The sequence below is a fragment of the Campylobacter sp. IFREMER_LSEM_CL2256 genome (assembly GCF_025771645.1).
In the GTDB taxonomy this organism is placed as follows: Bacteria; Campylobacterota; Campylobacteria; order Campylobacterales; family Campylobacteraceae; genus Campylobacter_D.
The window spans coordinates 1-56,113 of record NZ_JAKMQQ010000007.1 but is presented as its reverse complement, the minus strand read 5'-3'; the positions used below and the strand labels follow the sequence as shown (position 1 = coordinate 56,113).

General features: G+C 31.6%; 69 protein-coding genes and 2 tRNA genes (1 of these 71 cut by a window edge). 25 read left to right on the top strand and 46 right to left on the bottom strand.

All coding sequences use genetic code 11. From position 1 onward, the window contains the following. From rplO to rpsJ, 20 genes are all read right to left on the bottom strand, one after another. Positions 1–240: the 5' portion of a 50S ribosomal protein L15 gene (gene rplO, locus L8U00_RS04805; protein WP_039617163.1), read on the bottom strand. It extends 153 nt beyond the left edge of the window; only the first 240 of its 393 coding nucleotides appear in the window; its start codon is at positions 238–240; its stop codon lies off the left edge, out of view. 3 nt (positions 241–243) lie between these two features. Next, positions 244–687 carry a 30S ribosomal protein S5 gene (gene rpsE, locus L8U00_RS04800; protein ID WP_039617161.1) on the bottom strand — a complete coding sequence of 148 codons (444 nt, stop codon included), beginning with the start codon at positions 685–687 and terminating at the stop codon, positions 244–246. A gap of 16 nt (positions 688–703) precedes the next feature. Continuing rightward, positions 704–1,060, bottom strand: a complete 357-nt coding sequence (rplR, locus tag L8U00_RS04795) for a 50S ribosomal protein L18 (RefSeq protein ID WP_039617157.1) — start codon at positions 1,058–1,060, stop codon at positions 704–706. A gap of 9 nt (positions 1,061–1,069) precedes the next feature. Continuing rightward, entirely contained in the window at positions 1,070–1,606 is a 537-nt protein-coding gene (gene rplF / locus L8U00_RS04790) for a 50S ribosomal protein L6 (RefSeq protein WP_039617154.1), read from the bottom strand. A gap of 78 nt (positions 1,607–1,684) precedes the next feature. Then, entirely contained in the window at positions 1,685–2,080 is a 396-nt protein-coding gene (gene rpsH / locus L8U00_RS04785; protein WP_039617152.1) for a 30S ribosomal protein S8, read from the bottom strand. Positions 2,081–2,092: 12 nt separating this feature from the next. Continuing rightward, the gene (locus L8U00_RS04780) at positions 2,093–2,278 is read right to left on the bottom strand and encodes a type Z 30S ribosomal protein S14 (RefSeq protein WP_012660824.1); all 186 of its coding nucleotides are present in this window, start codon (positions 2,276–2,278) and stop codon (positions 2,093–2,095) included. Position 2,279: 1 nt separating this feature from the next. After that, positions 2,280–2,825 carry a 50S ribosomal protein L5 gene (rplE, locus tag L8U00_RS04775; RefSeq protein WP_012660823.1) on the bottom strand — a complete coding sequence of 182 codons (546 nt, stop codon included), beginning with the start codon at positions 2,823–2,825 and terminating at the stop codon, positions 2,280–2,282. A gap of 1 nt (position 2,826) precedes the next feature. Then, positions 2,827–3,054, bottom strand: a complete 228-nt coding sequence (gene rplX, locus L8U00_RS04770; RefSeq protein ID WP_012660822.1) for a 50S ribosomal protein L24 — start codon at positions 3,052–3,054, stop codon at positions 2,827–2,829. Next, on the bottom strand, positions 3,054–3,422 hold the full coding sequence (gene rplN / locus L8U00_RS04765; protein ID WP_012660821.1) for a 50S ribosomal protein L14: 369 nt from the start codon (positions 3,420–3,422) through the stop codon (positions 3,054–3,056). The genes rplX and rplN overlap by 1 nt, the downstream gene beginning before the upstream one ends. Next, positions 3,422–3,673 (bottom strand): 30S ribosomal protein S17, encoded by a 252-nt coding sequence (gene rpsQ, locus L8U00_RS04760; protein WP_039617148.1) that lies wholly within the window; start codon positions 3,671–3,673, stop codon positions 3,422–3,424. The genes rplN and rpsQ overlap by 1 nt, the downstream gene beginning before the upstream one ends. Positions 3,674–3,682: 9 nt before the next feature. After that, complete coding sequence (gene rpmC, locus L8U00_RS04755; RefSeq protein WP_012660819.1) at positions 3,683–3,868, bottom strand: 50S ribosomal protein L29; 186 nt, start codon at positions 3,866–3,868, stop codon at positions 3,683–3,685. After that, complete coding sequence (gene rplP / locus L8U00_RS04750; RefSeq protein ID WP_012660818.1) at positions 3,855–4,280, bottom strand: 50S ribosomal protein L16; 426 nt, start codon at positions 4,278–4,280, stop codon at positions 3,855–3,857. The genes rpmC and rplP overlap by 14 nt, the downstream gene beginning before the upstream one ends. Before the next feature lie 2 nt (positions 4,281–4,282). Next, entirely contained in the window at positions 4,283–4,984 is a 702-nt protein-coding gene (gene rpsC, locus L8U00_RS04745; RefSeq protein ID WP_039617145.1) for a 30S ribosomal protein S3, read from the bottom strand. 1 nt (position 4,985) lies between these two features. After that, entirely contained in the window at positions 4,986–5,360 is a 375-nt protein-coding gene (gene rplV, locus L8U00_RS04740; RefSeq protein ID WP_039617143.1) for a 50S ribosomal protein L22, read from the bottom strand. Between the two features lie 9 nt (positions 5,361–5,369). Then, positions 5,370–5,651, bottom strand: a complete 282-nt coding sequence (gene rpsS, locus L8U00_RS04735) for a 30S ribosomal protein S19 (RefSeq protein WP_263708678.1) — start codon at positions 5,649–5,651, stop codon at positions 5,370–5,372. 1 nt (position 5,652) lies between these two features. Then, positions 5,653–6,483 (bottom strand): 50S ribosomal protein L2, encoded by an 831-nt coding sequence (gene rplB / locus L8U00_RS04730; protein WP_263708677.1) that lies wholly within the window; start codon positions 6,481–6,483, stop codon positions 5,653–5,655. 1 nt (position 6,484) lies between these two features. Further along, the gene (locus L8U00_RS04725; RefSeq protein WP_039617139.1) at positions 6,485–6,766 is read right to left on the bottom strand and encodes a 50S ribosomal protein L23; all 282 of its coding nucleotides are present in this window, start codon (positions 6,764–6,766) and stop codon (positions 6,485–6,487) included. Between the two features lies 1 nt (position 6,767). Next, complete coding sequence (gene rplD, locus L8U00_RS04720; protein ID WP_039617137.1) at positions 6,768–7,382, bottom strand: 50S ribosomal protein L4; 615 nt, start codon at positions 7,380–7,382, stop codon at positions 6,768–6,770. Beyond that, positions 7,379–7,954, bottom strand: coding sequence for a 50S ribosomal protein L3 (gene rplC / locus L8U00_RS04715; protein WP_012660811.1), 576 nt, complete (start codon positions 7,952–7,954; stop codon positions 7,379–7,381). Before rplC ends, rplD begins: the two co-directional genes overlap by 4 nt. Before the next feature lie 9 nt (positions 7,955–7,963). Further along, positions 7,964–8,275, bottom strand: coding sequence for a 30S ribosomal protein S10 (gene rpsJ, locus L8U00_RS04710; protein ID WP_012660810.1), 312 nt, complete (start codon positions 8,273–8,275; stop codon positions 7,964–7,966). 226 nt (positions 8,276–8,501) lie between these two features. On the opposite strand from rpsJ, the gene L8U00_RS04705 reads away from it, so the two are divergent. Both L8U00_RS04705 and L8U00_RS04700 read left to right on the top strand, forming a co-directional pair. Further along, positions 8,502–8,577, top strand: a tRNA-Ala gene (locus L8U00_RS04705). Between the two features lie 18 nt (positions 8,578–8,595). Then, a complete protein-coding gene (locus tag L8U00_RS04700; protein ID WP_263708676.1) occupies positions 8,596–9,657 on the top strand; it encodes an ATP-binding protein in 1,062 nt (353 codons plus the stop codon). Here the strand turns inward: L8U00_RS04700 and L8U00_RS04695 are convergent. Genes L8U00_RS04695 through coaE form a run of 3 tightly spaced genes read right to left on the bottom strand, consistent with a single transcriptional unit; the run spans position 9,654 to position 11,675 of the window. Then, positions 9,654–10,361: a glucosaminidase domain-containing protein gene (locus L8U00_RS04695; RefSeq protein ID WP_263708675.1), complete on the bottom strand. Its 708-nt coding sequence runs from the start codon at positions 10,359–10,361 to the stop codon at positions 9,654–9,656. The genes L8U00_RS04700 and L8U00_RS04695 overlap by 4 nt on opposite strands. Then, positions 10,336–11,085, bottom strand: a complete 750-nt coding sequence (gene dapF / locus L8U00_RS04690) for a diaminopimelate epimerase (protein WP_263708674.1) — start codon at positions 11,083–11,085, stop codon at positions 10,336–10,338. Before dapF ends, L8U00_RS04695 begins: the two co-directional genes overlap by 26 nt. Beyond that, positions 11,082–11,675, bottom strand: a complete 594-nt coding sequence (coaE, locus tag L8U00_RS04685; protein WP_263706965.1) for a dephospho-CoA kinase — start codon at positions 11,673–11,675, stop codon at positions 11,082–11,084. The genes dapF and coaE overlap by 4 nt, the downstream gene beginning before the upstream one ends. Before the next feature lie 58 nt (positions 11,676–11,733). Between coaE and purM the strand changes: the two genes are divergently transcribed. After that, positions 11,734–12,723, top strand: coding sequence for a phosphoribosylformylglycinamidine cyclo-ligase (gene purM / locus L8U00_RS04680; protein WP_214098353.1), 990 nt, complete (start codon positions 11,734–11,736; stop codon positions 12,721–12,723). A gap of 266 nt (positions 12,724–12,989) precedes the next feature. Here the strand turns inward: purM and L8U00_RS04675 are convergent, their stop codons facing one another. Further along, positions 12,990–16,457 carry an autotransporter outer membrane beta-barrel domain-containing protein gene (locus tag L8U00_RS04675; RefSeq protein ID WP_263708673.1) on the bottom strand — a complete coding sequence of 1,156 codons (3,468 nt, stop codon included), beginning with the start codon at positions 16,455–16,457 and terminating at the stop codon, positions 12,990–12,992. Here L8U00_RS04675 and L8U00_RS04670 point away from each other — a divergent pair. Next, the gene (locus tag L8U00_RS04670) at positions 16,420–16,812 is read left to right on the top strand and encodes a hypothetical protein (RefSeq protein WP_263708672.1); all 393 of its coding nucleotides are present in this window, start codon (positions 16,420–16,422) and stop codon (positions 16,810–16,812) included. The two genes, L8U00_RS04675 and L8U00_RS04670, sit on opposite strands and share 38 nt — an antisense overlap. Before the next feature lie 261 nt (positions 16,813–17,073). Here the strand turns inward: L8U00_RS04670 and dcuC are convergent, their stop codons facing one another. The 7 genes from dcuC to L8U00_RS04635 form a co-directional block, all read right to left on the bottom strand. Beyond that, a complete protein-coding gene (gene dcuC / locus L8U00_RS04665; protein ID WP_263708671.1) occupies positions 17,074–18,447 on the bottom strand; it encodes a C4-dicarboxylate transporter DcuC in 1,374 nt (457 codons plus the stop codon). Positions 18,448–18,506: 59 nt separating this feature from the next. After that, on the bottom strand, positions 18,507–19,160 hold the full coding sequence (sodB, locus tag L8U00_RS04660) for a superoxide dismutase [Fe] (RefSeq protein ID WP_263706970.1): 654 nt from the start codon (positions 19,158–19,160) through the stop codon (positions 18,507–18,509). Positions 19,161–19,227: 67 nt separating this feature from the next. Further along, positions 19,228–19,737 (bottom strand): anaerobic ribonucleoside-triphosphate reductase activating protein, encoded by a 510-nt coding sequence (nrdG, locus tag L8U00_RS04655; protein ID WP_263708670.1) that lies wholly within the window; start codon positions 19,735–19,737, stop codon positions 19,228–19,230. Next, positions 19,709–21,988 (bottom strand): anaerobic ribonucleoside triphosphate reductase, encoded by a 2,280-nt coding sequence (locus L8U00_RS04650; protein WP_263708669.1) that lies wholly within the window; start codon positions 21,986–21,988, stop codon positions 19,709–19,711. Before L8U00_RS04650 ends, nrdG begins: the two co-directional genes overlap by 29 nt. Before the next feature lie 131 nt (positions 21,989–22,119). Next, positions 22,120–22,734, bottom strand: coding sequence for a BspA family leucine-rich repeat surface protein (locus tag L8U00_RS04645; RefSeq protein ID WP_263663709.1), 615 nt, complete (start codon positions 22,732–22,734; stop codon positions 22,120–22,122). A 210-nt stretch (positions 22,735–22,944) separates the two neighbouring features. Further along, positions 22,945–23,019: transfer RNA gene (locus tag L8U00_RS04640), tRNA-Glu, on the bottom strand. A gap of 69 nt (positions 23,020–23,088) precedes the next feature. After that, positions 23,089–23,847, bottom strand: coding sequence for an exodeoxyribonuclease III (locus tag L8U00_RS04635; protein ID WP_039640473.1), 759 nt, complete (start codon positions 23,845–23,847; stop codon positions 23,089–23,091). 98 nt (positions 23,848–23,945) lie between these two features. On the opposite strand from L8U00_RS04635, the gene L8U00_RS04630 reads away from it, so the two are divergent. From L8U00_RS04630 to pyrC, 4 genes are read left to right on the top strand one after another with little or no spacing between them, the layout of a single operon-like run. After that, positions 23,946–25,478, top strand: coding sequence for a phosphoethanolamine transferase (locus L8U00_RS04630; protein ID WP_263708668.1), 1,533 nt, complete (start codon positions 23,946–23,948; stop codon positions 25,476–25,478). Next, complete coding sequence (locus tag L8U00_RS04625) at positions 25,478–25,849, top strand: diacylglycerol kinase (RefSeq protein WP_263708667.1); 372 nt, start codon at positions 25,478–25,480, stop codon at positions 25,847–25,849. The genes L8U00_RS04630 and L8U00_RS04625 overlap by 1 nt, the downstream gene beginning before the upstream one ends. Next, the gene (locus L8U00_RS04620; protein WP_263708666.1) at positions 25,834–26,064 is read left to right on the top strand and encodes a helix-turn-helix domain-containing protein; all 231 of its coding nucleotides are present in this window, start codon (positions 25,834–25,836) and stop codon (positions 26,062–26,064) included. The genes L8U00_RS04625 and L8U00_RS04620 overlap by 16 nt, the downstream gene beginning before the upstream one ends. A gap of 8 nt (positions 26,065–26,072) precedes the next feature. Continuing rightward, positions 26,073–27,065, top strand: coding sequence for a dihydroorotase (gene pyrC, locus L8U00_RS04615; protein WP_263708665.1), 993 nt, complete (start codon positions 26,073–26,075; stop codon positions 27,063–27,065). A gap of 9 nt (positions 27,066–27,074) precedes the next feature. Here the strand turns inward: pyrC and L8U00_RS04610 are convergent, their stop codons facing one another. Continuing rightward, positions 27,075–27,773 (bottom strand): class I SAM-dependent methyltransferase, encoded by a 699-nt coding sequence (locus L8U00_RS04610; RefSeq protein ID WP_263708664.1) that lies wholly within the window; start codon positions 27,771–27,773, stop codon positions 27,075–27,077. 60 nt (positions 27,774–27,833) lie between these two features. On the opposite strand from L8U00_RS04610, the gene L8U00_RS04605 reads away from it, so the two are divergent. The 3 genes from L8U00_RS04605 to L8U00_RS04595 are packed head-to-tail and all read left to right on the top strand — an operon-like array spanning position 27,834 to position 30,218. Next, positions 27,834–28,670, top strand: a complete 837-nt coding sequence (locus tag L8U00_RS04605) for a metal ABC transporter solute-binding protein, Zn/Mn family (RefSeq protein ID WP_263708662.1) — start codon at positions 27,834–27,836, stop codon at positions 28,668–28,670. After that, positions 28,667–29,416 (top strand): metal ABC transporter ATP-binding protein, encoded by a 750-nt coding sequence (locus L8U00_RS04600; protein WP_039627659.1) that lies wholly within the window; start codon positions 28,667–28,669, stop codon positions 29,414–29,416. The genes L8U00_RS04605 and L8U00_RS04600 overlap by 4 nt, the downstream gene beginning before the upstream one ends. Beyond that, positions 29,409–30,218, top strand: a complete 810-nt coding sequence (locus L8U00_RS04595; RefSeq protein ID WP_263708661.1) for a metal ABC transporter permease — start codon at positions 29,409–29,411, stop codon at positions 30,216–30,218. Before L8U00_RS04600 ends, L8U00_RS04595 begins: the two co-directional genes overlap by 8 nt. 9 nt (positions 30,219–30,227) lie before the next feature. Here L8U00_RS04595 and L8U00_RS04590 read toward each other — a convergent pair whose 3' ends face one another. The 3 genes from L8U00_RS04590 to rpmI form a co-directional block, all read right to left on the bottom strand. After that, positions 30,228–31,136: a DNA ligase gene (locus L8U00_RS04590; protein ID WP_263708660.1), complete on the bottom strand. Its 909-nt coding sequence runs from the start codon at positions 31,134–31,136 to the stop codon at positions 30,228–30,230. Next, a complete protein-coding gene (gene rplT / locus L8U00_RS04585) occupies positions 31,114–31,467 on the bottom strand; it encodes a 50S ribosomal protein L20 (RefSeq protein ID WP_039617097.1) in 354 nt (117 codons plus the stop codon). The genes L8U00_RS04590 and rplT overlap by 23 nt, the downstream gene beginning before the upstream one ends. Before the next feature lie 98 nt (positions 31,468–31,565). Further along, positions 31,566–31,757, bottom strand: a complete 192-nt coding sequence (gene rpmI, locus L8U00_RS04580; protein WP_039617094.1) for a 50S ribosomal protein L35 — start codon at positions 31,755–31,757, stop codon at positions 31,566–31,568. Positions 31,758–31,904: 147 nt separating this feature from the next. Here rpmI and L8U00_RS04575 point away from each other — a divergent pair, with 147 nt between their 5' ends. From L8U00_RS04575 to L8U00_RS04545, 7 genes are all read left to right on the top strand, one after another. Further along, a complete protein-coding gene (locus L8U00_RS04575) occupies positions 31,905–32,126 on the top strand; it encodes a hypothetical protein (protein WP_263708659.1) in 222 nt (73 codons plus the stop codon). Between the two features lie 66 nt (positions 32,127–32,192). Beyond that, the gene (locus L8U00_RS04570) at positions 32,193–32,501 is read left to right on the top strand and encodes a YkgJ family cysteine cluster protein (RefSeq protein WP_197719683.1); all 309 of its coding nucleotides are present in this window, start codon (positions 32,193–32,195) and stop codon (positions 32,499–32,501) included. A gap of 1 nt (position 32,502) precedes the next feature. Further along, complete coding sequence (locus tag L8U00_RS04565; RefSeq protein WP_263708658.1) at positions 32,503–33,501, top strand: hypothetical protein; 999 nt, start codon at positions 32,503–32,505, stop codon at positions 33,499–33,501. A gap of 36 nt (positions 33,502–33,537) precedes the next feature. Further along, positions 33,538–35,448 carry a hypothetical protein gene (locus L8U00_RS04560; RefSeq protein WP_263708657.1) on the top strand — a complete coding sequence of 637 codons (1,911 nt, stop codon included), beginning with the start codon at positions 33,538–33,540 and terminating at the stop codon, positions 35,446–35,448. A 10-nt stretch (positions 35,449–35,458) separates the two neighbouring features. Then, on the top strand, positions 35,459–35,884 hold the full coding sequence (locus L8U00_RS04555; RefSeq protein ID WP_263708656.1) for a hypothetical protein: 426 nt from the start codon (positions 35,459–35,461) through the stop codon (positions 35,882–35,884). A 3-nt stretch (positions 35,885–35,887) separates the two neighbouring features. Continuing rightward, on the top strand, positions 35,888–36,193 hold the full coding sequence (locus L8U00_RS04550) for a hypothetical protein (RefSeq protein WP_263679280.1): 306 nt from the start codon (positions 35,888–35,890) through the stop codon (positions 36,191–36,193). Positions 36,194–36,210: 17 nt separating this feature from the next. Then, a complete protein-coding gene (locus tag L8U00_RS04545) occupies positions 36,211–37,077 on the top strand; it encodes a helix-turn-helix transcriptional regulator (RefSeq protein ID WP_039640442.1) in 867 nt (288 codons plus the stop codon). Here the strand turns inward: L8U00_RS04545 and L8U00_RS04540 are convergent. The 7 genes from L8U00_RS04540 to purB all read right to left on the bottom strand — a co-directional run bounded on the left by L8U00_RS04540 (position 37,074) and on the right by purB (position 47,161). Further along, a complete protein-coding gene (locus L8U00_RS04540; protein ID WP_263708655.1) occupies positions 37,074–38,165 on the bottom strand; it encodes a DNA adenine methylase in 1,092 nt (363 codons plus the stop codon). The genes L8U00_RS04545 and L8U00_RS04540 overlap by 4 nt on opposite strands. A gap of 34 nt (positions 38,166–38,199) precedes the next feature. Continuing rightward, positions 38,200–38,721, bottom strand: coding sequence for a translation initiation factor IF-3 (gene infC, locus L8U00_RS04535; RefSeq protein WP_039617082.1), 522 nt, complete (start codon positions 38,719–38,721; stop codon positions 38,200–38,202). Then, entirely contained in the window at positions 38,718–40,529 is a 1,812-nt protein-coding gene (gene thrS / locus L8U00_RS04530; RefSeq protein WP_263679283.1) for a threonine--tRNA ligase, read from the bottom strand. The genes infC and thrS overlap by 4 nt, the downstream gene beginning before the upstream one ends. 106 nt (positions 40,530–40,635) lie before the next feature. Continuing rightward, positions 40,636–41,442: an undecaprenyl-diphosphate phosphatase gene (locus tag L8U00_RS04525; RefSeq protein WP_263708654.1), complete on the bottom strand. Its 807-nt coding sequence runs from the start codon at positions 41,440–41,442 to the stop codon at positions 40,636–40,638. Beyond that, positions 41,439–43,424, bottom strand: coding sequence for an OPT family oligopeptide transporter (locus L8U00_RS04520; RefSeq protein ID WP_263708653.1), 1,986 nt, complete (start codon positions 43,422–43,424; stop codon positions 41,439–41,441). Before L8U00_RS04520 ends, L8U00_RS04525 begins: the two co-directional genes overlap by 4 nt. Positions 43,425–43,439: 15 nt before the next feature. Next, complete coding sequence (locus L8U00_RS04515) at positions 43,440–45,815, bottom strand: ribonucleoside-diphosphate reductase subunit alpha (RefSeq protein ID WP_263708652.1); 2,376 nt, start codon at positions 45,813–45,815, stop codon at positions 43,440–43,442. A gap of 17 nt (positions 45,816–45,832) precedes the next feature. Then, complete coding sequence (gene purB, locus L8U00_RS04510) at positions 45,833–47,161, bottom strand: adenylosuccinate lyase (protein ID WP_263708651.1); 1,329 nt, start codon at positions 47,159–47,161, stop codon at positions 45,833–45,835. Between the two features lie 79 nt (positions 47,162–47,240). Between purB and L8U00_RS04505 the strand changes: the two genes are divergently transcribed. Continuing rightward, positions 47,241–48,143 (top strand): RluA family pseudouridine synthase, encoded by a 903-nt coding sequence (locus L8U00_RS04505; protein ID WP_263708650.1) that lies wholly within the window; start codon positions 47,241–47,243, stop codon positions 48,141–48,143. On the opposite strand, the gene L8U00_RS04500 is transcribed toward L8U00_RS04505, so the two are convergent. From L8U00_RS04500 to L8U00_RS04485, 4 genes are read right to left on the bottom strand one after another with little or no spacing between them, the layout of a single operon-like run. Beyond that, entirely contained in the window at positions 48,140–49,159 is a 1,020-nt protein-coding gene (locus L8U00_RS04500) for a radical SAM protein (RefSeq protein WP_263708649.1), read from the bottom strand. The genes L8U00_RS04505 and L8U00_RS04500 overlap by 4 nt on opposite strands. Beyond that, positions 49,149–49,259: a hypothetical protein gene (locus L8U00_RS04495; protein ID WP_263671546.1), complete on the bottom strand. Its 111-nt coding sequence runs from the start codon at positions 49,257–49,259 to the stop codon at positions 49,149–49,151. Before L8U00_RS04495 ends, L8U00_RS04500 begins: the two co-directional genes overlap by 11 nt. Next, complete coding sequence (gene rlmN, locus L8U00_RS04490) at positions 49,256–50,326, bottom strand: 23S rRNA (adenine(2503)-C(2))-methyltransferase RlmN (protein ID WP_263708648.1); 1,071 nt, start codon at positions 50,324–50,326, stop codon at positions 49,256–49,258. The genes L8U00_RS04495 and rlmN overlap by 4 nt, the downstream gene beginning before the upstream one ends. 8 nt (positions 50,327–50,334) lie before the next feature. Beyond that, the gene (locus L8U00_RS04485) at positions 50,335–50,868 is read right to left on the bottom strand and encodes a purine-nucleoside phosphorylase (protein ID WP_263708647.1); all 534 of its coding nucleotides are present in this window, start codon (positions 50,866–50,868) and stop codon (positions 50,335–50,337) included. Between the two features lie 90 nt (positions 50,869–50,958). Here L8U00_RS04485 and rsmA point away from each other — a divergent pair, with 90 nt between their 5' ends. From rsmA to prfA, 6 genes are all read left to right on the top strand, one after another. Then, entirely contained in the window at positions 50,959–51,786 is an 828-nt protein-coding gene (gene rsmA / locus L8U00_RS04480) for a 16S rRNA (adenine(1518)-N(6)/adenine(1519)-N(6))-dimethyltransferase RsmA (RefSeq protein WP_263679292.1), read from the top strand. Further along, a complete protein-coding gene (locus tag L8U00_RS04475) occupies positions 51,746–53,704 on the top strand; it encodes a ribonuclease J (RefSeq protein ID WP_263708646.1) in 1,959 nt (652 codons plus the stop codon). Before rsmA ends, L8U00_RS04475 begins: the two co-directional genes overlap by 41 nt. Before the next feature lie 9 nt (positions 53,705–53,713). After that, positions 53,714–54,475, top strand: a complete 762-nt coding sequence (locus L8U00_RS04470; protein WP_263663684.1) for a pseudouridine synthase — start codon at positions 53,714–53,716, stop codon at positions 54,473–54,475. A gap of 63 nt (positions 54,476–54,538) precedes the next feature. Continuing rightward, positions 54,539–54,679 carry a hypothetical protein gene (locus L8U00_RS04465; protein WP_257396458.1) on the top strand — a complete coding sequence of 47 codons (141 nt, stop codon included), beginning with the start codon at positions 54,539–54,541 and terminating at the stop codon, positions 54,677–54,679. 83 nt (positions 54,680–54,762) lie between these two features. Continuing rightward, positions 54,763–55,026 (top strand): 30S ribosomal protein S20, encoded by a 264-nt coding sequence (gene rpsT, locus L8U00_RS04460; protein WP_039617063.1) that lies wholly within the window; start codon positions 54,763–54,765, stop codon positions 55,024–55,026. Positions 55,027–55,032: 6 nt separating this feature from the next. After that, a complete protein-coding gene (prfA, locus tag L8U00_RS04455; RefSeq protein WP_263708645.1) occupies positions 55,033–56,100 on the top strand; it encodes a peptide chain release factor 1 in 1,068 nt (355 codons plus the stop codon). The last annotated feature ends 13 nt before the right edge of the window (positions 56,101–56,113 follow it).

The window sequence follows — 56,113 nt, the reverse complement described above, 5'->3', positions numbered from 1 at the left end:
TGCTGTGATTTTTTCAACATTAATCACATAAGGTTTTTCAAATTTAGAAGTAAAGCCTACCTTTGGTAAACGTCTTTGAAGTGGTTGTTGACCCCCTTCAAAACCTCTTTTTTCATTATAACCTTTTCTAGCAGTTTGGCCTTTTCCACCTTTAGTAGAAGTTTTACCCATACCACTGCCTTGACCACGGCCTATTCTTTTGGTTTTATGTGTTGAACCTGGTGCTTTTGTTAAATTCATTGATTATCCTTTAAGCATTGTAAGTGCTTTGATAGTAGCACGCACAACATTTGCTGAATTATTTGAACCTAAAGACTTAGTTAAAATGTCTTTAATACCTGCAAGTTCCACGATAGGACGTGTTGAACCACCTGCAATAACCCCTGTACCTTCGCTTGCTGGTTTAAGTAAAATTCTACTTGCGTTGTATTTTACTTCTACATCATGAGGGATAGTTGAACCTTTTGTTTTAACTTCAACAATGTTTTTAAAAGCATCATCAACTGCTTTTCTTATAGCATCTGGAACTTCTTTAGCTTTTCCATAGCCCACACCAACTAAACCTTTTCTATTTCCAACGATAACTAAAGCAGTAAATCTAAATCTTCTACCACCTTTAACAACCTTAGTAACCCTGCCGATATCGACGATTACTTCTTCAAATTCTTCTCTATTATATTTTTCCATCGATCTTCCTTTTGGGTTATAGTTTGATTCCGTTTTCTCTTAGTGCTTCAGCTAAAGCTGCAATCACACCATGGTATAAATAACCATTTCTATCAAACACTGCTTCTTCTATGTTTTTAGCTTTTAAAACTTTTGCAAATTCAGCTGCTATTTTTTTAGCGCCTTCTTTATTTGCTTTAACACCAATTTTTCTTCCATCTACTGCTGCTAAAGTTACTGCTTTAACATCATCGATAGCTTGGATATATAAAGTTCTGTTTGATTTGAAAACAGAAACTCTTGGAAGAGCTTGTGTTCCTGAAATTTTTGCTCTAATTCTTTTTTTTCTTTTAATTCTTAAAGATATTTTTCTTTTTAATACATTTGCTCTCATATTCTATCCTTACTTCTTAGATGTCTTACCAGCTTTGCGGATAATACGCTCATCTGAATATTTAACACCTTTTCCTTTGTAAGGCTCAGGTGGTCTAAATTCACGAATTTGAGCAGCAACTTGACCTACCACTTGTTTATCACTACCTTTGATAATAACATTGTTTTTATCAACAGTAATTTCTATGCCTTCTGGAATAGCATAGTTGATAGGATGAGAAAAACCTAAAGCAAGTTCAAGAACTTTACCTTTTAACGCAGCTTTATAACCAACACCGTTGATTTCTAAAGTTTTGCTAAAACCATCAGTTAAACCGATGATGATGTTTTGAGCTAAAGCTCTATAAGTTCCCCAATAAGCTCTACTTTGTCTATCTTCACCTTTAGGAGAGAAAAGAATTTGTCCTTCTTTAATCTCAACATTAACATTTGCTTTTGTATCAAGCTCTTTTGCTAAATTTCCTTTTTTGAATTTTAGCAAGTTACCTTCTAATTTTACTTCTACTCCACTTGGAATAGCAACTGGTTGTTTACCTATACGAGACATTCATTTTTCCTTTTTACTTGTCTACGATATGACTACTTTATAAGAATGGATACCGAATACCATAAAAAGTAGAAACTCTTACCAAATAGTACATAAAACTTCGCCGCCAACGCCCGCTTTGTAAGCTTCGTCGTTAGCTAAAACACCTTTTGAAGTGCTTACTACGATAGTACCATAACCGTTTTTAAATCTTTTGATCTCATCTTTGCCTTTATAAACACGACGACCAGGTTTAGAAATACGCTTAACTTCGTTAATTACGCTTTTACCTTTTTCATCGTATTTTAAAACTACATTGATGAATTTCTTTTTATCCTCTTCAATAACATTAAAGCTTTCAATATAGCCTTTAGCTTGGAAAATTCCAAGTAAAGCTTCGATAACTTTAGAATGCAAAAGTTGAGTAGTTTCTAATCTTCTCATCCCTGCATTTCTAATTCTTGTTAGTGAATCTGAAATTAAATCATTTATCATGGTTCTTTCCTCTTACCAACTTGCTTTTTTAAGACCAGGAATTAAACCTTCATTTGCCATTTTTCTTAAGCAAACTCTACAAATTCCAAAATCTCTATAAACTGAATGTGGTCTTCCACAAATTTGGCATCTAGTATACCCTCTAACGCTAAATTTAGGTTTGCGGGCAGCTTTTGCAATCATTGATTTTTTAGCCATATTACTTTCCTTTTGCAAATGGCACGCCAAATAATTCTAATAATTTTTGTGCCTCTTTATCTGATTTTGCTGTTGTAACGATAGAAATGTTCATACCATGAGTTCTTAAGATTTTATCATATTCAACTTCTGGGAACATTAACTGCTCATCTAAACCAAAGTTATAGTTTCCTCTTCCATCAAAACCATCTCTTGGAAGACCTCTAAAGTCTTTAACACGAGGAAGAGCTATAGTAATAAGCTTATCTAAGAAAGCATACATATTGTCTTTTCTTAATGTTACCATTACACCTACTGGGAAGCCTTCTCTCACTTTAAAACCAGCAACTGATTTTTTAGCTTTTGTGATAACTGCTTTTTGTCCAGCAATCAATGAAATAGTATCTGCAACATTTTGTAATACTTTTTGATCTTTTGCTAATTCCCCAGCACCTACGCTGATTACAACTTTTTCAATAAAAGGAATAAGCATAGGATTTTTGATATCAAATTCTTTTACTAAAGCAGGTTTGATATTTTGAGTATATTTTTCTTTCAATCTCATCATCTTATTCTCCTGCCTTTGCTACATTTGAAATATCCATTGGCATTTCTTTATTGATAAAACCGCCATTTGGATTTTTATCACTTGGCTTAACAGCTTTTTTAGCGATTTTACAACCCTCAACAATTACTTTATTTGTTTTAGGAAATACTGCTAAAACTTTACCTGTTTTGCCTTTGTCATCGCCTGCGATAACTTTTACCATATCATTCTTTTTAATTTTTAATTTCATTACAACACCTCCGGTGCTAGTGAAACAATTTTCATAAAGCCACCATATCTTACTTCACGACCTACTGGTCCAAAAATACGTGTTCCGATAGGCTCTCTTTTAGCATCAAGAATAACTGCTGCATTTTCATCAAAACGAATTAAAGAACCATTATCTCTATGAATTTCTTTTTTAGTTCTAACGATAACTGCTTTTACTACTTGACCTTTTTTAACTTTACCATTTGGTAGAGCTTTTTTTACAGATGCAACGATTACATCACCAACAGTAGCGTATCTTCTTTTACTACCACCTAAAACCTTAATACACATTAATTCTTTTGCACCGCTATTATCAGCAACTGCAAGCCTAGTAAAACTTTGAATCATTACTCAACTCCTGCTGATACTATAGTTTTTAAGCGAAATGATTTTCTCTTAGAAAGTGGTCTACATTCAATAGCAACTACAGTATTTCCCACTTTAAGTTCATTTCTTTCATCATGAATTAAATATTTTTTAAAGCGTTTTACGATTTTTCTGTATTTTGGGTGAACCACTTTTCTTTCAACCAAAATTGTTGCTGTTTTATCTCCAGCAATTTGAACAACAACGCCTTGAATTTCTCTTTTAAATGCCATTTTCTATCCTTATTTTAAAGCGCTAATTGCAGTATTGATTCTAGCGATGTCTTTTTTAACTTCGCTAATCTCTTTAGGATTAGTTAGCTGCATTGTTTTTAGCTTTTGTCTTAAAGTAAATAAAAGCACCTTTTTTTCTTTTAGCATTGTTGCAAGCTCACCTGCTGTTTTATCTTTAATCTCAGTATATTTCATTTTGGCTCTCTCTTGTAACAAACTTAGTTTTAAATGGCAACTTGTGCATCGCTAAAGTTAAAGCTTGTCTTGCCATTTCTTCATTAACCCCTGCCATTTCATAAATGATACGACCTGGTTTAATGTTCATTACCCATTCCTCAACTGCACCTTTACCTTTACCCATACGAGTTTCTAAAGGTTTTTTAGTTAGAGGTTTATCTGGGAAAACTCTAATCCAAGTTTTACCTTGTCTTTTTACAAAACGAGTTAAAGCAATACGAGCTGCTTCGATTTGACGTGAATTGATACGGCCAGCTTCAGTTGCTTTTAGGGCAAAATCACCAAAAGTAAATTCAGTCCCTCTGTTGGCATAACCTCTGTTACGCCCTTTCATCATTTTACGATATTTTGTTCTTTTTGGCATTAACATGATTATTTACCTCTTCTTGCTCTTCTAGTTTTTTTAGCTGGAGCGTTTTCTTCGGTTTTTTCAGGTTGAACACCCTTTTGTAAAACTTCACCTTTGAAGATCCATACTTTAATACCTATGTTTCCATAAGTAGTGTGTGCTTCTGCAAAACCATAATCGATTTTTGCTCTTAAAGTGTGAAGTGGAACACGACCTTCTAAGTACCATTCAGTTCTTGCCATTTCAGCACCACCTAAACGGCCTGAAACTGAAACTTTAATCCCTTTAGCACCTGCTTTTTGCGCTCCTTGAATTACTTTTTTCATTGCTCTTCTAAAAGCAATTCTTTTTTCAAGTTGAGTAGCAACACTTTCAGCTGCAAGCTGAGCTGAAGCACCTGCTTTTCTTTCTTCTTTGATATTGATATTAACTTCTTTTTTTATTAAATCTTGAAGTTCTTTTCTTAAAATATCAACATCACTACCTTTTTTACCAATAATAATCCCTGGTCTTGCAGCTACAACAGTTACTCTTAATTTTTTCGCTGTTCTTTCTACAAGAATTTGGCTAATTCCTGCATAATAAAGTTTTCTTTTTAAGAAAGTTCTGATTTTATAATCTTCACCAATATTTTCTGCTAAATTAGCTTTTGTAGGAAACCATCTTGATTCCCAATTTCTATTAATTCCTAGTCTTAAACCAATCGGATTTACTTTTTGTCCCATATTAGCTTTCCTTTTTCACTGATGCTTTTTTAGCTTTTGTAGTTTTTTCAGCACTTGCTTCTACTTTACTAACTTCTACCAAAATGTGTGAAGTTGGCTTTCTAATACGACTAGCACTTCCTCTAGCTCTTGGTCTAAATCTTTTTAAAACCGCACCAGCATCAACACGACAACTTGAAACAACAACTTCATTTGCTTCAAATCCGCCATTTGCTACAGCACTTGAAATAGCATTTGCTATAAATTTAGCACCTTTATTTGGCATAAATTTCAAACTAGCTAATGCAAGCTCTGCATTCATACCTTGAACTTCTCTAGCAATCAATCTCGCTTTAGTTGGAGATAATCTTATGAATTTAATTAACGCTCTACTCATAAATCTCCCTTACTTACCTATTTTTTTCTGAACAGAGCCTTTGTGACCCTTGAATGTTCTAGTAGGTGTAAATTCACCTAATTTGTAACCGATATGATTTTCAGTAACATATACTGGGATAAAGCTTTTTCCATTATGAACATTAAAAGTTAAACCTATCATATCAGGTATAATAGTGCTGCGTCTTGACCAAGTTTTAATTGGCTTACCATCGTTAGCTTTTTTAGCAGCGATGACTTTTTTCATTACATGGTCATCAACAAAAGGACCTTTTTTTAGTGACCTAGCCATCTTACTTTCCTTTTCTTCTTGAAATTATTAGCTTATCGCTAGCTTTTTTACGGCGAGTTTTAGCACCTTTAGTTGGTTTACCCCATGGAGTAACTGGATGACGGCCTGAATTTTTCTTACCTTCACCCCCACCGTGCGGGTGATCAACTGGGTTCATCGCAGAACCTCTTGTTTGAGGACGAATACCTCTATGGCGATTTCTACCAGCTTTACCAATAGTCACGTTTGACCATTCTTCATTACCAACTTCACCGATACTTGCCATACATTCAGCTAAAACTTGTCTCATTTCACCACTTGCAAGTCTTAAGATAACGTATTTTTCTTCTTTACCCATTAATTGAGCATAAGCACCCGCTGAACGGATCATTTGACCGCCTTTGCCTGGTTTTAACTCGATATTGTGTACGATAGTACCCACTGGGATATTTCTTAATTTCATTGCATTACCTGGTTTAATGTCAAGTCCGCTTTCAGCAGCACAAACAACATCGCCAACACTTAAACCTTTTGGTTGTAAGATGTATCTTTTTTCACCATCTCTATAAGAGATTAATGCAATACGACAATTTCTGTATGGATCGTACTCGATTGCTTCAACTTTACCTTCAATACCAAATTTTCTTCTTTTAAAATCTATAATTCTGTAAAGTTTTTTAGCACCTGCTTCTTTATGACGGCTTGTGATTCTACCATTATTGTTACGACCTGCATGAACTGGAAGTTTTACAAGTAATGAACGCACACTAGCTTTTGCTGTGATATCATCAGAGCTTACACCTGTGATATATCTTCTACTTGGAGTATATGGTTTATAAGTTTTAATTGCCATCTTATGCCTCCGAACTTTCTAAGCTCACACCTTCTGGTAGCTTAACATAGAATTTTTTAAAGCTATTTCTTTGACCTTCACGACCTCTAAAACGCTTTACTTTTCCATCCATTTTTAAAGAATTAATTCTTACTGGAGTTACACCAAAATATTCTCTTAAAACTTCTTTTAGACCATTTTTAGTCATTTTTGGAGAAGTTTGAATAACTACAACACCTTGCTCTTGAAGGTTTAAGCTTTTTTCAGTGTAAAGTATTGTTTTTATATCAGTAATATCTGCCATTTTAACCCTCTTTTACGATAGATTCAAGCGCTGCTTTTTCAATGATAACAGCATTAAATACAGATACTAAATAAGCATTTACTTCGCTAATATCAACTACATAGCAATTTGCTAAGTTTCTAAAAGCAAGAAGTGTTTTTTCATCTAGTAAATCTTTTACAATTAAAGCATCTTTTAAACCAAGCTTTTTAATAACTGCATTTGCATCTTTTGTTTTACCGCTTTCAATGCTTAAACTATCTACTGAGAATAATGCATTGTTTTGTGCTTTATCAGCCAATGCTCTTTCAAGCGCTAAGCGTTTTTGTTTTTTATTAACTTTTTGGAAATAGTTACGATTGTTTGTAGGACCAAATGCCACAGCACCACCAACCCAAACATTCGTTCTTGTTGAACCTGCTCTTGCACCACCACGACCTTTTTGTCTCCATGGTTTTTTACCACCACCGCTTACATCGCTTCTACCTTTAGTATGAGCTGTGTTTGCTCTAAGGCTAGCAAGATAAGATTTTACATATAAATAAAGGTTGTGAGGATTAACTTCTGCATATTTTGCTGGAAGATCGAGTTCACTAGCTTTTTCAAATTTATCATTTAAAACAGTTACTTTACTCATTTTGCAATCCTTATTTTACCCATAGCACCATTAAATCCTGGTACCGCACCTTTTACTACTAAGATGCCATTTTCTTCATCAAATGAAACTACTTCATTTTTAACAGTAACTTTTACATTACCATAGTGACCTGCCATTTTCATACCTGGTTGAACACGACCTGGCCATTCGCGGTTACCGATTGATCCGTGACGTCTGTGGAATCTTGAACCGTGACTTGCAGGACCTCCGGCAAATCCGTGTCTTTTAACAACCCCACTATAACCTCTACCTTTAGAATTAAAGCTTACTTTTAAAATAGAAGCTTCTTTTAAAGGATTAAGGTCAATATCGCCTGCTTCTGTGTTTGCTACTTCTAAAGAAGCAAATCTATTATATTCAGCTGAAAGATTGTATTTTTTTTGCTGACCCGCAATGCATTTATTATTTGCTTTGCCTTTTACATAAGCAACCAAAGCTTTTCCATTTTCTACTTCACATACTTTAGTTTGAACAAGTTTAAGTAAGGTTACAGGAATGCTTGGTGTGCTGATTGTTCTACTCATACCAATTTTTTCTACAATGTATTCCATATTCTATCCTTATTTACCCATAGCTCTTACTTCAACATTGACCTCTGGAGCCAAGTCAAGCTTAGTGAGTGAATCTACTGTATCTGGAGTAGCTGCTACAATATCAAGCATACGAGCATGAATTCTCATCTCAAATTGTTCGCGTGAATCTTTGTTGATGTGTGGAGATTTCAAAACTGTGTATCTTTTGATTTTTGTAGGCATTGGCACTGGACCTCTGATGTCAGCACCTGTTCTTTTAACAGCTTCTACAATTGCTGCAACTGTGCGATCTAGAACTCTGTGGTCATAAGCTTTTAGCTTAAGCCTGATTCTTTCCATATTTTTTCCTTTGTAAAGAACTCGTTAGACCCATAAGAATCTAACCACCATATAAAATGATGTTGAGATTATATAAAAACATACTTTGCTATGTCAAGAAATTTATACATTTTTTTTAATTATTTTCCTTTTTAAAAGGATAAAAATTAAATTTTATAAAATTTATCAGATTTTTTATGCATTAAGAAAATCTAAGAAAAGATATAGTATGATTTCAAAATCTAAAGGGGCATTAGCTCAGCTGGGAGAGCACAACGCTGGCAGCGTTGGGGTCAGCGGTTCGAACCCGCTATGCTCCACCATTTAGTATAAAGAAATTTATGAAATCACTACAATTTTTTTACGATAATTACCCAAAATTTCAAAAATTTGATGAAAGAAAAATTCAAATCCAAACCCATAAAAACATCATTATAAAAGGTGGTTTTGCAAGTGGTAAGAAAAATTTGATCTTAAATTTTTTATCTTTGTATAAAGCAGAAAATATACTTTTTATTGATTGTGATGATTTAAAATTTCAAGCAAGTGCTTTAATAAATTTAAATTCGTTTTTAACTTATAATCCGCAAATTAAATTTTTAGCACTTTGTAACTTTACTCATGATTTTGACTTTGCTAGTTTAAAACATCTTAATTTGCAAATCATAATAAGCGTTTGTGATAGTAATTTTTGCTTAGATCAGTTTGAAGAACTTCATTTAGATTATTTAGACTTTGAAGAATTTTTAAGCTTAAATAAAAAATATGCTGATACCAAAACCATGGTAAGTTATTTTTTACACACAGGGCGCAATGTGATTTTAAATCACAATTTTAACACAAACTCATCATACTTAAAAAGCTTTTATACCCCATTAGAACTTACCATACTCAAACAAATTGCCTTAGAACTTGGGAGTGAATTTAGCGTTAATGAGTTATTAAAAACTCTAAAAAACAGTATAAAAATTTCCAAAGATACCTTATATAAAAGCATAGAAAAACTAGAATCAAACTACACTTTGTATTTTGTAAAAAATCTTGAAAAAAATTTAAAAAAAGTATATTTTTGGGACTTTTCATTAAAAAATTCTCTAAGCATACAAAAAGACTTTAGCGCTTTGTTTGAAAATTTGATTTTAAGTGAGTTGTTTAAATTTAAACAAGAAATTTTTTATACTAAACATTTTGATTTTTACTTACCAAGTCTTAAAAATGCATTTTTATGCTCACCCTTTAAAGATAAAGATTTACTTAGCTTAAAAGTCAAAAAAATCCTTAGTAAAAATCAACTTGCACTTTCGACTATTTATATCATCACGCTTTCACAAAGAGATGAGTTTTTCATCGAAGGGGTGCGTGTGATGATTTTGCCTTTTGATGAGTGGGCCTTGGGTAATTAATCTAACTCATCAAGCTTATATTGCTCGATGATAGATAAAATAAGCTTAGTGTAATTACTTTTAATCTCTGAATATTTTTCTAAATGACTTGCCGCTTCTTTACCATCAAGTTTTTCATTTTCGCTTATCACATCCCACCGCCAAGCTCTAAATTCCTTATAAGCATCGTGGCGATTTAAATTAAGCAAGTATGAATCCACACTTTCTTGCAAGCTATCAAATATACGAATTTTATGAGTTTTACCCTCGCCTCTTTCCTTTGGCACTAAACCTTTTTCACCCCAAGTCCATTCTCCAAATAAATTATTTGCCTCTTTAGCAAAACGACTTGTACCAGTTGCACTTTCAATAATAGCTTGAGCTATAGCTAAAGACTTCGGTACCTTTTGGACACGCATTTGATATTCTTTGTGATCATATAAATTTTTAACACGATATTTTTCTTTTAAAGACCATAGTTTTTGCACAGCATTAGTATTTAGCTTTCTAAAATTATTCTTTATAGCTTCTTTAAAGAAAAATTCTATAAATTCTTTTTCCTTTTCTATCTCTTTAAAAGAAACATCCAATAAAGCATTGATTTTTTTGATAAAAACCTCACGCTTTTCTTTTATACTTAAAGCATAATATTGCTCATCAAAACCTGCTATAAATTCAGCTTTTAAAAATAAAACACTACTAAGCAAAATTATAATCAGCTTCAAAACAGCACTTTACCTTTCCTCTGAAAAATATTTGATCCTCTTCTAATCTAAAATACAAACTTTCATTACTTTTTGGCTTTACCAAAATATCATCTTTTACTTCTTGATTTAAATACGCTAGATAAAAACAAGCCCCCATACCCGTACCACAAGCTAAAGTCTCATCTTCTACCCCGCGTTCATAAGTTCTAACTCTTATAAATTCATCATCTTCTACTTTAGCAAAGTTAACATTTGCATTGTATCTTTTACGCACTTCTTTGCATAAATTTACATCAAATTCGTTTAAATCATCAACAAAGGTTATTATATGCGGAACACCAGTATTACAGCCTTGCCAAATTCTACCTTTATACTCAAAAGCTTCTTTAATATCCTTTACCCCGCTAAGTTTAATTTCAACTATATCATCATCAACAAAAGATTTTATAAGTCCTGCACCGGTTAAGAAATTTAAATATTGAGATTTTTTCAAATAATGATGAGCAAAATGAGCTGCTGCGCGTGAGCCATTACCGCACATACTTGCCTTGCTCCCATCACAATTATAAAATTCCCATTCAAAATCATATCTATCATGAGGCACAACTACTATAAGCCCATCAGCGCCTATGCCTTCATAACGATTACAAAGAATTTTAGCTAATTCGCTACGATCTTTTTTTTCACTATCTGCAAACACCACAAAATCATTCCCGCTAGCAAAGTACTTGTAAAATTTCATTTTTCAACCTTTAAAGTGTGTTTTAAAAAATTTAGCACATTTTTCTCAAAATTTTCATAACCTGAGGTATTTTTTATCACAAAATCTGCTTTTTTTAGTTTTTCTTCTATATCAAGTTGTAAATTAATTCTTTTCAAGGCTTCGTTTTCATCTAAATTATCTCTTTGCATTAATCTTTGAAGCAAAAGTTCTTTTGGAGCATAAATTAATATACTTTTTCCTAAATTTTGATAGTGATTATTTTCAAAAAATAAAGGCAGTTCTATAAAAAAAGCCTTGTTTTTTTTATCTAAAATTTGAGCTTTTTGTAAAATAACTTCTTTGATTTTAGGATGTAAAAAATCTTCTAGCTTTTTTTTAGCATTTAAGTCGTTAAATACAATAGTTCCAAGTTTTTTTCTATCTATTTTTCCTGCTATGATTAAATCATCGTTATCAAAAAGCTTAGCTATGGAATTTGCATTTTCATTTAAAAGCTCATGAGCTATCACATCTGCGCTTAAAGTATCAAAACCCAAATTTTGAACTATTTTTATAAAGCTTGACTTTCCACCCGCTATACTTGAAGTTACAAAATAAGCATTTTGCATAATTTAGCCTTAAAACATTTTTAGTTAAAATACCTTTTAAATTCTTAAAGGAAGATAAATGAATATAAGCTATGAAGATGCGGGTGTAAGTATAGACAATGGCAATGCTTTTGTAGAAGCAATCAAGCCTTTAGTAAAAGAAACTTTTAATGAAAATGTTTTAGGTGGCATAGGCTCTTTTTCAGGTGCTTTTGCTATGCCAAGTGGTTTTAAAAATCCTGTTATGTTAGCAGCAACTGATGGAGTGGGTACGAAGTTGCGTCTTGCTATTGATAGTCAAAAATTTGACACCATAGGTGAGGACTTAGTAGCAATGTGTGTGAATGATTTAATTTGTAATTTTGCTACGCCTTTGTTTTTTTTAGACTATTATGCAACTGCAAAATTAGATGTAGAAGTAGCTAAAAAAGTCGTAGCAGGGATTGCTAATGGTTGTAAAAAAGCAAATTGTGCCTTAATAGGCGGAGAAACCGCTGAAATGCCTGGAATGTATCATAGCAATGATTTTGACTTAGCAGGTTTTTCAGTGGGTATGGCCGAAAAAGATGAAATCGATAGAAGAAATTTTGTAAAAAATGGAGATATTTTACTAGCCCTACCTAGTAGCGGGCTTCATTCTAATGGATATTCTTTAGCTAGAAAAGTATTATTTGAAGCACAAAAGCTTAAGTTTGATGATAAAATAGAGGGTAAAAATTTAATCGATATTCTACTTGAACCTACAAGAATTTACGTAAAAGACTTTTTAAAATTAAAACCATTCATCAATGCACTAGCTCATATAACAGGTGGTGGTTTAGTAGAAAATTTACCAAGAGTTTTCCCAAGAGGAATAGGTGCAATCATCAGAAAACATCATCTAAAAACTCCTGAAATTTTTTACCAAATAGGCCAAAGTGTAGAAGAGGCTGAAATGTATAGAAGCTTTAATATGGGCGTGGGTTTAGTTATGGTGGTAGATCCATCTAATGTAGGAAAAGTTTTAGAAAGCTCAGATGCTTATGTAATAGGCGAAGTTGTATTAAATGAAGGGGTAATACTAGAATAATTCAACTCCCCAGAGCTTACTTAACACACATTAAGCTTAAAAGCATTAAAGCAATAAACTAAAGCTTTAAGCTTAATGTCTTTAGAGTTTGCCTAATAAGGAGTTTTAATTTTAATTTAACATACTACTTAAAAGATATAAACTAATATACCTTAAACTATTACTAGATTATTTTTCTTCAAATCTTTTTTTGTTGTTTTGTAATTTTATTTCAAGCAAACTCTGGGCAATTAATTAAACACTAAGCCTTAAAAGGCTTAGTATATTTAGAATATAAAATCAAATTGCAAATACCCTGTATGAGAATGAGCATTGTTTGCAAAAGTGCCATTATAGTTAAATGACATATCTAAATCTTTTGCTAAAGAAAAGATTAAAGATGCACCAGCATATTGATAGGTTCTTGGTAAATCTAAAGTTTCACTTGCTTTTAAGTTTGCAAAGTTTACTCTTGAATCTACTTCAGGATTGAAGTTAATTCTTGCACCTGCTTCAAATGAAGTGCTAATTTGTGGGTGCCATTGATTAAACCATTTAATTGATGCTGTACTTGAGAAAAGATTTAATTTACTTTCATAATATCTTTCATGATTTAACGCACCTTCTCCATGCATACTAAATGCTTTTGTGAAACCACCTTCATAGTTTAATGATACTTCAGGTGTAATAACATTATTGATACCATCTAAATAAAAATTCATACCAGTACCTATACTTGCTCCATAACCATAAGTATCTGTATTACCATTAGCTTCTTTTTTTCCTTTATCGATGAATTTTTGTACATCATTTTTAGTATAAGCTACTTTAGTATGTGCTTTAACGAAAGCTTCTTTCATTTCATCTTCTAATAAAAGATTAGAATATTTCAAACCTGCATAAACTGTTTGCATTTTTAAAGAGAAATAATCTTTAGTATCCATATTAGCTTCTTCAGTTCTTAAATAAGCTCCTAGCATACCTATATCTCTTAAGGTATGAAAACCTGCTACTATACCTTTAGTATGTCCTTTAGAATAATCACTTGTTCCTAAAAGTTTAATACTATTTGATGAAAAATATGGCAATACAAAGCCATGATAATGTTCATCTGTGCTAAATCCCACTAAGTCTTTGTTTTTCTTATGATCATGTACTCTTGCATGTTTATATGCCATTCTTGAAGCATCATCCATTACAGTATCAATAAAGAATGATCTCATTATATAGGTATTAACTAAAGTTTGAGCCATAACAGAACCCACACCAGCACTTACATCAGCTAAGGTTTTATAAGTTCCTGAAATTGGATCATAAACTAAATTTAATAAATCATTGTTTGAGCCAACATTACCAGGTTTACCTACTCCACCACTACCGCTTGTATTATTATTAACTATATTATCAGGATTGATAGGTTTAGTTGCATCATAGTTTGGAGATGAAGTATCTACTGTGATATTGTCTATATTTGTAGAACCACTACCACTACCACCTACATTAATAACCCCATCAAGACTACCATCTTCATTTGGCTGAACCACCCAATCACCTACATTTACATTACCACCGCCATTATTAGTGATGTGATTACCATTGCTATCAGGTTTAACCGTACCTTGGTTATCTATGTTAATATCATTATTACCATTATTAACTATACCACCACCTATATTACCATTAGAACCATTTGAGATAGAAGTATTACCACCACCACTACCTACAGTGATAGATCCACCTAATTCTCCATCGTTTTTAATATCTAAATCACCATTGTTATTTTCAATAGAACCGCTGATAGAACCACTATTATTAATTGAGCCTAATTCTCCATCATTTTTAATACTACCACCTATATTACCATTACCACTATTAGTGATATTACCCACAGAAGAACCTGATCCTACACTCACATCACCAGTGATTTGTCCATTGCCATCATTGACAATCTCTTCTACCTTACCACCTTCTTCTACTTTAATATCTCCACTAACTTCACCATTGCCACTATTTACAACCCCACCTACACTAGATTCTTTACCTATAGATATATCTCCTGTGATTTTTCCAAAATCACTATTAAAGATATTACCTACTTTCGATCCATTATTAACGCTAACATCACTGCTAATAAGCCCATTACCAGCATTAGAAATATTAGTAACTTCACTATTATTATCAACTTTAATACCACCTGAGATTTGTCCTTGTCCAGCATTTATAATATTTCCAACTATACTTTTATTGCCAACGCTAACATCACCAGTGATTTTACCAGTAGAAACTCCATCAGCATAAAAAGAATTTGCTAAAGTACCATTGATGATATTGCCAACTTTAGAGCTATTATTTACACTAACATTACCAGTGATTTCTCCACTTCCTGCATTGATAATATTACCTATCTCACTTGAGCTATCTACGCTAATGCTTCCTGTGATTTTTCCTGAGCCTGAATTGACTATACCAGCTATGTATGATTTATCTGTTAATTCTATAGAACCATTAATATTTCCTGTGCCTATATTATTAATATTTCCAAAAATTTTAGATTCATTGCTTAATTTTATAGAGCCTTCTATTTGACCATTACCTTCGTTAATAAAATCTCCTATCATAGAAGCTTTATCTTTTAACTCTGTATCACCATAAATAATACCATTATCAGTATTTCTTATAGCAGCACCATTAGCATTATAATACATCATACCATTGCTTTCAGATGTTGCGGCTATGGTTCCACCATTTAGCTTAATACCACCAGTTTTATCAGTATTACCTAATGTTCCTTTATTGATAATACCACTACCGCCTGCTAGGGTTCCTGTTACAGTAATATCTTCTGTTAGTTTTTGCTTAGCTCCTATATAAAATCCAGCTGTACCACCACTAACTAAACCACCTAAATCGATTTTACCGATTTGGTAAGCATTTTTAGTATCGCTTAATACAATTCCATATCTTCCTGCTTGAATGGTACCTGTGTTTGATATATTATCTATAGTCATTGCAGATGTATTAGTATTTGTTCTGCCATCTCTAAAAACAATACCATCGCGCTTTGCTATAATAGTTCCTGAATTGTTTATAGTTTTTACACTAATTGAAGCATTGGTTCCCCAACCCATATCATATAATTCAATACCATTACTTCCTGCATTAATAATACCGGAGTTGTCAATAGTATTTAAAGTGGCCCCTGAATATATACTAATTCCTGCCTGCCCAGCTTCGATAGTACCGGCATTATCTATAAGTTCTCCTTTAGCAAAATATTGTCCACCTTTTGTAGACCATAGCAATCCAATACCATTAGTGCTAGACTTAATAACACCATTTTTTTCATTTTTGATGGTTTTTATTTCACTTATAGAAACAATTCCTCCATACTGTCCATTACTTTCAATAACACCTGAATTATTAATAGATTCTATAGTGCCCTTGTCAACATAAATACCATTACTACCACCACTTATAGTACCCCTGTTATTAAGCGTTTCTAATTTACCTCCATTATCAACTTTTATACCATTAGAACCACCTTTTATAGTACCACTGTTTTCTAAATTTTTTAAAGTAGTATTAGCAGATGTTACACTAACACCAGAACTAGAACCTTCAATTAAACCTGTATTAGTGATTTTATCTACAGTAGAGTTATTCCATATTTCTACACCATGATTACCATTAGCTGTACTTTTTATTGTACCAGCATTATTGATAGTTACATTGGTAGCATTATCTTTAACTACCACACCATGTTTACTTGAGTTTGTAACACTACCTTCACTTGTAATAGTTAATGAGTTATTACTACTACCACCATTAATAGTTACACCATTGCTAATAGGTTTACTTATAGTACAATTACTACCGCTACTACACTCACCACCACTAATACTTTTAGAATTTTTTACTTGTTTGTTGTTATTGTTTGTAGTGCTTTTAGCTTTAGTGATAGTAATACTACCATTAGAAGTTTTATCACTTATAGTTGTTATACTAGCATTAGCACAAGTTGCTAAAAAAGATATAGTTGCTAAAGATAAGAAGGTTTTCTTAGTAAAAGAAAGATTGTTTGATGTTTTTAAAGAGGATATGCTTGATTGAGAATTCTCAATTCCCCCCCCCCATAAAATTTAACATTAAAACTCCTTTGAAAATTAAAATTTGCGTAATAGTAATAAAAAATAATAAATTTTTTATAAATTTACATTATATATACATTAAAGATTTTTATAATTTATGGTTTTTTTATAGATGAGTTTAAAAGACATTAGGCTTATTTATCTTTTATAAAATCTCTTAAATTTGCATAAATTTTTAATACAAACATACTAGAGTAATAGCCTAAAAGCCATTACTCTAAATTTATGCAAAATACCAAGCTATTAGGATATTTAAAGCCATTCCTACAAGCAACATAGGAGTAGATCTTTTAACAATGGCTATAGGATCTAATTTTGCAAAGCCTGCTAAGGCTAAAATTCCACCCGATATCGGCGAGGCAGCACGCCCCAAACAAGAAGCAATCTCAAGTGGCAAAGCTAGTGAGATAGGATTAATCCCTAGTTTTTGAGCAATATCTGGAGCAAGTCTTCCAAAAGCATTAAAAGCAGCAATCCCACTACCCATAATCACACTTGCAAAATACACAATAAAGCTTAAAACTATAATAGTAAGCAACACAGCAGAAGCCCCCATAGAAGAAACTGCTAAGGCTAAATGTTCTATACCTTTTAACGCTTTAATACCTTCTGCAAAAATAGAAGCTGCAATGATAATACAAACAACACTTACAAAAATTTCTGCCATAGCTTTTAGTATCACCATCAAATCATCTGCAAGTTTTTTTGCATCTTTATGTCTAACATACTCTAAAATAAAAACCAAACTTATACTTAAAAAATTGGCGCTCACCACATCTAGCTTCACTTTATATCCATATAAATTTGCAAAATAAGCACCAAATAAAAACACTATAGGAAGCCAAGGTAAGAAAATATAAAATAAAGGACAATTTGGGTTTTTTATTTCCATGTGTTCGATATTATCCACAACGCCTTTTGCTAAGTCTTTTTTATCCATATAACTATAATAAAACGGAATAAGCAAAGCTATCACAACAACATAAGCTATAACAGGATAAATTTGGTATTCAAAAAACATAGCAACAACATTTTCAATGCCTACCATATCTGCTAAATTTATAGAATTTCCATCTTTAGGACCATAATCAAGTGCAATTAATGATAAAACCGATACAGCAGTGATAGGACGAATTCCTATGGCGATTAAAACAGGATAAATCGAAGCAAGCAACAAAAGTAACAATCCTGTGTAACTTGAAATAATTATTTTTAAAGCCATACCCACTACAAAAGTTCCACTTAAAACTAGGTATTTATTTTTAATCTTGCCTAGCGGTTTATTTGCTACAAAAGCTAACTTTGCCGAAGCATTAATGTGCTTCATATAGGCTGCAAAACCTGCAACAGACATTATAATAAGCCCCACACCAGCTAAATTTGTCTTAAAAGTTTGAGTTACAAAACCAAAGACATCAAAAACAGGATTTCCTAAGCTTTGTTTTAGCACAGACTCGCCAGTTGCTAAAGAAATGATGATTAAGATAATAATACCTGAGAGAAAAAAAGTAAAGATAGGATTGTATTTTTTAAGAATAAAATAGGCTACTAAAAATACACAAAATAAAGTAGCCACGACAGAAAGAAAAACCTCCATAAAACCTCCTAATTTTTGTATTTAGTCTATTTTACGGGGTTTTTCTTAAAAAAACTTGATTATTTTACAGGGTGAAGTTCGTTTGCATAGAAGCTTACTGAGTTCATACCTTCTTTAATAGCCCATTCATAAGCTTTTGCTACAAATTCCCAGTTAATGTGCGCGTAGAATTTTTCTAAATACGCAGGGCGCGCATTGCGGTGATCTACATAGTAAGCATGCTCCCATACATCAACTACTAAAAGCGGAACTTTACCTTCAGTAATAGGTGTAGCAGCATTGCTTGTAGCTACTAGTTCTAATTTTTGATTTTGAGTGTTATAAACTAACCAAAACCAACCAGAACCAAATACCCCTGTAGCTCCTTTAATAAACTCTTCTTTTAAATTTTCCATAGAGCCAAAGTCTTTTTCAACTGCTGCTTTAAACTCAGCACTCAAAGAACAGCCACAGCCACAGCATGTTTTTGGCTTAATGCAATCAAAATAAAAGTCATGATTATACACTTGAGCAGCGTTGTTAAAAACTCCACCATTTGAATTTTGTATGATATAAACTAAATCTTTTCCCGCAAATTCAGTATCTTTGATAAGATTGTTTAGGTTATTTACATAAGTTTGGTGGTGTTTGCCATGATGAAATGCAAAAGTTTCTGCACTTAAAAAGTCTCCAAAAGCGTCTGCTTCATAAGGTAGTTTTCTTAATTCAAACATATTGTTCTCCTTTTTTAAATTTATGGATATTCTAACATAGTTAAATTAAAAAAGACTAAATGAGTCTTTATTTTTCAAAAAGTATTACTTTGCCTTGCTCTAAGCTTTTTGCTACATCGATAATGCGTTGATTTTTACTACCTTTAAATTTTAAAGATAAGTCTTTTTGCTCTAAAATAAACTTCCCATCTACCAAAATATCAGCCAAAATGAGTAATTCTTTTTTTGATTTTTCTTGCAACAACTCTTCATAAGTAAAGCCTGTATATATGGTAAGATCAAGCCCTAAAGCCTTAATGTGTTTTGCTAGAATGCTTAAATTTTTTGCTTGCATAAAAGGCTCTCCACCACTAAAAGTAACACCTTGAAGCAAAGGATTTTTACAAATCTCATCATATAAACTCGCTAAATCTTGCAAATATCCTTTGTTAAAATCATGCGTTTGTGGGTTATGACAGCCTTTGCAATGATGAGGGCAACCTTGAGTAAAAATCACATAACGCAAACCATAGCCATCGACTATGGATTCTTTTATAACACCAGCTAATCTAAGAAAAATCGTGTTTAATTCTTGCATGAACTTCAGCTTTTTTAGCGTCATTAAAACGATCAAGCGTTCCTACTAAATAGCCTGTGATTCTTCTTATGCGTTCGAATTTAATATCATCTTCTTTTCTATGGCACTTTGGACAAAACTCATCTATCACACCACTATAACCACACACTGGATCCCTATCTAGTGGGAAATTGATCGAGCCATAGCCTATATCGCTTTCTTTCATACATTTTATAATGCGTTCAAAACTTTCTAAATTCTTACTCACATCGCCGTTTAATTCTACATAAGTAATATGCCCGCCATTATTTAGCTCATGATATGGAGCTTCTATTTGAATTTTTTCGTATATGCTAATAGGAAAATCTACAGGAATATGAAAAGAATTGGTATAAAAATCTTTATCGGTTATGCCTTTTAAAATGCCGTATTTTTTTTGATCTAGTTTTAAAAATCTTCCACTTAAACCCTCAGCTGGAGTAGCTATGAGTGAAAAATTAAGCTTATCTTTGAGTGCTTTTTCGTCGACAAATTCACGCATAAAACGCACGATTTGTAAGCCAAGTTCTCTTGCTTCTTGGCTTTGTCCATGATGAGAACCTATCAAAGCTATTAAACTCTCACAAAGTCCTATATAACCTATAGCCAAAGTCCCATGTGCTATGATTTTTTCTACGCTATCATTTTCTTTTAAAGTATCTGAATCTATCCAAATTCCCTCGCCCATTAAAAATGGGAAATTTTTAACCTTTTTTAGACTTTGAATTTTATATCTATGAAGTAATTGCTCATACACAAGCTCTAATTTTTCTTTTAAAAGTGAGTAAAAAAGCTCTAAATTTCCTTTAGCTTCTATAGCTAAACGCACAAGATTTATACTGGTAAAGCTTAAATTTCCCCTGCCACTTGTGATTTCTTTACTCTCATCATAAACATTTGCCATAACCCTAGTTCTACAACCCATATAAGCTACTTCGCTATTATAATCGCCCTTTTTATAGTATTTTGCGTTAAAACTTGCATCTAAAAAGCTAAAATTTGGAAAAAGTCTTTTAGAAGCACATTCTATGGCAAGCTTAAAAAGCTTGTAGTTTGGGTCTTTTTCATTATAGTTAATACCTTCTTTTACTTTAAAAATTTGCACAGGGAAAATTGGTGTTTCACCTTTTCCTAAGCCTTTCATCGTGGCTTTTAGTAAATTTTCTATCACCATTTGCCCTTCAAAAGATGTATCGGTACCATAATTTAGCGTGCTAAAAGGCACTTGGGCTCCTGCTCTTGAGTTCATAGTATTAAGATTATGCACTAAAGCCTCCATAGCTTGAAAAGTCGCATCTTGGGTTTGCTTTAATGCTCTTTTATAAGCATAAGCATTTGCTTGTTTTAAAAAATTCTCATCACTATTTAAATCAAGCCTTAAAAGCTCTTTGAAGCATTCTTTTTCGCTTGAAGCTTGAAAATTAGCATTTTTAAAGCATTGCTCATCTAAACTTTGTTCTAATTTTATTTCAAAAAAAGCATTTATAGCCTTTTTATACTCTTTTTGAAAAGTCTTTGCCACACCCTTTGCCATAGCAAAATCAAAATTGGGTATAGACTGGCCTCCATGCATTTCATTTTGATTAGCCTGCAAGGCAATGCAAGCTAAAGAAGAGTAAGATCTGATATCATTTGGCTCACGCAAGCTTCCATGTCCTGTGCTAAAGCCATTTTCAAAAAGCTTTAATAAGTCTATTTGACAGCAAGTTTGTGTTAGCATATAAAAGTCTTTATCGTGTATGTGTATATCGCCGTTTTTGTGTGCATTTGCGATATGTTTTGGCAAAATACACTCATCTACATAGTATTTTGCGCCTTCTGAGCCATATTTTAACATCATACCCATAGCACTATCTGAATTAATATTTGCATTTTCTCTTTTTAAGTCAGCTTCTTTAGAATCCTTAAAAGTTAAATCATCATACAAACTTAGCAAATCATAGCTACCATTGCGAATTTGTGCTCTTTTTTGACGGTATAAAATATAAGATTTTGCAGTATTGACTAAGGCATTTTTGATTAAAACTTCTTCAACTTTATCTTGAATTTGTTCTACTTGTATGTGTTTTTCATCCAGTAAAGCTACAACCTCATCGCAAAGTTTATCTAAAAAATCATTATTTAATTTTTCATCTGTGGAATTTATATTGGCTTTGAAAATAGCATTTTTGATTTTAAAAATATCAAATGCAACTTGGCTTTTATCTCTTTTTATAATAAATTTTATTCTCATGGAAATTTTCCTAAAAAATAATCTCTAAGCACTATAAAATAGCACTTTTAAAAGATAAGTTTAGTACAAAAACTTGATGAAAAACTTAAAGAAATAAAAGAAAAATTCACACAAAAAATGTGTGAATTTGATTATTTTAACTCCACGCCTTTTACAGCATAAAGTTTATCAATACCACGATTTCCAAACATTTTATCAGTATTACAATCTCTTTGGATATTCCACTCATCTAGCTCGTGGTGAAAATTTTTACAATTATGGAAAAGATAGGCCATGGTAATTACATTTTGCACATCCCAGCTTGCCACATTATGCTCATACGCATGGCAGTTTTCAAAACAATGTGCCATTCTGATTACATTAGAGGTTTTCCAGTGCAATAAAGAATGATTAAATTTAACACAATTAAAAAACATATAAGACATATCTTTTAAATTTTGTGTATTCCACTTTGATAAGTCTTTGTTGAAATTTTTGCAGTTAAAAAACATACTTGCCATATTTTCGACATTTGAAACATCCCAGCGTGATAAGTCTGCATTAAAACTTTCACAACAATAAAACATATAAGACATATCTTTAGCCTTAGATACATCCCAACGTTCAATACCCAAAAAATCTTTTCTAGTAGAACAATAAAAAACGAATGAAAAATCTTCTATCAAAGAAACATCAATATCTCTTAGAGAAATTCTTTCATTGTGCACCAAATTCATCAACTCATTTTTGTTTTTAACTTTATACATTTTGTCCCTCCTTTTTGTATATTTTAAAAAACAAGTGTGAAGTCAATATAAATTTAATGAAATTAAACAAAAGATTTGGAATATTAATAATTATTAATTTAAAATTAACTTAATATAAACATATATTTATAAAATAATAAATAATTATAAATAAATAGATGAATTTTGATAAAAAATGAAAAAAATAATACTGTGGAGAAAAATATAGAGTGGTGACCCATACGAGACTCGAACTCGTGTTACCGCCGTGAAAGGGCGATGTCCTAACCGCTAGACGAATGGGCCAATTTGCAGTTTGAAGACAAAATTATAGCAATTTTTACTTAATAATTATTTAAGACATCAAAAAATGCCTTAAATATCTATTTCTATCCCTACAGGAGCATGGTCTGAACCAAAAATATCATCTCTTATAAAGGCATTTTTGAGCTTATCCTTTAAGCCATTAGAAATGAAAAAATAATCAATCCTCCAGCCTACATTTCTTTCTCTTGCTTTCATTCTATAACTCCACCACGAATACTTTTCTTTAATATCGCCATTTATATGTCTAAAAGTATCTATAAAGCCTAATTTTAATAAATCATCTATCCAAGCACGCTCAATCGGTAAAAAGCCTGAAGTCTTTTCATTAGCTTTTGGATGAGTTAAATCTATCTCACGGTGAGCAGTATTTACATCTCCACATATTATGATTTCTTTACCTTCTTTTAAAAGCTTATCTAAATACACTAAAAAATCATTATAAAATTTCATTTTAAAGTTTAAACGCTCTTCATCTTTTTGACCATTTGGAAAGTAAATATTAAACAAAACTACATTTTTAAAGCTATGTTCTAAAACCCTACCCTCATCATCATCAAAAAATTCACATTTTTTGACTTCACTATCAAAATTACACAAACTCATTACACCAGAATATCCTGCTCTTTTAGCACTATTTGAATACATATGTTTAAAAGGATACTCATAAATTCTTTTTGGAAATTTATCCTCGTGTGCTTTGATTTCTTGAAAACCTATAAAATCAATTTCTTCTTTTTCAATCCAATCCAGTGCGTTTTTATCACAAATTGCCCTTAGGCCATTTACATTCCATGATAATAATTTCATAAAATACCTTTACCAATCTTCTTTTGTTGCTATTTTATATGTGATTTATTAATTTTATTCAAATAGACTAAGTTTTTATTTTATTCCAAAGGAAAAAAATGCACCTAAAACTTTCATGGACAAAATTTACCTTGCTTAATACGATTTTTATCATGGCGTTTAATTTCCCGTTGTTTGAGTTTGTATATGAAAAGATAGATCAAAACACTATGCTTTTTAGTGTGTTTTTTGGAATTTATTTTTTCTTGGTTTTGGGCGTTTTATCTTTGGTATATTTTCCCTATATCACCAAAATTTTAAGCATATTTTTACTTAGTACTTGTGCTATTTGTAGTTATTTTGTTAGCAATTATGGGGTTTTAATCGATGATCATATGATACAAAATGTCGTTGAAACAGACAATAGGGAATTTTTTTCTTATTTTAATTTTTCCTTTGCTTTGTATATTTTAGTCTTTGTGATTTTTCCTAGTTTGCTTGTGATTTTTACTAAGATTGATTATCAAAGATATTTTTTCAAAAAAAGTGTATTATTTTTGACTTCTTTGGTATTTTGCTTTGCTTTAGTAGCTCTTAGTTCAAAAACACTTTTGCCTTTTTTAAGATCACACAATATCGTTAGAATGTATAATTTGCCATTTTATCCAATATACTCAAGCATAGAATTTACAAAGAAAAAACTAGCAGGTAAAAAAGAACTAACTATCATTTCAAATGATGCAAGTTTAAAAGATACCAATACAACTAAGCTTATGATTTTAGTCATAGGTGAAACTGCTAGAGCGAGTAATTATTCTTTAGGTGGATACAGCACAAATGATACTAATTTTTATACCAAAAATGAACCAAATTTAGTATATTTTAGCGATGTAAGCTCATGTGGAACGGCTACTGCAAGAAGTTTGCCTTGTATGTTTTCAAGACACAAAAGAGTAAATTTTGAAGATGGATTATACGAAGAAAATGTTTTAGATATCTTGCAAAAGGTTGGAGTACAAAGTGTTTGGTTTGGTAATAACTCAGGGGGCTGTAAAGGAAATTGCGATCGTATAAAACACAAACTCATTGCAAAAGATTATGATGAGAGCTTACTTGAACTTGTAAAGCAAGAACTTGAAAATATAAATTCAAATAAAATCATCGTTGTACATTTACAAGGCTCACATGGGCCAACTTACTATAAACGCTACCCAAATACATTTAAAAAATTTATGCCAACATGTGATACAAACGAGCTAAATACCTGCTCACACGAACAAATCATAAACACCTATGATAATACTTTACTTTATACAGACTTTATTATAAAAAGCCTTATAGATATGCTTAAGCAAAATCCTACCAAAGAAGCTTCTTTGCTTTATTTATCAGATCATGGGGAGAGTTTGGGTGAAAATGGAATTTATCTTCATGGTATGCCTTATTTAATAGCACCAAAAGATCAAAAGCATATACCGATGATATTTTGGAGTAAAGATAGTAAATTAAGCCAAGATTTACAAAGCAAAAAAGACTATAAACTTTCTCAAGATAATCTTTTTTCAAGCTTACTGGGGTATTTTGGTATAAATAGCAAAGAATATGAGACAAATTATGATATATTTAGCAAAAATTTAAAGGAAAATCCTTAATGAAGCCAAAATATTCTTTATTTAAAAATGCAAGCTATGCCTTTAGTGGAATTAAATTTTTACTCCAAGATGAAATGGCTTTTAGGATAGAATTTGCCATTATTTTACCTTTGATTTTTGCAAGCTTATTTTTACCTGTGAGTTTTTTAGAGCATTTTGTGCTTGTATTTGTTTTGGTACTAATTTTAATTGTAGAAGCGCTAAATTCTGCTATAGAAGCTTGTGTGGATCTTTGTACGAGCGAATTTCACATCTTAGCTAAAAAAGCAAAAGATTGTGCGAGCGCTGGGGTGTTTTTTAGCGTGGTTTTAGCTATAATTACTTGGAGTTTTATTCTTTTTGATTTGGTTAGAGAATGGATAATAAAGTAAAAATACTATGTGAAAAAATATTTGGTAAAAAACGCTTTGAAATTTTAGAATTTTTAGCCCTTCATGCTAATGAAGATGGCTTTGTCTTTGCAAACATAGAAGAACTTTCTAAACAACTAAACATCAGCAAACCAACCATCATTTCTACTTTTAAATTTTTAGAAGAAAAAGCTTTGCTTGAAAAGCTCAAAAACGGCTTATATAAACTCAAATAGGAGATAAAATGACACTTAAAAACCCTTTGGATATGCATTTACATTTACGCGATGAAAGCATGCTTGAACTTGTAGCTCCATTTAGCGCAAAAGACTTTAAAGCAGGGGTTATCATGCCAAATTTAATCACCCCGCTTACCGAAACAAACGCATTAAAAGCTTACAAAGAACGTATTTTAAAAGCGTGTAAAAATGAAGATTTTACGCCTTTAATGACTTTATTTTTTAAAGATTATGATGAGCAATTTTTAGAAAAAGTCAAAGATGACCTTTTTGCCATAAAACTTTATCCTGCAGGTATCACTACCAACTCAGATAATGGAATTTCAAGCTTTGATATAGAAAAGTTAAAACCTACATTAAATACTATGAGTGAATTAAACATACCTTTACTTGTACATGGAGAAACAAATGATTTTGTAATGGATAGAGAAGCAAATTTTGCTAAAATCTATGAAAAATTAGCTAAAAACTTTCCAAAATTAAAAATCGTAATGGAGCATATTACCACTAAGGTTTTGTGCGATTTGTTAAAAGATTATGAAAATTTATACGCAACTATCACTTTACACCATTTGATAATAACGCTTGATGATGTAGTGGGCGGTAAGATGGATCCGCATTTATTTTGCAAACCTATTGCAAAACGCTATGAAGACAAAGACGCTTTATGTGAGCTTGCTTTTAGTGGCTATGAAAAGGCTATGTTTGGAAGCGATAGCGCACCTCATCCATTACACACTAAAGAATGCTGTGGGTGCGCAGCTGGAGTATTTAGTGCGCCAGTGATTTTACCTGTATTGGCTGAACTTTTTGAAAAACACTCAAATGAAGCAAATTTACAAAAATTTATTTCAGATAATACTTGCAAAATCCATAATCTTAAATTTGAAAAAGATAAAATTATCACTTTAGAAAAACAAGAATGGCAAGTAGCGCAAAAATACGGCGATATAGTGCCATTTATGGCAGGAAAAACTTTAAATTTCAAGGTTATTTAGCCTTGAAATTTAATTAATAATCAGAAGTTTTATCTTAGCTTCTATAAGCTCTTCTACCTCATCTTTTACAAAGCTTTCTAACTCTTGTTTGTTTGCATTAACACCATTCATACTCAAATGCCACAAAGCATTTTCTATCGCACTTTCTTTATCTCTTTTTACCACTCTAGTTTCGTTAAAAACTTCACTTTCATAAGGGATATTTTGCGCATTTAAAAAACCTTGCAAATCCTCTTCATAAAAACCTTTAAAATGCGTGTTAAAATGCTCAAATATAGGATCTAAAAAGCTACTTTTGCGCCTACTTGCCCAGCCTAAATACACCTTTTTAGAAGCTAAGCTTAAAAAAGCTTTATAGTCTTTTTCATTTTGCAAAGCAGGCGACATACTCAAAAAAGCTAAGTCAAAATTTTTATTATTGTTTTTATAAAAGTTTTCAAAGTCTAAATTTAAAGTTTTTATATTTGATATGGCATAAGTTTTTGCATCTTCTTGTAAAATTTCAAGCATAGCACTAGAGCTGTCTATACCTAAAACACTTTTTGCTTTTTGTGCTAAATGCAAAGTCCAAACACCGCTCCCACAACCTATATCCACTACGCTTTTGCCTTGCAAAGACCCAAGTTTTGCAAAAGTAGCTTTTTGAATTTCGTTTAAATTAGGATTATACCTTGCATAGCTTTTTGCTTTTTTATTCCATAAATTCATCTTCACTCCTTATTTTTTCTAATATAGTATAATATTTTTTTGTTTTTAGAAAGGAAAATTATGCGTGTATTGTTTTTGTGTTTGATTTCATTTTTAAGTATATATGCCAAAGATTTGGTAAGTGTTAGTATAGCCCCGCAAGCTTACTTTGTAAAGCAAATTGCTAAAGATACTTTAGATATTAATATAGTCATACCGCCTAATGCAAATGAGCATACTTTCGAATTTAAACCAAGTGGTATTTTAAAACTTGAAAAAAGCGATATTTACTTCACGGCAAATTTGGAATTTGAAAAAATTTGGATTTTAAAACTTAAAGATAATCTCAAAAATACCAAAATCATCTCTACTCAAAATGGCATTGATTTTATACCTTTGCAAGAACATGCTCACGAAGGACACCATCATCATGGAGATGATCCTCACACATGGCTTGATCCACTTTTAGCAAAAACTCACGCTAAAAATATCACCTTAGCACTTATAGAACAATATCCACAAAACAAAGCATTTTATGAGCAAAATTTAGAAAATTTCTTAAAAGAAATGGATGCATTAAATTTACAAATACAAGCTTTATTTAAAAATGCAAAAAACAAGCATTTTTTAGTCTATCATCCATCTTGGGGGTATTTTGCAAAAAGATATCATCTAAGCCAAATTCCTGTAGAAATAGAAGGAAAAGAACCCAAACCAAAAGACTTAGCCAAGCTTGCAAAACTCATACAAAAAGAGCAAATCAAAGCTATTTTTGTACCAAAAGGAGCTAATAACAATACCATTAAAGCTATGGCGAGTAATTATAATCTTAAAATCATAGAACTTGATCATTTGCCAAGTGATTATAAAAATGAGCTTTTAAAAGATGCAAAAAATATAGCAAGCGTTTTACAATGATAAAAATCAATATTAAAAATTTAAACTTTTCATATAATCAAGATGAGGTTTTAAAAAATATCAACCTAAACTATGAAAGCAAAGACTTTTTAGCCATAGTAGGGCCAAATGGCGGGGGTAAATCTACACTTTTAAAACTCATACTAGGCTTACTAAATAGCCATAAAAATATAAACTTTGAAAACTTAAGTTTAAAAGATATAGGTTATGTCCCACAAAATACTTTAGCTAATCCAAACTTTCCAGTGCGCGTGCTAGAAGTGGTGATGATGGGTAGGGTGGATAAAAAATTCTTCGGTTTTTATACCAAAAAAGATCAAGAGCAAGCCTTGCTAGCTTTAGAAAAAGTAGGTATGAGAAATTTTTGGGATAAAAAAATCAACGAACTAAGCGGAGGTCAAAGACAAAGAGTTTATATAGCAAGAGCTCTAGCAAGCGAATGTAAGCTTTTGATCCTTGATGAGCCTACTGCAAGCATAGATACCAAAGGCTCGGTGCAGATTTTTGAGCTTTTGAAAAAATTACACGAAAGTGGGGTTGGAGTGATAGTAATATGCCATGATTTAAATGTAAGCTTAGCTTATGCAAATAAAATAGCGTATTTAAATAAAGAATTATTCTTGCATGAAAACACCCCTGAAAAAAAGGCACATTTACTAGCGCATTTAAGCCAAAATCACACGCATTTTTGTGATGTGGAGCTTAGCTTGGAGCAGTGTTGCTGTGAAGGAAAAAACCATGCTTGAACTTTTATCTAGCTCTTTTATACAAAATGCTTTTTTGGCTGCATTTTTAACTAGCATTGCTTGTGGGATTATGGGGACTTTGATCATGATCAACCGCTTAAGTTCTATGGCAGGAGGCATTACGCATGGGGCTTTTGGGGGTATAGGTATAGCATTTTATTTTGGTTTGCCAGTACTTGTTAGTACGAGTTTATTTACTCTTTTTTTAGCCTTGCTTGTAGCGTTTTTAGTCCAAAAATATCCTTTTAGAAGTGACAATATAGTCGGTGTTATATGGGCTTTTGGAATGGCTGTTGGTATCATACTCATAGACTTAACCCCTGGTTATAATGGAGATTTAATGGGGTATTTGTTTGGTAGTATTTTGTCTGTACCTACGCAAGATATAGTTTTATTTGCAGTGATTGATGTGATTTTTATCATTTTAGTATTGCTTTTTTATCGTCAATTTGAAATTCTAAGCTTTGATAAAGAATTTGCAAGCTTAAGAGGGATTAAAACCAATCTTTTTCACTATCTTTTAATCGCAATGATGGCTTTTTGTATCGTTATAAGTATCAAAGTAGTAGGACTTATACTTGTGATAGCTTTACTTAGCATACCTGCATTTATCGCTGAGAGCTTTTCTAAAAAGCTTGGGCAAATGATGATCATCTCTACACTTTTGAGTATAAGTTTTTGCGTGATAGGACTTTTTATAAGTTTTTATTATAATCTTGCAAGTGGAGCATGCATTATAGCAAGCGCTTGTATAGCTTTTGTGCTTTATCTTTGTTTTAGTGCTTTTTTAAAGAAAAGTTGAAATTTACTTTTACTTTAAAATGCTATTTTCATGCACTCTTAAAAAACTAGCAAATTTTGGCTTGCCATTTTTGGTTAAGCCATTGTATTTAAAAGTGATGATAGCACCAACTGGTGGAGGGTTTAAGCGATCACTTTCTTTAAAACCTGAACCTATCTTAAAACTTACTTTTTTACCCTCAATCACTGCTTCACAAAGCAAAGATCCCATTTTACCTTCAAATTTTCCCTTACCTTCAAAATGCTTTTTTACAACACATTCTGTATCATCAAAAGGTTTTAGCTTAAAAGCATTGTTTGATCTTTTCTTTTCATAAGGTGCGTTGTTTAATCTTATGATCACGCCCTCGCCTTTATGCGAAATGATATCTTGATAAAATTGCTTTAAATGATTTTTATCTTTAATGCGAATTTGTGGGATGATTTTTATATAATCATTTGGATTTTTAGCCAAAAACTTTTTTAAAATATCTAACCTTGCTTCTAAAGTACAAGGATCAAGCTTAAATTCCTCGCAAGCATTTGGCACATCAAAGACATTATAACTTACTTTTTGCCAAAGTTTTTCATCAGGATTTTCTTGGCGTATTAAAGATGAAATTTCTTCAAAAGAAGCTCTTTTTATCCAAAGTTCTCCATCTAATTCAAATTTAGGAAAATTTTTTGTGAAAAATAAAGGGAGTTTTATAGCATTTCCTGCTCTTGTTTGCATAGACTTACCACTCCAAAGACCTCTTATGCCATCGAGTTTTTCGCTCATGAGATAATGGCTTAAATTTACATCTTTAAATGCTTTTTCATCATAAACTTTAAAAAGTAAAATATCTTTTGCAAAAAGAGGATTTAAAAAGAAAATAAAGAGAAAAACAAGGCTTATAAAAAGCCTTGCAGTAAAATTAAAGTGCTTTTTTAGCAGCATCTGCTATTTTAGCAAAAGCAGCTGCGTCATTCATCGCTAAATCAGCTAAGATTTTTCTATCAAGCTCAATGCCTGCTTTTTTAAGACCATTTATAAATCTTGAATAACTAATATCATTTAGTCTGCAAGCTGCATTGATACGTACTATCCAAAGACGACGGAAATCACGTTTTTTGCGACGTCTATCACGATACGCATAAACCAAACTTCTTTCTAATTGTTCTTTAGCTTTTCTAAAGTGTTTGCGGCGACCACTATAAAAACCACGCGCAAGTTTTAAAACTTTTTTATGTCTGCGGCGTCTTACAACACCTGTTTTTACTCTTGCCATATTTATCCTTTCACAAATTGGCGTTCGTTAAACGAATCTTGCCCTTTAAAACAAGGGGAGTTTGAATGACTTTCGTCAAAAACTAAATTTAAGCGAGCTTAAATTCCTAACATTTTTTCAACCGCTTTAACATTGGTTGAGTGAACATACTTAGAAGTGCGAAGATCACGCATTCTTTTAGCAGGTTTTTTAGTCAAAATGTGGCTTCTATAAGCAGCGCCTCTTTTGATTTTATTTTTACCTACTTTGAAGCGTTTAACAGCACTTTTAACGCTTTTCATTTTTGGCATGTGTATCCTTTGGATCAATTTTTTCATAAAAGAAAGCTATCATTTTACTACAACTATGCTTTAGAAAAATTAAATTTTTATGACACAACCTGTCACAAGGATTTAATATGATTTTATTAATTTTATAAAATCCAATAAAGGAGTCAAATGGCAATAGTAATTGGTATTATAGTTATGATAACTACTGCTATATGGGCTATTGTCTGCGGAGCCTTTTGGGCTTTATTTATATTTGTAGTGTGGTGCGTTATTTTACCAAGTTTATTTTTTATAGAAAAATACGGACTTATAAATGTAGTGGTTTCTTACGTGCTAATTTTAGCTGGTGTAATGATACTTACAAGGATAATTAAAAGTAAACAATACTAAAAAACCTTGACAATACGGGGGGGGGGTATTGATATAATTGACATAAAAAATAATAAGGAGGGTTAAATAATATTAAAACATAATTTTCCTTGCACTTCATGTGGAGCATGCTGTAAAAATATTAATGGCATTGAAGAGTTGAAACACTTTAATATAAATGGTGTTTGCATTAATTTACAAGAAGATAACTCTTGTAAAATTTACAACGAAAGACCCTTAGTATGCAGAGTGGAAGATTTTTACAATAAATATTTTAAAGCCACTATGAGCAAAAAGGATTTTTATAACGAAAATATAAAAATATGTAATTTATTGCAAGATAAATTGAAGCTAGATAAAAAATACAAAATAAATTTAATAACAAAGGAGATTTAAAATGGCAGTTCCATTTATTTTAGGCGGAATAGCTTTAGCAACGGGTATATTTGGTGCTAAAAAAGCATACGATGGTTATCAAGATAAGTGTGCAGCAGAAGAGTTAGATAATAATGCTAAAGCTATTTTTAATTATGCAAAAGAAAATTTAGATGTAGCTAGAAAAAATGCTGAACAAGCTTTGGAAAATTTAGGGCATGCAAAGCTACATATTCATCAAAATTCTTTCAAAGAGTTTATTGATATTTTTTCTAAACTTAAAAATGTAGAAAGTAGTGATTTTTCTAAAGATGATTTAAAATTTAATATTAATGAATTTATAGAATTTACCAAAGAAAGTGTAATTGACTTTACAAAATTAGCAGCAGGTGGGATAGCATCTCTTGGTGCTGGGGCTTTAGCTGGTCTTGGAGCTTATGGTAGTGTTGGATTACTTGCAAGCGCTTCTACTGGAACTTTGATTTCTACACTAAGTGGTGCAGCAGCTACTAATGCTACTTTAGCATGGCTTGGAGGAGGTAGCCTAGCTGCAGGTGGATTTGGAATGGCTGGTGGAATGGCTGTTTTAGGTGGTATAGTAGCTGCACCTGTTTTAGCAGTTGGAGGATTTTTATATTCTAAAGTTGGAGAGCAAGCTTTGGACGAAGCAAAAAGTAACCTACATAAAGCAAAAGCAGCAGCAAGTGAAATGGATACTGCAAGAATTGCTACAACAGCAATCGGTTCTATTGTAAATGAATCTCTTATAGCTATACAAAATTTAGATGGAATTTTAATTAAAGAATTACAAACTTTTAAATTAATGATTATAAGAGAAAATGATTATTCTAAATTTACTAATGGTGAAAAAGCATATACTCAATTTATTGTCAATTTAGTGAAAGCAATTAGTGGTATTTGTAAGGTAAATGTACTAACTGAAGATGGCATAGTAAATAAAGAATTTAAAAAAGCTGTCCAAATAGCACAAAATTTAAATAAAGAAATACAAACTATTTAAAAGCGGAATTTCCGCTTTTAAAATAAGGAAGATATCATGAATACTGTATCATTGTTTGATGAATTACTAGAAGAACTAGGGACACAAAGTTTAGCAAGATTACCCATCAATATATTTAATGTCAACTCATATGAAGCCTATATGGAAAGTGCAAAACTTACAACAAATATGCAAAAAGCTACGCAACAACATGGCAACAACCCAAATGGTTTTGGTCAATTTTATGAAACACTAGAAGTTGGTAAAGAAAACATCAGCAACGCATATAATAAAAATAAAAATAGAAGCTTCACAACAGATGAGCTTGCCGAAATAAGCAAAGTCTTCAAAGGAGAAAATATTGATCTATACAAAAAAGAGACAATTTTGGCAAATTATAGCGATGAAGAAATTAAAAATTTGACAAACAATGTCAATCTAGACAACCTAACCAAAACAAATCATACTATAGTAGATACCGTAACTTTAAACGAAAAAGGCGAAATAGCTAAAACAGAACAATTAAAAGCTGTTAATGATAGTATATTTGGAAAAGAATATAATAGATATTTTGAAGCGATTAAAAATGGAAATTTAGACTATATTAAAACTGATAAAGAAACTTACGAAAGGGCGCAAAAAGAAATAGAAAAGTTAGAAAGTGCTATAGAAAAAGCGCCTGAAGAAAAACAAGCTTCTTTAGAAAAAAAACTTCAAGAATATAAAAGCAAATTTTCTTTTCTTACTCAAGGCAATGAGAGAGAAAAAGCTGGCTATACACAAGAAGAAAGCAAAGATAAAACTATTACTATCAAAAAAAGTGATGATATATTTAGCAAAAAACATGAAGATGATTTTAATAAAATTAAAAATGGAGAAATAGATTATATTGTAGTCAATAAAAAAATATATGAAAATGCACAAAAAGAGATAGAAAAATTAGAAAGCACTATAGAAAAAGCATCCGAAGAAGAAAAAGAGTCTTTAAAAAAAGAACTTGAGACAAAGAAAGAGATTTTTAATCATTTAAAGAAAAACGAACCTACAAACCATACAGACAAAGATAAGGCCTTAAAAGAAGTATATATTATTCAAGCAAAACAAGCTGCCACAAATGTTTTTCAAACTGGAGCCAGTGATGCTGGTGTTGTTGTTCTTAGTACATTTGCAAGCGGTGTTATAGCTGAACTTAAAAACGAATTTATAAAAAAAGAACATGAGGATTTTGAAGTAAGATTTAAGCGTTTGTTATCAAGAGTAATTGAAAGCGGGAAAGATGCTTTTATAAGAGGAGCTAGCTATGGTATTATAGATGTTATTGTTGGAATTGCTTCGCAATATTTTAAAAGAATTGGTGGGCACTTAAAAGCTTTGTGGAAAAATTTAAGAAGTAGTTTAAAATCTATATGGAATGCAATATATGCTTATATAACTGGTAAAATTAAAAGTTTTGATGAACTTATAAAAGTGATATTAAAATCTTTGTTTTCAGCTATCATGACTATATTTGCAATTGCCTTAGAAGAACAAATTTGTCAAGCATTAGGTGGAAGTCAATTAGCTCAAATTTTATCCATAGGAATATCCATTTTCATTTGTTCATTAGCTGTGGTTTTATTTTCTAAAACTGTTGAAATAACAATAAATAGCTTTGTTGCAATTTTTGCTAAGGCGAATTTAGCTAAAGCAAGAAGAGAAGAAGTTGAAATGGTTTTTGATAAAATCATGCCTAAAATGATAGAAAACCAAGAATCTTTGGAAATTTTCATAGATGATTATATGCGTGATTTAAAAAATACTAGCAATATGAGTTTTCAAGAATTACAAACCGCCTTAAATAACAGTAACTATACACAAGCAAATCAATCTATTATAAACCTTGCAGAAAAATTTGGTATTGATGATTTATTTAAAACACGAAAAGAATTTGATGATTTTATGTTTAGCAATGAAAATTTAAAAATATAAAAGGAATAAAATGGGATTCTTAGATACTTTAAAATCTATAGCAATTAGTGCAAAATGTGGAATTGGGTGGCACGGAGGAACTTACAGCAATGAAGAAGGAAAACCTCGATGCTATCTTTCAAAAACATGCCCCGACTGTAATGAATATATCAGTAAATACAATCACAACTTTGCAGAAAGAGTTATAACAGATCCGTACTCTTGCAGAGGTTATGAAGAATGTATTTATTGTCAGTACAGAGAATTTGGAACATATCACAAATTTGAAAAAGTAAGAAAAAATGAAAGATGTCAGATAATAGAAAAATGCTCTCAATGCGGAAAAGAGCGTTTGGGTGATATACAGCATTCTTGGGTACAAATTCCTTTTACAAATAAAGATGCATCTATTAATGGAAAAAGAAAATGTAGAGATTGCGGATATATTGAACAATAAACCATGCTAAACAAACTACCTCAACTTTTTTCATTGCTTTTTAGCTATAAATCAAACATCTTTGATATCATCTCAAAGCCAAAGCAAGCTTATACTTACACTAAGCTTGCTTTAGAGCTAAAAGAGCTTTATGAAAAAGAAAATGACAAAACCGAAGCCGCTTTTATCATCCTAGATAGAGTGCTTAAATTTAAAAAAGAAAATCCTGATGATTTTGATGATTTTTTAAAGCTTATTCAAGAGCTTTTAGCCACTTATGAAAACGATCCAAAAACAATCAAACAAAACATCAAAGATTTGCTAAAATAAACAAAAAAAGGTTGTATATGGAAAAAGACAAGCTTTCTACGCGTTTAGTTTCTATACTGCAGTGTTTAAATAATGGCGAGCGTTTTAGCTTAGAAGAGCTTGCACAAGAATTTAATGTCAGCATTCGCACCATACAAAGAGACTTGCATGAACGCCTTGCTTTTATCCCTATAAAAAAAGAAAATGGAAAGTATTTTTTAGAAGGCTATGTTTTAGGAAAATTAAGCTTTAAAGATATACAAAATTTTGCTATTTTAAGCGGTATAGGTAGGCTTTATCCTAGTTTAGATAAAGAGTTTTTAAACGACTTGCTTAATGAAAAAATCAATAAAGCCTTTTTAGTCAAAACCCAAAGCTATGAAACGCTTGATAGAGAAGTTTTTGAAGAACTAAGTGCAGCTATCATAGCAAAACACTCCATTAACTTTTACTACAAAGAAAAACACAGAAAAGCTAATCCATACAAACTCATCAATATTGATCACATATGGTATCTTTTAGCAGATGAAAACGATACTTTAAAAACCTTTACTTTTTCTAAAATCACACAACTAAAAGTGGAAAAGAAAGAAATTTTTACCCCAAAAGAAGAGTTTTTAAAACAAATTCAAAAAGATCAAAGTAATTGGATTAGCAAAGAAAACAAAGAAGCTATTTTAAAGCTTGATAAAAAAGCTAAAGAATATTTCTTAAGAAAAAATGCCCTTACTAAATACGAATTTATAGATGAAGATGAGAATTTTATTTATATCAAGGCATTTTATACTTATGATGATGAACTTTTAAATTTGATAAGATATTGGATACCATATATTAAAATAAACAAACCTATTGCTTTAAAAGAAAAGCTTTTTGAGCAATTAAATGCGTACATGCAAGATTAGCGTTTTTTTAATACATAAAGTTGCTCTTGTATATGCATAGAGCGTTTAGAAAGGTTTCTACTAGCTCTAAAGGCATTATACTTTTGCTCAAGCACAAAGCATTCTCCAAGACTTTGAAGTCTTTTTGTGAAATTTTCTTTTTTTACAAAACCCTCACAATTATAAGAAAGCAATACAATCTTGGCTTTTAAATCATTTATCAAATCAAACAAAGCATCTTCGGCTTTTTTTTCTTTGTTAAAAGCACTGCGGTTCCAGTCTTTTGGTATACCAGAAACCTTTGAAATTTCCTTTGGCTTTTTATAATTAGCGATTAAATTTAACATAAAATAATTTGATCCATAAGGGTGCTGATTATAAGGTGGATCTAAATACGCCACATCAAAGCTATCAAGCTCTTTAGCTAAAATATTTGCATCTTTTTGAAAAACCTCATATTCACAAGTAAAATTTGAAAAAATAGGCATTTTTAAAGCTATATCGCCTTTTATACGACTAAGCGCATTTGCCCCATTTCCTCCAAATTTACCAATGCCATTTTTATCTTTATAAAAACCTTTAAAAACCCCACTTGTGTTTGCATGCACACTTGCTTCATAAATAAGTGGTGCGATGAAGTATTTTTGTATATTACTTGGCAGGCTTGAAATTTTTTCTCGCATAGAGTCTAAATACATCGCATTTTTAAGCGTGTAAAAAACTCTTTCATTCTTTTGGATATACTCATCATCATTTGGTGCATAAAGCTTGCTTATAAAGCCTTTTTTGAGTTTTAAATCAGAAGTTAAAAAAGCGTAATATTTTTGTAATTCTTGTAAAAATTGTGCATTTTGATTGCTTAAATAACACTCATTGATGATTTTAGAATAATCTTCCAAATCATTTGCCATAATAAAACTCGCATAAGGCCTCACAAAACGTGAAACTACCCCAGAGCCACTGAATACATCACAAAAACTAAATTTGTCTTTTTTAAGCTCATTTTGTGCGAATTTAAAGCCTTGATTTAAAAACTCAAGCAAGGATCTTTTATTGCCAAGATAAGTTATGATTTGTTCTTTTAAAAATTGTGGATTTTCTTCTAGCATAAGTTTAAAATACAAGCCTTAGAAAGGCTTGTGATTATTTTTTCTTTTTAGGAGTTACTAGCATATTTACATAGCGTCCTTCGAGTAAAGGCTCTTTGTCTCTATCTGCTATATCTTCAACCATTTGCCAAATTTTTTCAAGCAACGCCACCCCTGCTTCAGGAGAGCCCATCTCACGACCTTTTAAAAACACTCTAAATTTAACATGCTTGCCTTGCTCTAAAAACTCACTTGCATGTTTGACCTTATAATTAATGTCATTTTGAGCGATTTTCACAGAAAGTTTGATTTCTTTTATATCAATAACTTTTTGTTTTTTCTTTGCTTCTTTTTGTTTCTTTTCTTGTTGATAACGGAATTTTCCATAATCCATTATCTTACATACAGGTGGTTTGGCTTCGGGGGCTATCATCACCAAATCAAGCCCTAGTCTATTTGCTATATCTAGCGCTTCATCACTACTAATAATGCCATAAACCTTGCCATCATCACCTATACATCTGATCTCATCTGCTTGAATTTCTTCATTTAGCAATACTTCTTTTTCTTTACTCAAAAGCGTACCTCACTTAATTTCTCCTTTGTTAGGGTTATAAATTCATCTAAAGTCATTGTTTTTTGTTCTTTTGCTCTTCTATCTCTTAAAGCCACACTTTTGTTTGCTACTTCTTCATCACCTAAAACAAGTATCATAGGCACATGTGCTTTTTCAGCGGTGCGGATTTTTTTATTTAAGCTTTCATTTTTATTATACACTTCACTATCAATGCCAAGTTCTAAAAGTTTTCTTGCTATTTCTTTTGCATAATCATGATGATTTTGTGAAATAGGCACTATAGCTACTTGAGTTGGTGCTATAAAAAATGGCAACTCACCCGCACAATGCTCTACTAAAATTCCTATAAATCTTTCAAAAGAACCCAAAATAGCACGGTGAAGCATTACAGGTTGTTTTTTCTCATTATCTGCATCTGTGTATTCGAGTTTAAAACGGCTTGGTAAGTTAAAATCTACTTGTATAGTTCCACACTGCCATTTTCTTTTTAGCGCATCGGTAATTTTAATATCGATTTTTGGACCATAGAAAGCTCCACCACCCTCATCAATGCCATATTTTAAACCTTGTTCATCTAAAGCTTCTTTTAAAGCCTTTGTAGCTATGTCCCAAATTTCATCATCGCCTATTGCTTTTGCTGGGCGTGTTGAAATTTCCATTTCATAATCAAATTCAAAAGCCTTCATCAAAGTATCAACAAAGCTTAGAATTTCTAAAACTTGTTCTTTTATCTGACTTGGCATACAAAAAATATGCGCATCATCTTGAGTGAATTCTCTTACCCTAAAAAGCCCGTGTAAAACTCCACTTTTTTCATGGCGGTGCACCACACCGTATTCAAAAAATTTCAAAGGTAAATCGCGATAACTTCTAACATCACTTTGATAAATTTTAATATGTCCTACACAATTCATCGGCTTAATGCCATATTCTTGCTCATCAATTTGCGTAAAATACATATTTTCTTTATAGTTTGCATAATGCCCACTAATTTTCCACGCATCAGCTTTTAAAAGTTCAGGCCCACGCACAGGCTCATAGCCTCTTAATCTATGTGCTTTATATAGCAAATGCTCTAATTTACTTCTTAATTTTGCACCATTACTAAGCCATATAGGAAGCCCACCGCCTATTTCATCATCAAAGGCAAAAAGCTTCATTTCATTACCAAGTTTTCTATGATCTCTTTTTTTAGCTTCTTCAATGATTTTTAAGTATTCATTTAAACTTTCTTTATCTGCAAAAGCAGTACCATAAATTCTTGTGAGCATTTCTCTTTTTTCATCGCCACCCAAATACGCTCCCGCTACACGAGTAAGCTTGAAAAATCTTAAATATCTAGTATTTGGCACATGAGGTCCACGGCATAAATCTTCAAATTCGCCTTGCTTATAAATACTTACTTTTCCATCAGGAATTCTTAGTAAAACTTCTTGTTTTAAATCATCATTAGCAAATTTTTCTTTAACCTCGGTCTTTGAAAGTTCGTATTTTATGATGTCTAGCTTTGCTTCTGCTAGTTCTTTCATTTTCTTTTCGATTTTACTTAAGTCTTCTTCTGAAATCTTGCTATCAACTCTAAAATCATAATAAAACCCATCTTCTATCACAGGTCCTACGAAAAATTTAGCCTCTGGATATAAACTTTTAATCGCTTGAGCCATTAAATGCGCACAAGAGTGACGGATAACTTCTAAACTTTCTTTAGAATTATCAAAATAAATCGGAGTTAAATTTGTATCATTGTTAAAACTTTGAGTATCTACCAAAGTTTCATTATTTGCATATGCAATTATATCTTTTGTCATTTCTACCCTTAACACTCACTAACCTTGTGAGCTTAAATTAAAATATAAGACTAATTTTAGCTATGAAAAACTTAAACTTTTTTTAAATAAAGGATATTTTTATATTTCAAACACCCGTTCTTGATATATCTAAAGCACCACTCATAAAAAGGTATAAAAATACAAAACCCAAAACTATCCTATAAATTCCAAAAGGTATAAAGTTTATCTTGCTAATTAATTTTAAAAATATTTTAATTACCACAAAAGCCACTATAAAAGCTGTTACAAAACCTATAGCTAAAGGAATGAAATTATTCATATTACTTAAAACCTGTGGTTCTTTATAAATGCTATAAGCTGTTGCAATAATCATGGTAGGAATTGCAAGTAAAAATGAAAATTCAGAAGCCACTTTACGATCAAGCCCAAGCAATAAGCCACCTATAATACTTGCTCCACTTCTTGAAGTACCTGGTATGATAGCAAGAGCTTGGGTTAAACCTATCAAAAAAGCTTGTTTATAACTTACCTCATCTAAAGAGTGGATTGTATAGTCTTTTTTTCTATGTTTAAGCTCTATGATGATAAAAACAATCCCACCAATGATTAACATAGTAGCCACGGTATAGCCATTAAATATCTCTTTTAAAAACTTATATGCTATAAAACCCACTCCACCTGCAGGCAAAAAGCCCACAGCAAGTTTTAACCAAATATCAAGTTTTTGAGTTAGTTTATCTTTGAAAATAAAAATCACCGCTAGTATAGAACCAAGCTGAATAATGATGAAAAAACTTCTCCAGAAATCATCTATATTTAAACCCAAAATTTCAGCACCCAAGATCATATGCCCTGTAGATGAAACAGGTAAGAATTCTGTCAAACCTTCGATAATCCCTAAAATCAAAGCATAATAATAATCTAAATTCATTTTTTAAGTACTCTTCTTGCAAAAATTAGCATAATCGCTACAAAAACTATAAAACCTATAATCCCATCGTCTTTAAATGAAGTTGCAATAGCAAGTGGATCTTCAGCCCCACCTCTACTAATAGAAAGCACAGTTAAACCAGCTATTAGCACTCCAAATAAACTCTCACCTACTATCAAACCAGAGGCAAATAAGGTTCCTTTTTGCTCATGCTCTTGAATGAGTTCTTTTTTATGTGCATTTTTAGCATATCTTTGCTCTAAACGCTTTTTGATTAAATACGCTAATAATCCACCTATAAACAAAGGCATATTAACAGCAGGTGGTAAATATATACCTATACCCACAGCTAAAGGTGGCAAAGACATATTTTTCTTTCTTAATAAACGATCAATGATGATTATACCAACGCCCACAAAAACACCTGCTATAATATAACTCCAATCGATATTAGCGTTAAAAATGCCTTGTGCTATAGTACTCATCAAATTTGCTTGTGGTGCAGCAAGTGCATTTGCCTCATCCATTCCTTCTCTTGGCATTGCACCCACAAAACCATAAGCTTGATATAATAAATTTAACACAGGAGCGATAGCCAAAGCTCCAAACACACAACCTATAATCAAAGAAACTTGCTGTTTCCAAGGAGTTGCACCCACTAAATAGCCAGTTTTTAAATCTTGTAAATTATCGTTAGAAATAGCAGCAGTTGCTAAAATAACACTAGTAGTAAAAATAGCAAAAGCGATGGCAAATTTAGACATTAAAGGATCGCTAAATAAATCTACTTGATAACCCAAAAGTAAAATAATCAAAGAAGAAATCATAATCCCAATAAGCCCTATACCCGAAATAGGAGAAGATGATGAACCCACCAAACCTGCCATATATCCACAAGCAGAAGCTACAAAAAAGCCTATAAAAATAGCCACTAAAGTTCCTACTAAGGCAAAAAGAATTTGATAGCCACTTGCTAAATTTGAATCAGCCACAAAAGCATAAAATGAGACAAACAAACCTATACACATAAGTACAAATAAACCTAGCATAGCTTTTAAAGATAAATCCATATCTTTAGGATCTTGTGAAAGATTTAACGAGGTTTTTTTAAGCATATTTTTCATGCCATCATATACAGGTTTTGCAAGTTCTATTAAAGTCCATAATGCTGCTATGGCAATAGCTCCTGTGCCTATTAAACGTACTTTTTGAGCCCAAATTTGATTAGCTATATCAAGTGCACTTAAACTCGCGTCAAAACTTTCTTTAGCAGAAAAATATGGCACAAAAACCATCCAAGCAAGCACCATACCCGCAAGCAATGCAACACCTCCAGCTATACCTACTAAGTATCCAGCACCCAAAAGTGCCACTGAATAACCCATAGAAAAGCCAAAAGTCATTTTTTGCCAAATAAATGCAAAACTACTTCCACTTGAAAGTAGTTTAAAACCACTTGAAAAAAGACTTATCACAGAAGCAAAAGCCACGCCAAGTGTGATTTCTTTTAAGCCTACTTTTCCTTTTTTATCAGCTTGATCTTTATTAGCTACTTTTAAAATTTCAGCAGCAGCTCTTCCTTCAGGATAAGCTAATTTACTCTCTACCACCATAGCTCTACGCAAAGGTATGGTAAAAAGCACGCCCAATCCACCCCCACAAAGACAGAGCATAAAAGTAAGCCAAAGTGGAAATTCAAACCAATATCCACACATAAAAAGACCTGGTATAACAAAAATCACAGCCGAAAGCGTACCTGCGGCTGAAACTTGAGTTTGAACCATATTATTTTCTAAAATATTAGAGTCTTTAAAGATTTTTAAAACAGCCATTGCAATCACAACAGCAGGAATAGAAGTAGAAAAAGTAAGACCAACTTTAAGCCCCAAATATACATTTGAGGCGGTAAAAATAATCGTTAAAATACTTCCTAGTATTATACCCCTAAGCGTAAGCTCCGGTAGTGAGTTTTTTGTATGCATTTTGTTTCTCCATTTTTATTGACAACCTTCACATTCTATAGTTCTATCAACCACATCATCATTTACTTTTTGACTATCAGGGCTTTCGCTTCTTAGATAATAAGTTGATTTAACACCTAATTCCCAAGCAAGTTGATAAATTTCATTTAAATATCCACCGCTTGCTTTATCTAAAGAAACAAAGATATTTAATGATTGACCTTGATCAATCCACTTACCACGAATCGCTGCTGCTTTTACTAAGATTTTTTGATCAAGCTCATAAGCAGGGGTATAATACTGCCAAGTATTAGCACTTAGATTTGGCACCACAGTTGGTATCATACCGCTTAAGTTTTGCTCAAACCATTTTCTTTTATATACAGGCTCAATTGTTTGAGTAGTACCCACTAAAATAGAGATAGAAGAAGTTGGCGCTATAGCCATTAAATAACCATTTCTTATACCATCTCTTTTTAGTTTTTCTCTTAATTTTTCCCAATCACACTCACTTTGATCAAATAAACCTTCACTTGCGGTAAGCTTTTTGGCATTTTCGTTTGCTACATCAATTGGCACTATACCTTTACTCCAATTTGATCCTTCAAAGTCAGGATAACTTCCTTTTTCTAAGGCTAAATTTGAGCTAGCTAAAATAGCCTCATAACTAATCATTTCCATAATGCGATCAATTTTTTCAAAATGTTCATTAGAACCCCAATAAATTTGAGCTTCAGCTAGCATTTGCGCTTCACCCATCACACCAAGTCCTATAGCGCGTGATTTTAGGTTGGTATTTTTAACCTTTACATGAGGATAAAAATTTAAATCAATCACATTATCAAGCATTCTTATTGCTGTTGGCACTACTCTTTGGATATCTTCTTTGGTATTGATTTTACTTAAATTTATACTTGCAAGATTACAAACTGCGGTTTTTCCTTCGTTTTTGTATTTTTCTACTATATAGACTTTTTTACCATTAATACTATCTAAAGTAGAAACTTTTTTAGCAAGCTTTTTATATCCTCCATCTATTGTAAGCTCTTCATCCTCATCTAAATGAAGTTCTGTTTTATCATCAAATACGATTTTGATTTGATAATAATTTGGTTCTGTATTTTGAAAAATTTCTGTACATAAATTTGAACTTCTTATAATTCCTGCGTGAGAATTTGGATTTGTTCTATTTGCACTATCTTTAAAACACAAAAATGGCAAGCCGCTTTCAAAATAAGATAAAAGTATTTTTTTCCAAAGCTCTTTAGCATCAACAATTTCTTTGACTATGCTTTCATCTTTTTCAAATTCTTCATATTTTTTCTCAAATTCTTCACCGTATAAATCACACAAACTTGCTGTATCAGCAGGATCAAAAAGCGTCCATTTACCATTTGTCCTTACTCTTTTCATGAACAAATCATTAATCCACAAAGCAGGGAAAAGCTCATGCGCTCTTCTTCTTTCTTCACCTGAGTTTTTACGCAAATCTAAAAAGTCATTAATATCCATATGCCAAGGTTCAATATACACAGCAATTGCGCCTTTTCTAGTACCAAGTTGATCAACAGCTACTGCTATATCGTTAGTGATTTTTAAAAATGGTATAATCCCACCTGCTGCATTTTTATGCCCATCTATGCTTCCGCCCATAGCACGCACCTTAGACCAATCCCAGCCTATACCACCACCAAATTTAGATAAAAGTGCCATTTCTTGATAAGAATCAAAAATCCCTTCTATATTATCAGGCGTGCTTCCTATATAACATGAACTTAATTGATGTCTTGTGGTTCTTGCATTTGAAAGGGTTGGGGTTGCAAGCATTACTTCAAAAGTTGAGATTAAATCATAAAATTTCTTAGCCCAAGTTTGAGAATCTAGCTCATTTTGCGCTAAAAACATCGCAATAGCCATAAACATTTGTTGTGGTAATTCTATAGGCATACCCTTAGAATCTTTAATCAAATATCTATCATACAAAGTTTTTATACCAAGATAAGTAAATTGTAAATCGCGCTCTGGCTTGATATAAGCATTAAGATCATCTAAATCATATTTTTCTTTTAAACCAATTAAAATCCTACCTTCTTTTTCACCTTTTTCAAGATATTCTCTTAAATGTTTATATCCATTATAACCACTTACTTTTTTATATAAATCATATAAAAATAATCTTGCAGCAACAAAGGTCCAATTAGGTCTATCAATATCTATTTTATCTACTGCTGTTTTTATAAGAGTTTGTTGGATTTCTTCTGTTGTTATGCCATCACGAAATTGAATTTTTGCATCTACTTCAAGCTCACTTTGGCTAACATTTTCTAAATTTGCCACCGCATCAGTGGTATATTTTTTAATTTTAGAAACATCTAACTCTTCAGTTCTTCCATTTCTTTTTAATACTTTCACTCACAACCCCTAGTTTATTATTTAAAAGTTCTTGCAAAAATTTTATCTACATTTTTGGTATAGTAGTTATAATCAAAACAATTTCTAATATCTGCTTCACTTAAAGACTTTTTCAAATCCTCATCAGCTAATAAAGCTAGCAAAAACAAACTCTCGCCTTTTTCATTTAAAGCAGGCTTACCATTTTGCAAATCAGCCCAAACTTTCATAGCATTTCTTTGAACGATTTTATAAGCTTCTTCTCTGCTTATACCTTTAAATGGAAGTTCAAGCAACACTCTTTGAGAGAATACAAGTCCTCCGGTTAAATTTAAATTTTTCATCATATTTTCTGGATACACCAAAAGCTTTTCTATCACACCACATAATCTTGAAAGCATAAAATCAGTCGTGATAAAAGCATCAGGTAATACAAATCTTTCTACACTAGAATGTGATATATCTCTTTCATGCCACAATGCTACATTTTCTAAAGCAGGTGTTACATAAGCTCTTATCATCCTGCAAAGACCGGTGATATTTTCACTTAAAACAGGATTTCTTTTATGAGGCATAGCTGAGCTTCCTTTTTGTCCTTGAGAAAAGTATTCTTCAGCTTCATATACTTCTGTTCTTTGAAAATGGCGGATAGCAACAGCAATTTGCTCACAACTTGAAGCTAAAACAGCTAAAGCCGAGATAACCTGTGCATAGCGATCTCTTTGTATAACTTGGTTTGAAACTGGTGCTGGCTTAAGATCTAAGTTTTTACAAACTTCTTCTTCAAATTCAAGCGGAGCATGAGCAAAATTTCCCATGGCACCGCTAATTTTTCCATAGCTAATCACTTCTTTTGCATGAATGATTAAATCTTTTGCATGAACTAGCGAATCATACCAAATAGCCAAAACTAAGCCAAAAGTTATAGGTTCTCCATGAATTCCATGACTTCTTCCTACCATTAAGGTGTTTTTATGCTCATATGCTCTTGTTTTAATCGCTGCTAAAACTTGATCTAAATCTTGCAAGATTAGTTCTAAACTATCTTTAATCTGCAAAGCAACTGCAGTGTCAATACAATCTGAACTTGTCATTGCATAATGTACAAAACGACTTTCCTCGCCCAAACTTTCACTTACACTAGTTAAAAAAGCGATAACATCATGTTTGGTAGTTTTTTCTATCTCATCTATTCTTGCTATATCAAATTTTGCATTTTTTATAATTTTTTCACAATCATCATCTTTAATAAGACCAAGTTTATTCCATGCTTTCACGGCAGCCAATTCTACTTTTAACCATGCATCATATTTTGCTTGCATGTCCCATTTTTTAGCCATGATTTCTCTACTATATCTTTCAACCATTTTCAAGACCTTTTTTTATATAATTTTTATGAAAAAAATAGCTTGAATTTTATTATAAATTACCTAAGAAAGTTATTAAATGGCATATATAAAAAAGAAACTATCAAATAATGGAAAAAAGGCATTTAGACTACTTATGGATGAGTTAAAAATCTCTATGTGCGAAGCACAAAAACTCATTGATAAAAAAAGACTATTTTGTAATGGAAATTTAGTAGAAGAAAAAAACAAATTTTTAGATGGATTAGTGGAATTAATCGTATATGAAAATAACCCTAAAGGATTGGAAATAGTTTATGAAAATGAAGATTTTGCCATCGTAGAAAAACAAAGTGGAGTGCTAACTCATCCTAATGGACGCAATTGCGCTTATAGTCTTTGTGATGAAATTTGGCATTTATGGGGTGAAAAAGCTTGCGTGGCTCATAGATTAGATAAAGAAACAAGTGGACTTTTACTCATAGCAAAACATAAAAATGCACAAATTGAGTTAAAAACCATGTTTGAAAAAAGATTAGTTCAAAAAAGCTATCTTGCTCTAGTAAAAGGAAAAACTAAAAAAGAATTTATAGTAGATAAAAGTATGGATTTAGCTAAAGACTATGATACAGTCAAAACTAGAATGCATATTTGTGAAAATGGTAAAGAAGCTTTAACGCAATTTTACACTTTAGAATATTTTGAAAATTTAGATGCTAGTTTAGTTTTAGCTAAACCTCTAACAGGCAGACAACACCAAATAAGACTACATTTGTTTCATGTGAAACATAAAATTTTAGGTGAACCTTTATATGGTTTAGAAAAAATGCAAATAGAGCGAATACTTGATGGAAAAATGAGTGATATAAAAAGAGCTCAAATCACAGGTGCTAAAAGACTGCTTTTACACTCTTTTAGCTTAGAATTTACATATAAAAATCAAAAATTTTTGATACAATCTCAAAAAGATATAAAAGATGAGTTTTTGAAAAATTTATATTAATCTTTTTCTAATTTTAAAACTTTATCAGTTTGGATTGCAACTGCAATTTGCTTAGCTGGTTTACTATAATCTCTACAATAATCACAAGATTTGTAAAAATCTTGAGAATAAAATTCAAAAAATCTTTCTTTAGAATTCTCTAAATTTAAAAAATCACCATCAAATTCTTCAAGCCCTTTTAAGCGAGATAAGGAGCTTGATATAGGGCAAACAAAAATAGCGCCTTTAGGTGCTAATTGTTTATTTTCTAAGCCCTCAGATGTCATCAAACTTACACATGGCATTTGACAATTACGATAATTTTTGATTATATCTTCTTTACTTCTACCACGTTTATAAATTTTTTCAGGATCACTCCAAGTAGAATTTTCACCACTAGAGTCCATAGAAAATGGAATTTTATTTTCTTTTAATTTTCTTAAAATGCTTTCTTGCTTTAATGGAATTTTTAAATTTGGTGATCTTTTGTAATCTGAAATCGTAATTTTTCTAACTTTATTAGATTTTTTTAACTTACTCATCAATTCATCTTTAAAATCAATAGTTGCATTAGTGACTAAAGAAAAAGTTAGTATTTTCTTTTGAACATCTAAATAATCAATCAATTGTGGTAAATCCTTAAACAACAAGGGTTCTCCACCTATGATTCTAACTCTTGCGATAGAATCTACCTTAGATAAAAGTAACTCTAATGATTCTATAATGCCCTCTAAAGTACAAGCATATTGATTTGATGGTGAAAAATACTGCATTAAATTATTACATGATTCGCAACGCAAAGTACATCTTGTAGTTAAAACTAATTCTAAATAAGGAATATCCACCTTACCCTCTAAAACCCTCTTTTCGAAGTATTTTTTCAAATAAAATTTTTTCATCAAAGCAGCATAAGGAACTTTAAAAATTCTAGCAATTCCTCTTTTGCCATTTAAATACGAAAAATACCAAGAAATATTTGGCTTTATATATCTATTTTGAAATAATTGGTTTTCTAATAATTGTTTTTTATCTACCATTGTTTTTCCCTTCATTCTTTAATACATAAATAATCCCACCAAGTCCTATGATCACCACTATACTTATAAAAATAAGCTGTGCTATATCTAAAAAAGTCATTGTTTACTCTGCCTTTCTTTAAGCTGTCCGCATGCAGCTGAAATATCAAGTCCTTTACTTTCTCTTATCGTACAAGTAACACCTTTTGCACTTAAATAATCTTGAAATTTAACCGCATTTTCAACACTTGGTCTTTTATATAAACTTCCTTCGTGTGGATTAAAAAGTATTAAATTTACTTTAGCTTTTATACCATTTAAGAGCTTGACTAGTTCTTTTGCGTGTTCTATTTTATCATTTATTCCATCAATTAAAAGGTATTCAAACATCACTCTTTTACGCTGATCTATAGGAAAATTTCTCACCGCTTCCATAATACTTGCTATATTATAAGCTTTATTAATAGGCATTAATTCACTTCTAAGCTCATCATTTACAGCATGGAGCGAAATAGCCAAAAGTACACCTAAATTCATTTCTCCAAGCTCTTTAATCTGTTTTGCCAAACCACTTGTGCTTATAGTTTGTCTTCTAGGGCTTATCGCTAAGGCATCATTATCGGCTAAAATTTTAACTGCCTTAGAAACATTTTTAAGATTATCCAAAGGTTCTCCCATACCCATATAGACTATATTAACCCTTCTTTCATAAGGTATGTTGTTGTGTTTTTTAATCCATAAAATTTGTCCTACTATTTCTCCTGCACTTAAATTTCTTTTCAAACCACCTTTTGCAGTAAGACAAAAACTACACCCACTTTTACATCCCACTTGAGAGGAAACACAAATAGTATATCTTGCATGTTTGATGATTTTTCCATTTTCATCTACAAGTTCTTCTTTCATTGGTAGCAAAACAGCTTCTATTTTTTTACCATCCAAAAGTTCAAAAAGATATTTTATACTACCATCTTTGCTTTTTTCATCTTTCACACATTTTAAAGGTGAAAAATGAAAATTTTCTTGCAAGTGTGCTCTAAAATCTTTTGGCAAAGATGACATTTGTAAAAAATCATCTGCATATTTTTTATACACCCATTCAAAAATTTGCTTTGCCCTAAATTTTGGCTGGACTAAATTTTCTAATTCTTCTTTAGTAAGGTCTAATATATTTTTTAATTCACTCAATTTTTTTCCTATATAAGTTTTTTATCTAACAAAAAATCTTTTAATAATTCTTTTGCCTTTTGATGGTTTTTTAAAAAATCCTCATGTGCAAATTCATTACAAAAATTTGTCGCACATAAATAACAAATTCCTTCTATCTCTTGCATTTTTGCACAAGAAAGCACTGCGTATGCTTCCATATTTTCTATATGTACACCCTTTTTAAAAAATTCTTGGGCGATATTTTCATCTTTACAAATATAATTTGAAGAATTAATCATAGTTTCATGTGAAACATTTAATCTAATCTCATTTGCTATAGGCGTATAAAAACTATCAAATAAATCTGCGTATTCTAAATTCGCTGCGTTAGAACTTTCATAAATATCTAAAATTTTTCCTTCTTGGTAAATTCCACATGTACCTATAAAAACCACTCTATCTACTTTTACTTGACTTAAAATTTTACCTAAAGAAAAAGCAGAATTAACTAAGCCTATACCTATACTTTGTGCAAATTTAAAATCCTCATTTCCTCCTGCACATACTATAAGATTTTTCAAAAATTAACCTTTATAAAAAATAATTCAAATTTTATCTAATTAGCGCTTAAAATAATGCTATAATTAATATTTTTTAGATAAAATAAATTTATGATAAAAGCAAAAAAACATTTTGGACAAAATTTTTTATGTGATAAAAGCGTGGTAGATAAAATCATCCAAGCCATACCCAAAGATACTAAAAATATAGTTGAGATTGGGCCTGGCTTAGGTGATTTAACGCAAGAACTTTTGAAAATCCCACAAGCTCATATTAGAGCTTATGAGATTGATAAAGATTTGATTCCTATTTTAAATAAAAAATTTCAAAATGAGATTGAAGGTGGAAATTTTGAGCTTATTCATCAAAATGCAAGTGATGCTTTTGATCAAGGAAGTTTAAGCGATAAAGAGTACTTTTTGGTAGCAAATTTACCATATTATATTGCTACAAATTTGATTTTAAAAGCCCTAGAAGATCAAAATTGTCTTGGGCTTATAGTAATGGTGCAAAAAGAAGTAGCACAGAAATTTTGTGCAAATGAAAAAGAAAGTAATTTTTCGGCTTTAGGGGTGCTTTGTGCATTGATATGCCAAAGACAAATGCTTTTTGATATACAACCACAAAGCTTTAATCCTCCACCAAAAGTTACTTCAGCTGTAATGAAGTTAATAAAAACTACTCATTATCAGCAAAAATGTGAAAATATAGAAGCTTTTAAAGAATTTCTTAGAGCTTGTTTTCAAAATCCTAGAAAACAACTCTTATCTAATTTTAAAAATAAAAAAGAAAAAATTTTAAAAGCATTTGAAGCACTAAATCTCTCTTCTACCTCAAGAGCTCATGAAATTAGCGTTGATTCATACCTTAAAATTTATGACTATTTAAAGGATGACTATGAGCGAAGAAAACAAAACTCAAGAGCAAAACAAAACTAAGAGATTTAATAAATTTAGAAACAAAAGAAAAAAAGATTCACAAAATCAAGATCAAAATAGTGAAAATAAAAACGGAACAAAAGTAGAAAATACTCAAACTGAAGCTAGCGAAGAAAAAAAGAAAAAGAAAAAAAATAGAAATTTACCTTCTAAATTAAGTGGCAATGAAGAATGGCAAATAGAACTTGCCAAAAGTATAGAAGCTAATAAAATCATGCACGAGCTAAGACTCCACCCTTTAAAACACAACAACTCAAGCGAACATAAAATTCGTATTACACCTTTGGGTGGACTTGGAGAAATCGGTGGAAATATCACTGTTTTTGAAACCAACAATGATGCGATTATCGTTGATATAGGTATGAGTTTTCCAGATGGAACCATGCATGGAGTAGATATTATCATACCTGATTTTGACTATGTAAGAAAGATTAAAAACAAAATTCGCGCTATCATCATCACTCATGCCCATGAAGATCACATTGGTGCTGTGCCGTATTTTTTCAAAGAATTTCAATTTCCTATCTACGCAACACCTTTAGCACTAGGTATGATTTCAAATAAATTTGAAGAACATGATTTAAAAGCTGAGCGTAAATGGTTTAGACCTATAACAAAAAGACAAATTTATGAAATAGGTGAATTTAGCTTAGAATGGATTCACATAACCCACTCTATCATCGATGCTTGTGCTTTAGCTATTAAAACTAAAGCAGGAACCATCATACACACTGGCGATTTTAAAATAGATCAAACACCAATTGATGGTTATCCAACGGATTTAAGTCGTTTAGCTCAATATGGCGAAGAAGGCGTGCTTTGTCTTTTAAGTGATAGCACAAATTCATATAAAGAGGGTTATACAAAAAGTGAAAGCTCCGTAGGACCTACTTTTGATCAAATTTTTGCCAAAACTAAAGGCAGGGTGATCATGAGCACCTTTAGTTCTAATATCCACCGTGTATATCAAGCTATTAGCTATGGTTTAAAATACGGCAGAAAAGTGTGTGTTATAGGACGTTCTATGGAAAGAAATCTCTATACCACTATGGAACTTGGCTATATCAAACTTGATAGAAAAATTTTCATTGACGCTGATGAAGTAAGCAAATACAAAGACAACGAAGTGCTAATTGTCACTACAGGAAGTCAAGGTGAGACCATGAGTGCTTTATATAGAATGGCAACTGATGAGCATAAATTTATCAAAATCAAACCTAGCGATCAAGTTATCATTTCAGCTAAAGCAATACCAGGCAACGAAGCAAATGTTTCTGCTGTGCTTGATTTTCTTTTAAAAGCAGGAGCTAAAGTAGCTTATCAAGAATTTAGCGAAATCCATGTAAGCGGACATGCTAGTATAGAAGAGCAAAAACTCATGCTAACTTTGGTAAAACCTAAATTTTTCTTACCAGTGCATGGAGAGTATAATCATATCAATAAACACAAAGAAACTGCTCTAAAATGTGGTATACCTGAAAGAAATATTTACTTAATGAGTGATGGGGATCAAGTAGAGCTTTGTCAAAAATACATCAAACGCGTAAAAACAGTTAAAACAGGAAAAGTCTTTGTAGATAATCAAATCAACAAACAAATCGCAGATGATGTGGTAATTGATAGACAAAAACTAGCAGATAGCGGTATAGTTGTCATCATCGCCCAGCTTGATAAAGCAAGTAAAACACTAATTAATAAACCAAGAGTATTTAGTTATGGCTTGGTAGCTGATAAACAAGATGGAGCATTCTCAAAAGAAATGAGCGATGTTTTAAGTCAATTTTTCCCAAATGTAAAAGATGAAATTTTAGATAATCCAAAAGTTTTAGAAGCTCAAATTAGACAAGTACTAAGAAAGCATATTTTTAGAAAAATCAAAAAATATCCAACCATAGTACCAACTATTTTTGTGATGTAAAGAAAAATTATGAGAATTAATAAATTCATCTCACACAATAGCAAATATTCTCGCCGTGAGGCTGATGAGCTAATCAAGCAAGGCTTAGTAAAAATCAATAAAAAAACAGCCTTACTAAGTGATAGCGTAAATGCTGAAGATAAAGTTTTTATCAATGGTAAAAAGCTTCATAAGAAAACACAATTTTCAGTCATTATTTATCACAAACAAAAAGGCGAAATAGTTAGTAAAAAAGATGATAGAGGTAGAAAAACCATCTATCATACCCTGCCAAAACAATTTAGCACTTGGCTTAGCGTGGGAAGACTTGACTTTGCAAGCGAGGGATTGCTTTTGTTAACTGATTCACCTGTGATAGCAGATGCGCTTATGCATAGTGATTTAGAAAGAGAATATTACTTAAAAGTAAAAGGTAATATAGATAAAAATGTCATCGAAGCTATGCAAAATGGCTTAGAAATTCAAAATGAAAAAAAGGGAGCTCATGCTAAAACCAAAATAACCTCAATGAGTTTTGCTCCATTTTTAGGCTTTGAAATTTTTGGCTCAAGCGGAGGCTATACAAAGCTAAAAGTAATCATTAATGAAGGTAAAAATAGAGAACTAAGACGCTTTTTTGGGCATTTTGATTTAGAAGTGATGGATCTTAAAAGAGTAGCTTTTGGAGCATTAGATCTTGGTATGTTAAAAGCAGGAAAATATCGTTATTTGGAAAATGGTGAGTATGAAAAACTACGCGATTTTTTAAAGTCAAATAATATAAAATATTAAATTCACATTATTTCCACAAAGAATTTTTATAATTTTTCAAAATATTTAAAAAAGGAAAAATTAATGAAAATTCTAACTACTCTTTTTAGTGTAATTATGGTTTTTATTGCAGTCACACATGAAGAAACTCTTGCGGAAAAATTAGAAAATCAATGTCAAGATCAAAAATCTTGCATAGTAAAAGCCATGAATATGATTAATTGATACTTTAAAATTACTTAAATTAATTAAATTTTAATTTTAATCTTGTATAATTAGCAATTTAATTTATATAAAAAAGGAAAATTATGGCAAACCATAAATCTGCTGAAAAAAGAGCAAGACAAACTATCAAAAGAACTGAAAGAAATAGATTTTATAGAACAAGATTAAAAAACATTACAAAAGCGGTTCGCGAAGCAGCAGCAAACAATGACAAAGAAGCTGCACAAAATGCACTAAAAGTAGCTAATAAAAGCATTCACGCTATGGTAAGCCGTGGATTTTTGAAAAAACAAACTGCATCACGCCGTGTGAGTAGATTAGCATTATTGGTAAATAAATTAGCATAATTTTTAATGTTAGCTGATAAACTCAAACCTTTTTTAGCACGCTTTGATGAGTTAAATACTCTTCTTAGCGATGTTAATATCTCTAATGATATTTCTAAAATGACAGCTCTATCTAAAGAGCAAAAGAATTTAGAACCCATAGTAGAAAAAGCAAAAGAATACCTTAAAACTTTAGATGAAATCGAAGAAAATAAAATTCTTTTATCTGATGCAGAACTAGGGGAGCTTGCAAAAGAAGAGCTTAAAAATCTCGAAGTCTTAAAACCACAACTTGAAGAAGAATTAAAAATTCTTTTATTGCCTAAAGATCCAAACGATGATAAAAATATATTTTTAGAAATTCGTGCTGGAACAGGAGGAGATGAGGCTTCTTTATTTGTTGGGGACTTAGTAAAAGCCTACATACGCTATGCTGAAAATCGTGATTATAAATACGAAATCGTAAGTTCTAGCGAGGGTAGTGTAGGGGGATTTAAAGAAATTATCATTCTCATCAAAGGAAATGGAGCTTATTCAAGATTAAAATACGAAGGTGGAACGCACAGAGTTCAAAGAGTACCTGAAACAGAATCTCAAGGTAGAGTTCATACTTCAGCTATTACAGTGGCTATTATGCCAGAAGTTGATGATGTTGAAATTCAAATCAATCCAAATGATTTAAAAATCGATGTAATGCGTAGTAGTGGTCATGGAGGACAAAGCGTTAATACCACAGATAGTGCTGTAAGAATCACTCATATTCCAACAGGTATAGTTGTAGTAAATCAAGATGGCAAAAGCCAGCATAAAAACAAAGAAAGTGCTATGAAAGTCTTAAAAGCAAGACTTTTTGAAATGCAAGAACAAGAACGCTTAGCAAAAGAAAGCGAAGCAAGAAAATCACAAGTTGGAAGCGGCGATAGAAGCGAACGTATACGCACTTATAATTTCCCTCAAAATAGAATTAGCGATCATAGAATAAATCTTACTTTATATAGACTTGATGCGATTTTAGAAGGTGGTCTTTTTGATGAGATCATCGAACCATTAATCGCTTATTACCAAGCAGAAGCTTTAAAACAAGAAAATTTATAATTTCGTATTTATC

Excerpts from the sequence above, each read along its gene's own strand:
- rpsE (WP_039617161.1), bottom strand. The coding sequence starts at position 687 with ATGGAAAAATATAATAGAGAAGAATTTGAAGAAGTAATCGTCGATATC.
- rplR (WP_039617157.1), bottom strand. The coding sequence starts at position 1,060 with ATGAGAGCAAATGTATTAAAAAGAAAAATATCTTTAAGAATTAAAAGA.
- rplF (WP_039617154.1), bottom strand. The coding sequence starts at position 1,606 with ATGTCTCGTATAGGTAAACAACCAGTTGCTATTCCAAGTGGAGTAGAA.
- rpsH (WP_039617152.1), bottom strand. The coding sequence starts at position 2,080 with ATGATAAATGATTTAATTTCAGATTCACTAACAAGAATTAGAAATGCA.
- L8U00_RS04780 (WP_012660824.1), bottom strand. The coding sequence starts at position 2,278 with ATGGCTAAAAAATCAATGATTGCAAAAGCTGCCCGCAAACCTAAATTT.
- rplE (WP_012660823.1), bottom strand. The coding sequence starts at position 2,825 with ATGATGAGATTGAAAGAAAAATATACTCAAAATATCAAACCTGCTTTA.
- rplX (WP_012660822.1), bottom strand. The coding sequence starts at position 3,054 with ATGAAATTAAAAATTAAAAAGAATGATATGGTAAAAGTTATCGCAGGC.
- rplN (WP_012660821.1), bottom strand. The coding sequence starts at position 3,422 with ATGATTCAAAGTTTTACTAGGCTTGCAGTTGCTGATAATAGCGGTGCA.
- rpsQ (WP_039617148.1), bottom strand. The coding sequence starts at position 3,673 with ATGGCATTTAAAAGAGAAATTCAAGGCGTTGTTGTTCAAATTGCTGGA.
- rpmC (WP_012660819.1), bottom strand. The coding sequence starts at position 3,868 with ATGAAATATACTGAGATTAAAGATAAAACAGCAGGTGAGCTTGCAACA.
- rplP (WP_012660818.1), bottom strand. The coding sequence starts at position 4,280 with ATGTTAATGCCAAAAAGAACAAAATATCGTAAAATGATGAAAGGGCGT.
- rpsC (WP_039617145.1), bottom strand. The coding sequence starts at position 4,984 with ATGGGACAAAAAGTAAATCCGATTGGTTTAAGACTAGGAATTAATAGA.
- rplV (WP_039617143.1), bottom strand. The coding sequence starts at position 5,360 with ATGAGTAGAGCGTTAATTAAATTCATAAGATTATCTCCAACTAAAGCG.
- rpsS (WP_263708678.1), bottom strand. The coding sequence starts at position 5,651 with ATGGCTAGGTCACTAAAAAAAGGTCCTTTTGTTGATGACCATGTAATG.
- rplB (WP_263708677.1), bottom strand. The coding sequence starts at position 6,483 with ATGGCAATTAAAACTTATAAACCATATACTCCAAGTAGAAGATATATC.
- L8U00_RS04725 (WP_039617139.1), bottom strand. The coding sequence starts at position 6,766 with ATGGCAGATATTACTGATATAAAAACAATACTTTACACTGAAAAAAGC.
- rplD (WP_039617137.1), bottom strand. The coding sequence starts at position 7,382 with ATGAGTAAAGTAACTGTTTTAAATGATAAATTTGAAAAAGCTAGTGAA.
- rplC (WP_012660811.1), bottom strand. The coding sequence starts at position 7,954 with ATGGAATACATTGTAGAAAAAATTGGTATGAGTAGAACAATCAGCACA.
- rpsJ (WP_012660810.1), bottom strand. The coding sequence starts at position 8,275 with ATGGAAAGAATCAGGCTTAAGCTAAAAGCTTATGACCACAGAGTTCTA.
- L8U00_RS04700 (WP_263708676.1), top strand. The coding sequence starts at position 8,596 with ATGAAATCACTACAATTTTTTTACGATAATTACCCAAAATTTCAAAAA.
- dapF (WP_263708674.1), bottom strand. The coding sequence starts at position 11,085 with ATGAAATTTTACAAGTACTTTGCTAGCGGGAATGATTTTGTGGTGTTT.
- coaE (WP_263706965.1), bottom strand. The coding sequence starts at position 11,675 with ATGCAAAATGCTTATTTTGTAACTTCAAGTATAGCGGGTGGAAAGTCA.
- purM (WP_214098353.1), top strand. The coding sequence starts at position 11,734 with ATGAATATAAGCTATGAAGATGCGGGTGTAAGTATAGACAATGGCAAT.
- dcuC (WP_263708671.1), bottom strand. The coding sequence starts at position 18,447 with ATGGAGGTTTTTCTTTCTGTCGTGGCTACTTTATTTTGTGTATTTTTA.
- sodB (WP_263706970.1), bottom strand. The coding sequence starts at position 19,160 with ATGTTTGAATTAAGAAAACTACCTTATGAAGCAGACGCTTTTGGAGAC.
- nrdG (WP_263708670.1), bottom strand. The coding sequence starts at position 19,737 with ATGCAAGAATTAAACACGATTTTTCTTAGATTAGCTGGTGTTATAAAA.
- L8U00_RS04650 (WP_263708669.1), bottom strand. The coding sequence starts at position 21,988 with ATGAGAATAAAATTTATTATAAAAAGAGATAAAAGCCAAGTTGCATTT.
- L8U00_RS04645 (WP_263663709.1), bottom strand. The coding sequence starts at position 22,734 with ATGTATAAAGTTAAAAACAAAAATGAGTTGATGAATTTGGTGCACAAT.
- L8U00_RS04635 (WP_039640473.1), bottom strand. The coding sequence starts at position 23,847 with ATGAAATTATTATCATGGAATGTAAATGGCCTAAGGGCAATTTGTGAT.
- L8U00_RS04630 (WP_263708668.1), top strand. The coding sequence starts at position 23,946 with ATGCACCTAAAACTTTCATGGACAAAATTTACCTTGCTTAATACGATT.
- L8U00_RS04625 (WP_263708667.1), top strand. The coding sequence starts at position 25,478 with ATGAAGCCAAAATATTCTTTATTTAAAAATGCAAGCTATGCCTTTAGT.
- L8U00_RS04620 (WP_263708666.1), top strand. The coding sequence starts at position 25,834 with ATGGATAATAAAGTAAAAATACTATGTGAAAAAATATTTGGTAAAAAA.
- pyrC (WP_263708665.1), top strand. The coding sequence starts at position 26,073 with ATGACACTTAAAAACCCTTTGGATATGCATTTACATTTACGCGATGAA.
- L8U00_RS04610 (WP_263708664.1), bottom strand. The coding sequence starts at position 27,773 with ATGAATTTATGGAATAAAAAAGCAAAAAGCTATGCAAGGTATAATCCT.
- L8U00_RS04605 (WP_263708662.1), top strand. The coding sequence starts at position 27,834 with ATGCGTGTATTGTTTTTGTGTTTGATTTCATTTTTAAGTATATATGCC.
- L8U00_RS04600 (WP_039627659.1), top strand. The coding sequence starts at position 28,667 with ATGATAAAAATCAATATTAAAAATTTAAACTTTTCATATAATCAAGAT.
- L8U00_RS04595 (WP_263708661.1), top strand. The coding sequence starts at position 29,409 with ATGCTTGAACTTTTATCTAGCTCTTTTATACAAAATGCTTTTTTGGCT.
- L8U00_RS04590 (WP_263708660.1), bottom strand. The coding sequence starts at position 31,136 with ATGCTGCTAAAAAAGCACTTTAATTTTACTGCAAGGCTTTTTATAAGC.
- rplT (WP_039617097.1), bottom strand. The coding sequence starts at position 31,467 with ATGGCAAGAGTAAAAACAGGTGTTGTAAGACGCCGCAGACATAAAAAA.
- rpmI (WP_039617094.1), bottom strand. The coding sequence starts at position 31,757 with ATGCCAAAAATGAAAAGCGTTAAAAGTGCTGTTAAACGCTTCAAAGTA.
- L8U00_RS04575 (WP_263708659.1), top strand. The coding sequence starts at position 31,905 with ATGGCAATAGTAATTGGTATTATAGTTATGATAACTACTGCTATATGG.
- L8U00_RS04565 (WP_263708658.1), top strand. The coding sequence starts at position 32,503 with ATGGCAGTTCCATTTATTTTAGGCGGAATAGCTTTAGCAACGGGTATA.
- L8U00_RS04560 (WP_263708657.1), top strand. The coding sequence starts at position 33,538 with ATGAATACTGTATCATTGTTTGATGAATTACTAGAAGAACTAGGGACA.
- L8U00_RS04555 (WP_263708656.1), top strand. The coding sequence starts at position 35,459 with ATGGGATTCTTAGATACTTTAAAATCTATAGCAATTAGTGCAAAATGT.
- L8U00_RS04550 (WP_263679280.1), top strand. The coding sequence starts at position 35,888 with ATGCTAAACAAACTACCTCAACTTTTTTCATTGCTTTTTAGCTATAAA.
- L8U00_RS04545 (WP_039640442.1), top strand. The coding sequence starts at position 36,211 with ATGGAAAAAGACAAGCTTTCTACGCGTTTAGTTTCTATACTGCAGTGT.
- L8U00_RS04540 (WP_263708655.1), bottom strand. The coding sequence starts at position 38,165 with ATGCTAGAAGAAAATCCACAATTTTTAAAAGAACAAATCATAACTTAT.
- thrS (WP_263679283.1), bottom strand. The coding sequence starts at position 40,529 with ATGACAAAAGATATAATTGCATATGCAAATAATGAAACTTTGGTAGAT.
- L8U00_RS04525 (WP_263708654.1), bottom strand. The coding sequence starts at position 41,442 with ATGAATTTAGATTATTATTATGCTTTGATTTTAGGGATTATCGAAGGT.
- L8U00_RS04520 (WP_263708653.1), bottom strand. The coding sequence starts at position 43,424 with ATGCATACAAAAAACTCACTACCGGAGCTTACGCTTAGGGGTATAATA.
- purB (WP_263708651.1), bottom strand. The coding sequence starts at position 47,161 with ATGGTTGAAAGATATAGTAGAGAAATCATGGCTAAAAAATGGGACATG.
- L8U00_RS04505 (WP_263708650.1), top strand. The coding sequence starts at position 47,241 with ATGGCATATATAAAAAAGAAACTATCAAATAATGGAAAAAAGGCATTT.
- L8U00_RS04500 (WP_263708649.1), bottom strand. The coding sequence starts at position 49,159 with ATGGTAGATAAAAAACAATTATTAGAAAACCAATTATTTCAAAATAGA.
- L8U00_RS04495 (WP_263671546.1), bottom strand. The coding sequence starts at position 49,259 with ATGACTTTTTTAGATATAGCACAGCTTATTTTTATAAGTATAGTGGTG.
- rsmA (WP_263679292.1), top strand. The coding sequence starts at position 50,959 with ATGATAAAAGCAAAAAAACATTTTGGACAAAATTTTTTATGTGATAAA.
- L8U00_RS04475 (WP_263708646.1), top strand. The coding sequence starts at position 51,746 with ATGAGCGAAGAAAACAAAACTCAAGAGCAAAACAAAACTAAGAGATTT.
- L8U00_RS04470 (WP_263663684.1), top strand. The coding sequence starts at position 53,714 with ATGAGAATTAATAAATTCATCTCACACAATAGCAAATATTCTCGCCGT.
- L8U00_RS04465 (WP_257396458.1), top strand. The coding sequence starts at position 54,539 with ATGAAAATTCTAACTACTCTTTTTAGTGTAATTATGGTTTTTATTGCA.
- rpsT (WP_039617063.1), top strand. The coding sequence starts at position 54,763 with ATGGCAAACCATAAATCTGCTGAAAAAAGAGCAAGACAAACTATCAAA.
- prfA (WP_263708645.1), top strand. The coding sequence starts at position 55,033 with ATGTTAGCTGATAAACTCAAACCTTTTTTAGCACGCTTTGATGAGTTA.